The 57,671-nt window shown below is 60.5% G+C and carries 39 protein-coding genes (1 of these 39 only partly in view); 6 read left to right on the forward strand and 33 right to left on the reverse strand.

All coding sequences use genetic code 11. The features are described 5' to 3' along the window. From ACA074_RS03010 to cbiE, 20 genes are all read right to left on the reverse strand, one after another. On the reverse strand, positions 1 to 312 hold the 5' portion of the coding sequence (locus tag ACA074_RS03010; RefSeq protein ID WP_401265945.1) for a GNAT family N-acetyltransferase. It extends 222 nt beyond the left edge of the window; the window shows 312 of its 534 coding nt (coding positions 1-312); it begins with the start codon at positions 310 to 312; its stop codon lies beyond the left edge, outside the window. 9 nt (positions 313 to 321) lie between these two features. Continuing rightward, on the reverse strand, positions 322 to 624 hold the full coding sequence (ureA, locus tag ACA074_RS03015; RefSeq protein WP_008085431.1) for an urease subunit gamma: 303 nt from the start codon (positions 622 to 624) through the stop codon (positions 322 to 324). Positions 625 to 781: 157 nt separating this feature from the next. After that, entirely contained in the window at positions 782 to 1,621 is an 840-nt protein-coding gene (locus tag ACA074_RS03020; protein ID WP_497678405.1) for an urease accessory protein UreD, read from the reverse strand. A 29-nt stretch (positions 1,622 to 1,650) separates the two neighbouring features. After that, a complete protein-coding gene (urtE, locus tag ACA074_RS03025; RefSeq protein WP_497678406.1) occupies positions 1,651 to 2,349 on the reverse strand; it encodes an urea ABC transporter ATP-binding subunit UrtE in 699 nt (232 codons plus the stop codon). A gap of 117 nt (positions 2,350 to 2,466) precedes the next feature. Continuing rightward, positions 2,467 to 3,336 carry an urea ABC transporter ATP-binding protein UrtD gene (gene urtD, locus ACA074_RS03030; protein WP_008078129.1) on the reverse strand — a complete coding sequence of 290 codons (870 nt, stop codon included), beginning with the start codon at positions 3,334 to 3,336 and terminating at the stop codon, positions 2,467 to 2,469. After that, complete coding sequence (gene urtC, locus ACA074_RS03035) at positions 3,333 to 4,412, reverse strand: urea ABC transporter permease subunit UrtC (RefSeq protein ID WP_497678407.1); 1,080 nt, start codon at positions 4,410 to 4,412, stop codon at positions 3,333 to 3,335. The genes urtD and urtC overlap by 4 nt, the downstream gene beginning before the upstream one ends. Next, positions 4,412 to 5,914: an urea ABC transporter permease subunit UrtB gene (gene urtB, locus ACA074_RS03040; RefSeq protein WP_497678408.1), complete on the reverse strand. Its 1,503-nt coding sequence runs from the start codon at positions 5,912 to 5,914 to the stop codon at positions 4,412 to 4,414. Before urtB ends, urtC begins: the two co-directional genes overlap by 1 nt. A 238-nt stretch (positions 5,915 to 6,152) precedes the next feature. Then, complete coding sequence (urtA, locus tag ACA074_RS03045; RefSeq protein WP_054044050.1) at positions 6,153 to 7,418, reverse strand: urea ABC transporter substrate-binding protein; 1,266 nt, start codon at positions 7,416 to 7,418, stop codon at positions 6,153 to 6,155. A 310-nt stretch (positions 7,419 to 7,728) separates the two neighbouring features. Then, on the reverse strand, positions 7,729 to 8,739 hold the full coding sequence (locus ACA074_RS03050; RefSeq protein WP_489880668.1) for a FecCD family ABC transporter permease: 1,011 nt from the start codon (positions 8,737 to 8,739) through the stop codon (positions 7,729 to 7,731). Then, positions 8,736 to 9,683: an ABC transporter substrate-binding protein gene (locus tag ACA074_RS03055; protein ID WP_497678409.1), complete on the reverse strand. Its 948-nt coding sequence runs from the start codon at positions 9,681 to 9,683 to the stop codon at positions 8,736 to 8,738. The genes ACA074_RS03050 and ACA074_RS03055 overlap by 4 nt, the downstream gene beginning before the upstream one ends. Continuing rightward, on the reverse strand, positions 9,680 to 10,468 hold the full coding sequence (locus tag ACA074_RS03060; RefSeq protein WP_497678410.1) for an ABC transporter ATP-binding protein: 789 nt from the start codon (positions 10,466 to 10,468) through the stop codon (positions 9,680 to 9,682). The genes ACA074_RS03055 and ACA074_RS03060 overlap by 4 nt, the downstream gene beginning before the upstream one ends. A 220-nt stretch (positions 10,469 to 10,688) precedes the next feature. Beyond that, positions 10,689 to 12,812, reverse strand: a complete 2,124-nt coding sequence (locus ACA074_RS03065; RefSeq protein ID WP_497678411.1) for a TonB-dependent receptor — start codon at positions 12,810 to 12,812, stop codon at positions 10,689 to 10,691. Positions 12,813 to 12,962: 150 nt separating this feature from the next. After that, entirely contained in the window at positions 12,963 to 14,342 is a 1,380-nt protein-coding gene (locus ACA074_RS03070; protein WP_497678412.1) for a PepSY-associated TM helix domain-containing protein, read from the reverse strand. 124 nt (positions 14,343 to 14,466) lie between these two features. After that, entirely contained in the window at positions 14,467 to 16,587 is a 2,121-nt protein-coding gene (locus ACA074_RS03075; RefSeq protein ID WP_497678413.1) for a TonB-dependent copper receptor, read from the reverse strand. 84 nt (positions 16,588 to 16,671) lie between these two features. Continuing rightward, positions 16,672 to 17,103: a DUF2946 domain-containing protein gene (locus tag ACA074_RS03080; RefSeq protein ID WP_497678414.1), complete on the reverse strand. Its 432-nt coding sequence runs from the start codon at positions 17,101 to 17,103 to the stop codon at positions 16,672 to 16,674. Positions 17,104 to 17,124: 21 nt separating this feature from the next. Further along, a complete protein-coding gene (locus ACA074_RS03085; RefSeq protein WP_489880662.1) occupies positions 17,125 to 17,604 on the reverse strand; it encodes a copper chaperone PCu(A)C in 480 nt (159 codons plus the stop codon). A gap of 48 nt (positions 17,605 to 17,652) precedes the next feature. Beyond that, positions 17,653 to 18,051 carry a DUF2946 domain-containing protein gene (locus ACA074_RS03090; protein WP_497616281.1) on the reverse strand — a complete coding sequence of 133 codons (399 nt, stop codon included), beginning with the start codon at positions 18,049 to 18,051 and terminating at the stop codon, positions 17,653 to 17,655. A 258-nt stretch (positions 18,052 to 18,309) separates the two neighbouring features. After that, entirely contained in the window at positions 18,310 to 19,038 is a 729-nt protein-coding gene (locus ACA074_RS03095) for a cobalt-precorrin-6A reductase (RefSeq protein WP_497678415.1), read from the reverse strand. Beyond that, positions 19,035 to 20,132: a cobalt-precorrin-5B (C(1))-methyltransferase gene (locus ACA074_RS03100; protein WP_497678416.1), complete on the reverse strand. Its 1,098-nt coding sequence runs from the start codon at positions 20,130 to 20,132 to the stop codon at positions 19,035 to 19,037. Before ACA074_RS03100 ends, ACA074_RS03095 begins: the two co-directional genes overlap by 4 nt. Then, complete coding sequence (cbiE, locus tag ACA074_RS03105) at positions 20,125 to 21,336, reverse strand: precorrin-6y C5,15-methyltransferase (decarboxylating) subunit CbiE (RefSeq protein ID WP_497678417.1); 1,212 nt, start codon at positions 21,334 to 21,336, stop codon at positions 20,125 to 20,127. The genes ACA074_RS03100 and cbiE overlap by 8 nt, the downstream gene beginning before the upstream one ends. A 132-nt stretch (positions 21,337 to 21,468) precedes the next feature. On the opposite strand from cbiE, the gene cobG reads away from it, so the two are divergent. From cobG to ACA074_RS03135, 6 genes are all read left to right on the forward strand, one after another. Beyond that, a complete protein-coding gene (gene cobG / locus ACA074_RS03110) occupies positions 21,469 to 22,767 on the forward strand; it encodes a precorrin-3B synthase (RefSeq protein ID WP_497678418.1) in 1,299 nt (432 codons plus the stop codon). Next, positions 22,760 to 23,386, forward strand: coding sequence for a precorrin-8X methylmutase (locus tag ACA074_RS03115; RefSeq protein WP_497678419.1), 627 nt, complete (start codon positions 22,760 to 22,762; stop codon positions 23,384 to 23,386). The genes cobG and ACA074_RS03115 overlap by 8 nt, the downstream gene beginning before the upstream one ends. Then, positions 23,383 to 24,117 (forward strand): precorrin-2 C(20)-methyltransferase, encoded by a 735-nt coding sequence (locus ACA074_RS03120; protein WP_370872600.1) that lies wholly within the window; start codon positions 23,383 to 23,385, stop codon positions 24,115 to 24,117. The genes ACA074_RS03115 and ACA074_RS03120 overlap by 4 nt, the downstream gene beginning before the upstream one ends. Next, the gene (gene cobJ, locus ACA074_RS03125; RefSeq protein WP_497678420.1) at positions 24,117 to 25,805 is read left to right on the forward strand and encodes a precorrin-3B C(17)-methyltransferase; all 1,689 of its coding nucleotides are present in this window, start codon (positions 24,117 to 24,119) and stop codon (positions 25,803 to 25,805) included. Before ACA074_RS03120 ends, cobJ begins: the two co-directional genes overlap by 1 nt. A gap of 309 nt (positions 25,806 to 26,114) precedes the next feature. Further along, complete coding sequence (locus ACA074_RS03130) at positions 26,115 to 33,197, forward strand: TcdA/TcdB pore-forming domain-containing protein (RefSeq protein WP_497678421.1); 7,083 nt, start codon at positions 26,115 to 26,117, stop codon at positions 33,195 to 33,197. A gap of 285 nt (positions 33,198 to 33,482) precedes the next feature. Beyond that, positions 33,483 to 40,544 carry a TcdA/TcdB pore-forming domain-containing protein gene (locus tag ACA074_RS03135; RefSeq protein WP_497678422.1) on the forward strand — a complete coding sequence of 2,354 codons (7,062 nt, stop codon included), beginning with the start codon at positions 33,483 to 33,485 and terminating at the stop codon, positions 40,542 to 40,544. A 79-nt stretch (positions 40,545 to 40,623) separates the two neighbouring features. Here the strand turns inward: ACA074_RS03135 and ACA074_RS03140 are convergent, their stop codons facing one another. The 13 genes from ACA074_RS03140 to gcbA all read right to left on the reverse strand — a co-directional run bounded on the left by ACA074_RS03140 (position 40,624) and on the right by gcbA (position 57,462). Continuing rightward, on the reverse strand, positions 40,624 to 41,220 hold the full coding sequence (locus ACA074_RS03140) for a MarC family protein (protein WP_187678526.1): 597 nt from the start codon (positions 41,218 to 41,220) through the stop codon (positions 40,624 to 40,626). A gap of 64 nt (positions 41,221 to 41,284) precedes the next feature. Continuing rightward, positions 41,285 to 44,062, reverse strand: coding sequence for a hybrid sensor histidine kinase/response regulator (locus tag ACA074_RS03145; protein ID WP_497678423.1), 2,778 nt, complete (start codon positions 44,060 to 44,062; stop codon positions 41,285 to 41,287). A gap of 99 nt (positions 44,063 to 44,161) precedes the next feature. After that, positions 44,162 to 45,457 carry a phosphoribosylamine--glycine ligase gene (gene purD, locus ACA074_RS03150; RefSeq protein ID WP_489880653.1) on the reverse strand — a complete coding sequence of 432 codons (1,296 nt, stop codon included), beginning with the start codon at positions 45,455 to 45,457 and terminating at the stop codon, positions 44,162 to 44,164. A gap of 147 nt (positions 45,458 to 45,604) precedes the next feature. After that, positions 45,605 to 47,212 (reverse strand): bifunctional phosphoribosylaminoimidazolecarboxamide formyltransferase/IMP cyclohydrolase, encoded by a 1,608-nt coding sequence (gene purH, locus ACA074_RS03155; protein WP_401266010.1) that lies wholly within the window; start codon positions 47,210 to 47,212, stop codon positions 45,605 to 45,607. An 82-nt stretch (positions 47,213 to 47,294) separates the two neighbouring features. After that, on the reverse strand, positions 47,295 to 47,615 hold the full coding sequence (fis, locus tag ACA074_RS03160) for a DNA-binding transcriptional regulator Fis (protein ID WP_003221275.1): 321 nt from the start codon (positions 47,613 to 47,615) through the stop codon (positions 47,295 to 47,297). Continuing rightward, a complete protein-coding gene (dusB, locus tag ACA074_RS03165; RefSeq protein ID WP_187678522.1) occupies positions 47,612 to 48,622 on the reverse strand; it encodes a tRNA dihydrouridine synthase DusB in 1,011 nt (336 codons plus the stop codon). The genes fis and dusB overlap by 4 nt, the downstream gene beginning before the upstream one ends. A 185-nt stretch (positions 48,623 to 48,807) precedes the next feature. Beyond that, the gene (locus ACA074_RS03170; RefSeq protein WP_497678424.1) at positions 48,808 to 50,088 is read right to left on the reverse strand and encodes a DUF3426 domain-containing protein; all 1,281 of its coding nucleotides are present in this window, start codon (positions 50,086 to 50,088) and stop codon (positions 48,808 to 48,810) included. Positions 50,089 to 50,118: 30 nt separating this feature from the next. After that, positions 50,119 to 50,997, reverse strand: coding sequence for a 50S ribosomal protein L11 methyltransferase (prmA, locus tag ACA074_RS03175; protein WP_187678520.1), 879 nt, complete (start codon positions 50,995 to 50,997; stop codon positions 50,119 to 50,121). 239 nt (positions 50,998 to 51,236) lie between these two features. Beyond that, a complete protein-coding gene (gene accC, locus ACA074_RS03180) occupies positions 51,237 to 52,595 on the reverse strand; it encodes an acetyl-CoA carboxylase biotin carboxylase subunit (protein WP_159813513.1) in 1,359 nt (452 codons plus the stop codon). Positions 52,596 to 52,612: 17 nt separating this feature from the next. After that, positions 52,613 to 53,074 (reverse strand): acetyl-CoA carboxylase biotin carboxyl carrier protein, encoded by a 462-nt coding sequence (accB, locus tag ACA074_RS03185; protein WP_497678425.1) that lies wholly within the window; start codon positions 53,072 to 53,074, stop codon positions 52,613 to 52,615. A 24-nt stretch (positions 53,075 to 53,098) separates the two neighbouring features. Next, the gene (gene aroQ, locus ACA074_RS03190) at positions 53,099 to 53,554 is read right to left on the reverse strand and encodes a type II 3-dehydroquinate dehydratase (RefSeq protein WP_064585783.1); all 456 of its coding nucleotides are present in this window, start codon (positions 53,552 to 53,554) and stop codon (positions 53,099 to 53,101) included. 239 nt (positions 53,555 to 53,793) lie between these two features. Further along, positions 53,794 to 55,740, reverse strand: a complete 1,947-nt coding sequence (locus ACA074_RS03195) for a methyl-accepting chemotaxis protein (protein WP_497678426.1) — start codon at positions 55,738 to 55,740, stop codon at positions 53,794 to 53,796. Positions 55,741 to 55,791: 51 nt separating this feature from the next. Further along, on the reverse strand, positions 55,792 to 57,462 hold the full coding sequence (gene gcbA, locus ACA074_RS03200) for a diguanylate cyclase GcbA (protein ID WP_187678517.1): 1,671 nt from the start codon (positions 57,460 to 57,462) through the stop codon (positions 55,792 to 55,794). Positions 57,463 to 57,671 lie beyond the last annotated feature (209 nt).

Here is a 57,671-nt window from a genome sequence, read left to right on the forward strand (position 1 = left end):
CATCAGTTGCGGGCCAAGACCGTTGCCGCGTTGGTCGCTGCGCACGTAAACCGAATGCTCGACGGTGTGGCGGAAGCCGTCGAAGGGCCGCCAGTCACCGAACGAAGCGTAGCCGAGCACGCTGTTGTCGATGTCGCAGATCACCAGAATCGGATAGGCCTGCGACTGACGGGCGCTGAACCACGCCTGACGGTTGCCGAGGTCCACGGCGGATTCGTTCCAGATCGCCGTGGTGTTGAGCACGGCGTCGTTGTAGATGTCGCGGATCGCCGGCAGGTCGGCGTGCAGCGCATCGCGAATGCTGTAAGTCATGGCGCGGCCTCAGACGATCGGTTGGTGGACGGTCACCAGTTTGGTGCCGTCGGGAAACGTCGCTTCGACCTGGATCTCCGGGATCATTTCCGGGATGCCTTCCATCACTTGTTCGCGGGAAAGCAGAGTGGTGCCGAAGTGCATCAGCTCGGCCACGGTCCGGCCGTCACGGGCGCCTTCGAGCAGCGCGGCGGAGATGTAGGCCATGGCTTCCGGGTAGTTGAGCTTCACGCCGCGAGCCAGTCGGCGCTCGGCGACGAGGCCGGCGGTGAAGATCAGCAGCTTGTCTTTTTCGCGTGGGGTCAGGTCCATTGTGGATTTCCATCAGGGCAGATTGAAAAGAGTCGGGACTGTTGGCACAGATCCCTGTGGGAGCGAGCCTGCTCGCGAATACGGACTCATATTCAGCGAATTTGTTGGCTGACATGACGCTTTCGCGAGCAGGCTCGCTCCCACATTAGATTGCATTTCAGGTGTTCCAGATTCGTGGGGGCTGGGCTTCGCGTCCTAGCAGGGCGGGTCTGAGCAATCGCCACAGATCAATCAACCAGCCTCGCGCCAACAACGCCTCACTGGCCAGACACCTGGCAACCAAAAGCTCCGGCAGCTGCGTCAGATCCCCGCGCACTTCATGCCCCAGCGAGCGGCAGCGCTCAAGCAGTTCGGCATCAATTTCGCCAGTGACCAACAGCGTCGCAAACACCGGTTGCCCATCCATCCCGATCGGCGAATCGAGCAAACCGTCACCGCCGACAATGCGCTGGCGTTCATGCCAGAGCAATCGACCATCGCGACGAATATCCAGGTGGCTCTGAAAGTGCCCGAGGTCGAAACGCTCGCCACTGGCCGGTCGACCCAGCGCCACCACATCCCAGTAGAACAGCCGCGCATCACCCTCAAGATCGATCGAGGTGGTCAGTTCAGCCTGAGCGGCGCTGTAGACGATGGTCTCTTGCGGCAACCATTCCAGTGTCGCCCCGGCAGCCACCTTCAAGTCGAGCTTCTGAAAAGCGGGCCCCGCCGCGCGATACCACTTGGCTGCGCCGGGGCTGGTGATCTGTGCCCAGGCGTCTTGTTCGACACGGGCGCTGATATCGAGCCGATCACCGCCGGCAATCCCGCCCGGTGGATGGACGATGATGTGCTGACAGACCTCAGGGCCCTCGGCGTACAGATGCTTTTGCACCCGCAGCGGGCCGAGGTGGCGGCGCATGACCGGGCGCGTGCAGTCGCCGAAACGGGCGTAGGCCAGCTCCAGCTCGGCGTGCCAGCTCGGGGTAAACAGGGCAGGTGAGACAGTCGAGTTCATATTTTCTAATTATCGTTAGGAAGCTACAGTTAGATGGTTACCAGCCCACGCACATCCTCGGCCTCCATATTTTCTCCGCGACCCTGCTGGACGATCTCGCCCCGGGACATCACCAGGTATTGATCGGCCAGTTCGGCGGCGAAATCGTAGAACTGCTCGACCAGCAGAATCGCCATGTCGCCGCGAGCCGCCAGTTTCTTGATCACCGCGCCGATCTCCTTGATCACCGACGGCTGAATGCCTTCGGTGGGTTCGTCGAGGATCAGCAAACGCGGACGGCTGGCCAGTGCGCGACCAATCGCAAGCTGTTGTTGCTGACCACCGGACAAGTCACCGCCCCGACGCTGCTTCATTTGCAACAGCACCGGGAACAGTTCGTAGATGAACGCCGGGACTTCCTTGGCCTCGGAGCCGGGAAAACGCGACAGGCCCATCAGCAGGTTTTCCTCCACGGTCAGCCGCCCGAAAATCTCCCGGCCCTGTGGCACATAAGCGATACCGGCGTGTACCCGCTGGTGTGGCTTGAACGTGGTGATCGGTTTGCCCTCCCAATTCACTGCGCCTTCCTTGGCCGGCAACAGGCCCATCAGGCATTTGAGCAGGGTGGTCTTGCCCACGCCGTTACGGCCGAGCAGGCAGGTGACTTCGCCAACCTTCACGTCAAACGTGAGGCCGCGCAGGATGTGGCTACCGCCGTAATACTGGTGCAGCTTGTCGACTTGCAGCATTCTCAAATTCTCCTCAAGTCCCAATGTAGGAGCTGCCGAAGGCTGCGATCTTTTGATCTTGTTGTGGAAGAGCAAGATCAAAAGATCGCAGCCTTCGGCAGCTCCTACAGGGGAAAGTCAGCGGCCGAGGTATACCTCGATCACCCGCTCGTTTTCCTGCACCTGCTCCAGCGACCCTTCGGCCAGCACGCTGCCCTGGTGCAACACCGTCACATGGTCGGCAATCGAGCCGACAAAGCCCATGTCGTGTTCCACCACCATCAGCGAATGCTTGCCTGCCAGCGACTTGAACAACTCGGCGGTGAACTCGGTTTCGGCGTCGGTCATGCCCGCCACCGGCTCGTCGAGCAGCAGCAGTTGCGGGTCTTGCATCAGCAACATGCCGATTTCCAGGAACTGCTTTTGGCCGTGGGACAACAGGCCCGCCGGGCGATTGACCGAGGTGGTCAGGCGAATGGTCTCCAGCACTTCGCTGATGCGATCTTTCTGCTCACCACTCAACCGTGCCCGCAAACTGGCCCACACCGACTTGTCGGTCTTCTGCGCCAGTTCGAGGTTTTCAAACACGCTCAGCGCTTCAAACACCGTCGGTTTCTGGAACTTGCGGCCGATGCCAGCCTGGGCAATCTGCACTTCGCTCATCTGTGTCAGGTCGAGGGTTTCGCCGAACCATGCCTTGCCGTGGCTGGGGCGCGTCTTGCCGGTGATCACGTCCATCAGCGTGGTCTTGCCCGCGCCGTTGGGGCCGATGATGCAGCGCAATTCGCCGACACCGATGTACAGATTGAGATTGTTCAGCGCGCGGAAGCCGTCGAAGCTGACGCTGATGTCTTCCAGGGTCAGGATCGTGCCGTGGCGGGTATCTAGGCCCGGGCCGACGCGTTGGCCGAGACCGATGGAATCGCGGCTGGTGCCGGCGTCCTTGTTCGGCTCGACGGGGAAGAAGGCTGGCTCCAGCATGAATTCAGCGCTTGCCGTGACTCTCATGATTCACCTCGTTTCTTCAGCAGACCGATCACGCCTTTGGGCAGGTACAGGGTCACGACGATGAACAGCGCGCCGAGGAAGAACAGCCAGTATTCCGGGAAAGCCACGGTGAACCAGCTCTTCATGCCGTTGACCACACCGGCGCCGAGCAAAGGCCCGATCAGCGTGCCACGACCGCCAAGGGCGACCCAGACTGCCGCTTCGATCGAGTTGGTCGGCGACATCTCGCTCGGGTTGATGATCCCCACTTGCGGCACATACAGCGCACCGGCCAAACCGCACAGCACCGCGCTCAGTACCCAGACGAACAGCTTGAATCCGCGCGGATCGTAGCCGCAGAACATCAGGCGGTTTTCCGCATCGCGCAGTGCGGTCAGCACCCGGCCGAACTTGCTCTGCGCCAGACGCCAGCCGATAAACAGACTCGCCACCAGCAGCAGTACGGTCGCCAGAAACAGCACCGCGCGAGTGCCCGGTTCAGTGATGCCGAAGCCCAGAATCGTACGGAAATTGGTGAAGCCGTTGTTGCCGCCAAACCCGGTTTCGTTGCGGAAAAACAGGAGCATGCCGGCGAAGGTCAGGGCCTGGGTCATGATCGAGAAGTACACGCCCTTGATCCGCGAACGGAAGGCGAAGAAGCCGAACACCAGCGCCAGCAAACCCGGCGCCAACACCACCAGGCACATGGCCCAGACAAAGCTGCTCGTGCCGGTCCAGTACCACGGCAACTCCGTCCACGACAGGAAGGTCATGAACGCCGGCAAGCCATCACCGGCGGCCTGACGCATCAGGTACATGCCCATCGCATAACCGCCAAGCGCAAAGAACAAGCCGTGGCCGAGGGACAGCAGGCCGGCGTAACCCCAGACCAGATCCAGCGCCAGGGCGACAATGGCGTAGCAAAGAATCTTGCCGACCAACGTCAGGGTGTAAGCGGAGACGTGCAGCGCGCTGTCCGGTGACAACAGCGACAGCAACGGCAATGCGATCAGTAACGCGAGAATCACTGCGCCGATGGCAATCGTGATTTTCGGGCCGGCCTTTTGCGTGGCCGTGACTAACAGAGGCTGGTTCATCAGTCGATCACCCGTCCTTTCAGTGCGAAGAGGCCTTGCGGACGTTTCTGGATAAACAGAATGATCAGCGCGAGGATCAGGATCTTGCCGAGCACCGCACCGATCTGCGGTTCAAGGATCTTGTTGGCGATACCGAGGCCGAACGCCGCGAGCACGCTGCCGGCCAACTGGCCAACACCTCCGAGCACCACCACGAGGAACGAGTCGATGATGTAGCTCTGACCCAGGTCCGGGCCGACGTTGCCAATCTGGCTCAGCGCTACACCACCGAGGCCGGCGATGCCCGAGCCAAGTCCGAAGGCGAGCATGTCGACGCGTCCGGTCGGCACGCCGCAGCAAGCGGCCATGTTGCGGTTCTGGGTGACCGCGCGGACGTTGAGGCCCAGGCGAGTCTTGTTCAGCAGCAGCCAGGTGAGGACAACCACAAACAGCGCGAAGGCGATGATGACGATGCGGTTGTACGGCAGCACCAGATTCGGCAGCACTTGAATGCCGCCGGACAGCCACTCCGGGTTCGCCACTTCGACGTTTTGCGCACCGAACAGCAGGCGCACCAGTTGAATCAGCATCAGGCTGATGCCCCACGTCGCGAGCAATGTTTCCAATGGTCGCCCGTAGAGGTGGCGAATCACCGTGCGCTCCAGCGCCATGCCGATGGCGGCGGTGACGAAAAACGCCACCGGCAGCGCGATCAGCGGATAGAACTCGATGGCCTGCGGGGCGTAACGCTGGAACATCAGCTGCACCACATACGTCGAGTAGGCACCGAGCATCAGCATCTCGCCGTGGGCCATGTTGATCACGCCGAGCAAGCCGAAAGTGATCGCCAGGCCGAGGGCCGCCAGCAGCAGGATCGAACCGAGCGACATACCGCTGAATGCCTGACCGAGTATTTCGCCGATCAGCAGTTTGCGTTTGACCTGGGCGAGGCTGGTTTCGGCGGCCGTGCGCACGCCAGCATCGCCTTCGACGCCGGGTTCGAGCAAGCCTTCGAGGCGGGTGCGGGCCAGTGGGTCGCCGGTTTCACCGAGCAGACGCACGGCGGCCAGACGCACCGCCGGATCGGTATCGACCAATTGCAGATTGGCTAACGCCAGGCTCAGAGCGGCGTGGACACTTTCATCTTTTTCGCCAGCGAGTTGCTGGTCGAGGAATTTCAGCTGCGCGGGTTTCGCGCTTTTCTGCAATTGCTGCGCGGCAGTCAGACGGATTTTGGCGTCGGCGGCGAGCAATTGGTGGCTGGCCATGGCGGTGTCGATCAGACCCCGCAGGCGGTTGTTCAAGCGCAGGGTTTTTGGTTGGCCGTCGACGGTCAGTTCGCCTTGTTGCAGGGCGTTGATCAGTTCGATACGGGCCGGGTCGGGCTGCGCGGCCCAGGCTTCGAGCAGTTTGGCCTGCTGCACGGGATTGGCCGCGACGAAGTCTTCGGCGTCACCGGCGTGGGTGGCCATCGGCAGCAACAGTGCGATGGCGCAGATAAAACGGTAGAGGGCAGTGGGCATAGTCAGTCGCCTTGACGCGGACATTGTGGGAGCGAGCCTTTGTGGCGAGGGGATTTATCCCCGATCGGCTGCGAAGCAGACGCGAAATCAGTCGACGCGATCAATCTGATACACCGCGACTGCTGGATTGGGGGCTGCTTCGCAACCCATCGGGGATAAATCCCCTCGCCACAAAAGCCCGCTCCCACAGGGGAATTGCATCAGCCCCACGCCAAGCGCAAGGCTGACATCCAGTGACTCAGTTGCTCTTCACCGCATAATCCGGCTTCTTGTCGTTGCCATCGATGAACGGGCTCCACGGCTGCGCACGGATCGGCCCTTCGGTCTGCCAGACCACGTTGAACTGACCATCGGCCTGAATCTCGCCGATCATTACCGGTTTGTGCAGGTGGTGATTGGTCTTGTCCATGGTCAGGGTGTAGCCAGACGGTGCGGCGAAGGTCTGGCCGGCCAGCGCTTCGCGGACTTTGTCGACGTCGGTGGACTTGGCTTTCTCAGCTGCTTGCGCCCACATGTGGATGCCGACGTAAGTGGCTTCCATCGGGTCGTTGGTCACCGCTTTGTCGGCGCCCGGCAGGTTGTGTTTCTTCGCGTAGGCTTTCCAGTCAGCGACGAATTTCTTGTTCTGCGGGTTCTCCACCGACTCGAAGTAGTTCCACGCCGCGAGGTTGCCCACCAGCGGTTTGGTGTCGATGCCGCGCAGTTCTTCTTCGCCGACCGAGAACGCCACGACCGGTACGTCAGTAGCCTTCAGACCCTGGTTGGCCAGCTCTTTATAGAACGGCACGTTGGAGTCGCCGTTGACTGTGGAGATAACGGCAGTCTTGCCGCCAGCCGAGAACTTTTTGATGTTGGCAACGATGGTTTGATAGTCGCTGTGACCGAACGGGGTGTAGACCTCTTCGATGTCCTTGTCGGCCACGCCTTTGGAGTGCAGGAACGAACGCAGGATCTTGTTGGTGGTGCGCGGGTAGACGTAGTCGGTGCCGAGCAGGAAGTAGCGCTTGGCGCTGCCGCCTTCTTCGCTCATCAGGTATTCAACCGCCGGGATCGCCTGCTGGTTCGGCGCGGCGCCGGTGTAGAACACGTTCGGCGACATCTCTTCGCCTTCGTACTGCACCGGGTAGAACAGCAGACCGTTGAGTTCTTCGAACACCGGCAGCACCGATTTGCGCGACACCGAAGTCCAGCAACCGAACACCACCGCTACCTTGTCCTGGGTCAGCAACTGCCGGCCCTTTTCGGCGAACAGCGGCCAGTTCGACGCCGGGTCGACCACCACAGGTTCAAGCATCTTGCCGTTGACGCCGCCCTTGGCGTTGATCTCGTCGATGGTCATCAGCGCCATGTCTTTGAGCGATGTTTCGGAGATCGCCATGGTGCCGGACAACGAATGCAGAATCCCGACCTTGATGGTCTCGGCGGCCTGGACTGTCCAGGTCATGCCCATCGCGGCAATGGATGCCGTGAGTGTGAAAGCCTTGATCAAACTGCGACGCTTCATTGTGCGATCTCCATGAACGTTAAAGTTTTTTATGGTTGGCAGATGCGGACGACTGAAGGGTGTTTTGCAAGGGCTGTGCCCGGTCGGGTTTGGGCAGGAAAATGTCGGTTTAGAGCGCTTGCGCGCGATTGCGATGCACCATGAAGGGACGCTCGTGGAGCGTTGGTGCAGGCGGCCGCGCCAGATTGGGGCGCGAACCGATCCCTGTAGGAGCTGCCGAAGGCTGCGATCTTTTGATCTTGTCTTTTAAGCAAAAAATCAAAATATCGCAGCCTTCGGCAGCTCCTACAGTGGGGAGAGGGGGGGTGGGTCAGCGGCGGCGCATCAGGCCGATAAAGAACAGCCCGCCAATGGCCGCGGTGGCGACGCCGATGGGGAGGTCTTCGGGGGCGATCATTGTGCGGGCGGCAACGTCGACCCAGATCAGAAACACACTGCCGATCAGCACGCACACCGGCAGCAATCGCCGGTGTTCGGCGCCGACGAGGCGCCGCGCAATGTGCGGCACCATCAGCCCGACAAACCCGATGGAGCCGCTGATCGACACCAGCACCCCGGTCATCAACGAAGCGATGACGAAAACCCGCAGACGCACCGACCGGGCATTCAGGCCTAAGGTGACGGCGGTCTGTTCGCCGGCCATCAACGCGTTCAACGGACGCGCCATGCCCAACAGCAAGATCAACCCGAGCAACACGCTGGCCGCTGGCACCGCGAGCAACTCCCAACGCGCCAGCCCAAGTCCGCCGAGCATCCAGAACATCACCGCTGAACTGGCGCGGTGGTCGCCCATGAACAGCAGCAAATTGGCGATCGCCATCATCACGAACGACACCGCCACACCGCACAGCAGCAAGCGATCGCTGTCGAGCCGGCCATGCCGACTGGCTATCGCCAGCACCACCAGCATGCTCAGCAACGCGCCGATAAACGCCGCGATCGGCAAGGTCAGCAGGCCGATGATTTCACCGACATGCAGCACCACAATCACCGCGCCCAACGTCGCCCCTGAAGTAACGCCAAGCAGATGCGGATCGGCCAAAGGATTGCGCGTCACCGCTTGCAGCACCGCGCCGATCAGCGCCAACCCGGCACCGACCAGCGCCCCGAGCAACATGCGCGGCACGCGGATCAGCCATACGATATGTTCCTGCCCAGCGCTCCAGCTCACCTCGCCAAAACCAAACGCCTTGTGCAGCAAAATCCGCCACACCACATCGACCGGCACCCGCGCGGGCCCGAAGCCGAGCGACACCACGCACGACACCAGCAACACGGCGCCTAGGGCAATCAGCAACAGGGCGTAGCGACGGTTGATCATTGGCCGTGGAAACCTTTGGCCAGGGTTTCAACGGCCAGCACGTTGTCGATCCCCGGCGTGGCCTGCACGTACGGGATGACGATGAAACGCTGATTCTTGATCGCGTCGATCGATTGCAGGGCTTTGTTCTTCAGCAGGAATTCAATCTTCTGCTCGGCGGTGATTTCGCTGTAGTCGACGATCACGATGACCTGCGGATTGTGTTCGACCACGGTCTCCCAGTTGACCCGCGTCCAGCTCGCTTCGACGTTCTCGAGAATGTTGCGCCCACCCGCCGCATCGATCAGCGCTTGCGGCATGCCGAGGCGGCCGGAGGTCATGGCGCGGTCTTCGCCGCTGTCGTAGAGGAACACGCGGGGCTTATCGGCGGGCAGGTCTTTGCGCACTTGCGCGACTTGCGCCTGCATCTGGGCGATCAGCACATTGGCGCGATCCTGCACGTCGAAGATTTTGCCGAGGTTACGCAGGTCGTTATAGGTGTCCTCAAGCGTTGCGGCGGGGCGCTTCATCACGAACGCGCAGGACTCGGTCAGCTCATAGACGTTGATGCCCAGCGGTTGCAGGGTTTGCGGCGTGAGATCGCCGCCCACGCGCATGCCGTAATCCCATCCGGCGAAGAAGAAATCGACGTTGGCGTTGAGCAGGGTTTCCACCGACGGGTACTTCGCTGCCAACTCCGGCAGGCCATCGAGCAGCGACTGCATCTCAGGCGTTACCGATTTCCAGCCACTGACGCCGCTGTAACCGGCCATCCGCGACTTGAGGCCGAGGGCGAGCATCATCTGGGTCATGTTGATGTCATGGCTGACCGCGTGTTCCGGGGCCTGTTTGAAGGTCACTTCGCGGTTGCAGCTTTGAACGGTCAGTGGGTACTTCGTGGCCTCGGCCAACGCTTGGGCACTGCACAGCAAAAGAGCGACGCAAAGCAGGGAACGCACAGTCATGGTCGGGTTATCCAGGTGATTCGCGGGTAGCCGTGAAGAGGGTGGGAGTCGATCAACGCCTCGACGCCGAAAACGTCGCGCAGCAATTCAGTGGTGAGGACTTCTTGCGGTGTGCCGCTGGCGACGATGCGGCCGTGGTTGATCACGTACAGTCGGTCGCAGAACGCGGCGGCCAGGTTCAGGTCGTGGATGCTGGCGAGGGTGCCGATTCGCAGACGTTTGACCAGTTGCAGCAGTTCAAGCTGATAGCGCGGGTCGAGGTGGTTGGTCGGCTCGTCGAGGATCAGCAGTTGTGGTTGCTGGGTCAGGGCGCGGGCGAGAATCACCCGCTGCTTTTCTCCGCCTGACAGCGTGGCGAAGGCGTGGTCTTCGAAGCCTTCGAGACCGACGGATTTGAGCGCCTGGGTCGCGAGGTTTCGATCCTCGAGGGTTTCGCCGTCGAACAGACCTTTGTGCGGCGTGCGGCCCATGGCGACAACTTCTTCGACGGTCAGGCCGAAAGCGTCGGGGAACTCCTGCAAGACCACCGCGATGCGTTGCGCGCACCAGCGTGAGGATTGTTTCCACACGTTGTAGTGATCGAGTTTGACCTCGCCGTGTTCCGGTTGGCTGAAGCGGTAGGCGCATCGCAACAGGCTGGTCTTGCCGCTGCCGTTGGGGCCGATCAGCCCGACGAACTCACCGGCGGCCACCTGCAAGGAGGCGTCACGCAGCTGGAACTGGTGATGGCAGTGGCCGTGGCCCAAGGGTGTCCAGGCGAGATCAGTGAGGGTGAGTGACGTCATAGGGCGTTCGGTGTGTTCTCGATTTCATGTTTTTTCGGTAGATCCATCCCCTCACCCCAGCCCTCTCCCCCAGGGGGGAGAGGGGGAAAGGGAGCCGATCTTCATGCTTTTCGAGCCTGAGCTCGACTCGGTCTTTCAGGTCGGTGCAACTTGTCCAGACAACACGGTCAGTCCCCTCTCCCTCCGGGAGAGGGCTAGGGTGAGGGGCAGCATTCTTCGATCAAAAGGTGTAATCAGCGGTGACAAAAAACGACCTCGGCTCGCCAAGGATCCACTGCTGCCCGCCATTGTATTGGCTTTGCGCATACCGGCGGTCAAACAGATTGTTCACCTGCAAACCCAAGGTCGTGTTACGCAAGGCCTGCCACGACATTGTCGCATCCACCACGGTGTAACTCGGCAACTCGTTACGGTTGGCCATATCGGCGTAACGTGCATCGACATAGCGCACGCCCGCACCGGCCTTCAGGTCATCGCTAAGCGCTTTGTTCAGCCACAGATTGGCGGTGCGTCGCGGCACGTCCAACGGGCGGTTGCCGTTATACGACAGGGTTTGCCCGTTGACCACTTCCGAGAAGTCGTCGTACCTGGCCTTCACAATTGCGGCGTTGGCCTGCAGTTGCCAGGCGTTCGGCAGTTGCAGATCAAGGCTGGCTTCAAGTCCGTTGGACGATTGCTGGCCGACCTGCTGCTTGAGCGTCGGGTTGCCCGGATCGTCAGTCAGCAGTTTCTTTTTGACGATGCGATACGCCGCCAGCGTGAACTCGCCACGCTGATCCCAGAACAACTGCTTCAGGCCGATTTCCGTCTGGCGGGCGGTCGATAGATCGTATTGCTGCTGGCTCGGGCTCAGAGAGATCAAGCCGCCGATGCCATCAGTGCTGGTTGCCACTTGGCCGTAGAACGACGTCTCGGGCGTCAGCGCAAACACCAGGCCGGCCTTCCAGTTGTTGCCGGTCAGGGTCTGGTCGCTCTGGCTGCCATCGGTCAAGTCGTTACGACCGACATGCACATAATCGCGACGCACGCCGGTCACCAACGACCAGCGCTCGCTCAACTGCGTGCGGTTTTCGGCGAACGCCGACATCTGTCTGGTGGTGCTGTCGAACTGATCGCGGTACGGATCGGCACTCTCGAAATACCCGCTTTGTGGGTGATCCAGATCCAATGGCTGACCGTTCGGCAGCACGTCGTTGAACGGCGAGTTGCTGTCGAGCTGGAAGCGGATGCGGTTGTAATCGACGCCGGTGACGGTCTGGCTATCGAGGCCGAACAGCGAGTGCTTGAAGGTGAACGTCTGACGATCACCAACCTGTTCCTGCTTGTGGCCGATGCCGAAGTAACCGCTGCGACTCAGTTGCTGACTGCCCGCGTCGAAGTTGACGTTCTCGGCGTTCTGCCAGCGGCGCTGGGCCTTGAGGTAGTAGAACTCGTTGCTGGCGCTGACGGCATCGTTGATCTGCCAGTCGCTGGTCAGGCGCGTCCATTGATCGTTGTAGTGCTGCTTGTCGTCACGCACGTTGTAGTTTTTGTTGCGCAGGCTGTCCTTGAAGTGGCCGTTGATCAGCGGCGTGCCGAAGTAATTCTGCGGGCGCTGGTCGCCGTAGTCGTGGGCGAGGGTAAACGCCAGATCATCAGTGGCCTGCCAGCGCAGGGCAGCGCTGATGAAATCACTGGACGAATCGCCGCGATCGATCCAGCCGTTGCTGCGCAGACGATTGAGATTGAGGCGATAGCTCAGGGTATCGCTCAGCGAACCGCCGCTGTCGAAGGCCTGTTGCTGGCTGTTGTAGGAGCCATATCCGACGCGCGCGTGGTTTTCGATTTCACCTTCGAACGGCTTCTTCGGGATCACGTTGACCACCGCACCCGTCGCGCCTTCGCCGTACAGCACTGAAGCCGGGCCGCGCAGCACATCGACGCGCTGCACTGACCAGGTATCGACCGGGAACGTCACCGTGCCCATGCCGCTGTACAGGCGATTGCCGTCATACAACTGCATCACTGAACTCTGCCCGGTAAAACCCCGGGCCTGCAACGAGGTGCCGCCATCGCCCGGCGTACCGGTGCGGCTGATGCCGGTGCTGCGCGACACCGCGTCCTGCACGCTGCGATCACCCCGGGCGCGGACCTGTTCGCCGCTGAGGCTTTCGACGCTGGCCGGAGTTTGCATGGCGTTGAGGTTCAGGCGCGAGCCGGCGGTGGTTGGCGTGGTCAGGCTGACGCTTGCGTCGTCGATGGCCGGTGCGCTGATGGTGCCGGTGGGCAGCGTCAGCGCCTGGTTGTCGGCATGGGCGTTGTTCAGGCCGAACAGGCAGAGGCTGGACAAGAGGTACTTGTTCATCGGGGATGGTGAATCACTTCTTCAAAAGAATGCCCGCAGCTTTTGGCCGCGGGCAGAATGGCGGATTAGGGTTATACAGTAACACTAAAAAACACCGACTTATGAGGCCGGCATTTTATAGACCTCTCTAAAACGCGCATCTCGGTGGACTCATGATGAAGGTGAGGCAGATTCAGGTTGCCCGCCAAACCGCGACAGCAGCAGTCGATCAAGCAACCAGACCACCACCAGCGAAGCCCCCACCAGCGGAAAAATCACCGCCAGCGCGAGCATGATCACCACCCCGGTTTTCCACTTCGGCAAATCATGACGCAGCGGCGGCACACCGAATTTACCCTGTGGTCGGCGCTTCCACCAGATCACTACGCCGCTGACGGCGCTGAGCAGGATCATCAGGCAGATCAGCAGCACGACGATCTGGTTGAAGGTGCCGAACATCTTGCCTTCATGGAGCATCACGCCGATTTCCGTGGCGCGGGCCACTGTGCCGTATTGCTCGAAGCGCACATCGGCGAGGACTTTGCCGGTGTATTGATCGACGTGCAGGGTCGCGTCGTTTCGCGGGTCATCGGCGAACACGGCGATGGTGAAAACGCCGGTGGCGGTGGTCGGCAGGGTGATGCTGTAGCCCGGTTCGACCTTGCGTTCAGTGGCGATGTTCTGCACGTCTTGCAGGCTGATGGTTGGCGAGGCTGGGCCAGCATTTGTGCTGCCATGGGCCATGTGTTCGGCATGGTCGCCGGACATCGGCATCGGCGTGTTTTCCATCGCCCAAGGCACGGTCTGGCGAGTGGCGCTGTTGAGGCTGCGGGCCTCGACGTCGGAGGTCGGCACGTTGTCCCACATCGCCGCCGGGAACACGTTCCACACCTGGGCGTATTGCTTGCCCCAGAAGCCGGTCCAGGTCATGCCGCTGAGCAGCATCACCAGCAACAGTGTCGCCCCCCAGAACCCGGTGACGGCGTGCAGATCGCGCCACAACACGCGCCCGCGACTGTTCAGACGCGGCCACAGAATCCCCGCCGCCTGGCCGCGTGGCCACCAGAGGAAAAGCCCCGACACCACCAGCACCACGCCCCAGCCAGCGGCCATTTCGATCAGCCGGTCACCGACCGTGCCGATCATCAATTCGCCGTGAATCGCTCGGGCGATAGCTTGCAGATTCTGCTTGGCATCCTGCTCGCCGAGGATGTCGCCGTGGTACGGATCAATGAACACGTTGAGTTCGTCGCTGGCGTTCTTCACGACAAATTGCGCGCTGCGTTCGGCATTTACCGGCGGCAGATACTGAGTGATCTGGCCTTGTGGATAAGTACTTTTCACCCGTTGCAGCAGGTCATCGGCCGGAGCGGTGTGATGCCCGGCCGGAACGTTGAGCAGGCTGCTGTACATCAGCGAATCGAGCTGCGGTTTGAACAGATAGATGATGCCGGTCAGCGACAGCATCACCATGAATGGGGCGACGAATAGTCCGGCATAGAAATGCCAACGCCAGGCCAGGTTGTAGAAATTCGGTTTAGGCTTTTGCATCACGTTTGCTCCGCTTGGCGAATCGTTTTTTAGATCAAAAGATCGCAGCCTCCGGCAGCTCCTACAGGTTGAACGCACTCTCAAGTAGGAGCTGGCGCAGCCTGCGATCTTTTGACTTTTCTTGTTAGAAACTCATATCCACCTTGGTCCAGAGCGTGCGCCCCGGTTCATTGATGGCTTGCGGGTCATTGGCCGGGTAGCCGAAACCGGCGTTGCCCGCCAGGTTCAGGTGTTCGGCGTAAGCCTTGCCGAACAGGTTGTCGACGCCGCTGCTGACCTTCCAGTGCTTGTTGATCCGGTAGGCACCGTTGAGCGAGAACACGCCGAAGCCCGAACTCTTGTCGTAATCCTTGCCGACCACGTTGCCCTTGTTCTGATCGATACGGTTTTGCCTGGCCACCACCCTCCACAGTGCGCCGGCACTCCAGTTGTCTTCGCTGTAGGTCAGGCCGAAACGTGCATCCAGCGGCGGCATCTGCGGCAGCGCTTTACCGTCGCTGCTGTTCTTGCCCCAGGCGTAGGCCAGGGTTGCGTCGGCTTTCCAGTGGTCGGTGAGGTTGTAAGCGGCACCGAGTTCACCGCCCATGATTCGCGCGTTGATGTTTTCGGCGCGCGAAGTGCTCATGCCCATCATCGCGGGGGTGTAATCGAACAGGATGTAATCGCGCACCACGCCGATGTAGCCCGAGGCCCAGGCCTCGAGGTCGGCGCTCTTGTAGTTCACGCCGAAGTCGAGCTGAGTGGTCTTTTCCGGTTTGATCGAATCGAATGCATTGACCGAACCGGCAGGTCCCGACTTGGGCGAAAACAGCTCCCAGTAATCCGGGAAGCGCTGCGCGTGACCGAGGCCGGCGTATAGCGTGGTCGGGCTGTCGGACAGGTCATGCTCATAACGCACGAAGCCGCTGGGCAATGTGTCAGCGCGAGTGTCGTCGGCGGTCGGGTTCGGCCGGGACATCATTCCCGAACTGGTGGTTTGCCGGTAATCCTTGGCTGAAGCGCGATCGATTCGGGCGCCGGTGATGAGCCGATCACGGTCGGCGGCGTACCAGGTCATTTCGCTGAACACGCCGTAGTTATGGAAGTCCGCGTCTTTGTTGCGCGGCACATTCTTGTAGGTGTCGATGCCCATCGCTTTGCGCTGGCGATGCTCGTTGGTCTGCGCGTCGAGGCCGGTGATCAACTGGATGTCGGCCCAGCGCCAGGTGGCTTTGATCCGCGCGCCGAGAGTGCGGCGGTCGACGTTCGACGCCATGGGCCCGGCCATCATCCCGGTGCCGGACTGCGTGCGCAGGGTGTAGTTGTCCATGACGTGGTCGGCGTAGTTGTAGTAGACCTGCGCCTCCAGTTTCTCCAGCACGTCAGTGATGTTGGACTTTTCGAAACGCAGACCGAGGCTTTCGCGCAGGAACTGCGAGCCGTCCATGCCGCGTCCGGCGTAGCGGGCTTCGCCGTCGCCCTTGCCGGCGGTCAACTCGATCAGGGTGTCGGCGTCCGGGGTCCAGCCGAGCGCCACGTCGCCGTTCCACTTGTCGTAGCGCGAGGCGACGATGTCGTTATTGCCGTCGCGATAATCGTCGGAGTGCGCGGTGTTGCCGATCACTCGCACGTAGCCCAATGGCCCGCCAGCTGCGGCGTCGACGACTTTGTCGAAGCGGCCGTGGGAGGCGGCCAGAATGCTCGCGTTCACCCGCGTGCCGAGTTCACCGAAACTCTCCGGCTCACGGTCGAAAAGAATCGTGCCGGCCGATGCTCCGGGGCCATAAAGCACGGTTTGCGGGCCTTTGATTACGGTGAGTTTGTCGTAGGTTTCCGGCGAGATGTACGAGGTCGGCGCGTCCATTCGACCTGGGCAGGCGCCGAGCATCATGCTGCCGTTGGTGAGGATATTCAGCCGCGAACCGAACATGCCGCGCAGCACCGGATCGCCATTGGTGCCGCCATTGCGCACCAGCGCGAACCCCGGAATGGTCTTCAGATAATCGCCGCCATCACTGGCTGGCACCGGTTGGCGCGGGTCTTTGGGGTTGGTGACGATGGTCAGCGGCGAACTCGGCGCGATGGCGGTGATCACCGTCGGGCTCAGTTCATCCGCGTGTGCGGCGTGGTCATCGGCCAGCACCAGCGGGGCCAGCAGGACGCCGCAAAGGACGGCGATAGCGTGCCTGAAACGAATGCGCGATTCGTTCAAAGCGAAGGTCGCCCGGGTAGAACCCAGACGTGGAACAGCAGAAAACCTGGACATGACAATTTCCATCAAACAGTCGTAAACGACACGGCCGGCAGCCTGAAGCTGTCTTCTCAACCGTGTGTAATCAGCGGTGGGTGATTACGCTGCGATGGGCGGGGCGCGCGTGCGGGCGCCGGGGAAGAAGGTTTGCCGGGCATGGCCCAGGCGCGGGGAAGGCGAGGTGAAGGTGTTGGCGTGGGCGATGATGAATGCAGCGAACGTGCCGCCGCCGGTCAGTGCCGGGCAATTGAACAGCAGGCTGCAGTAGCCGCACCTTTCCCACAGCGCGTGGTGCGAGGATTGCGGCGGGCAGTGTTCGACGGAGGGTTTGGCGTCATGCGCGGTGTGATCCATACCGGGCATGTCCATCGACATGTCCATGCTCATCGGCATGGAGGTCGAGGCGTGCTGATCCATCGGCATCGACTGAGAAATCAGTGGGCCGATGAAGATCATCAACATGGCGAACAGGGCGATCCAGCTACCGTGCTCACGGTTGCTGCGGATAGACCTGGCGCTGGACGGGCGCATGATTGCGGTCAGCCGAAAGGCTTACTGAGCGTGCGCGTGGGCTTGTGTGGTTTCCGGCGGCTTCTTCTGCACGGCCACTTCGACGGTGACGTCACCGGCCTTCTCGAAATGCATCGTCAGCGGGAAGCTTTTGCCGTCGCTGAGCAGGCTGCGATCCGTCGGGTTGAGCAGCATCACGTGATAGGCCATCGGCGCGAAAGTGACATTGCCGCCCGCCGGGATTTCCACGCTCGGCACTTGCTGCATCTTCATCAGATCGCCCTGCATTACATGCTCGTGCAATTGCGCCTCGGGGGCGATTGGCGAGTCGACGCTGAGCAAGCGGTCGGCGTTTTTGCCGGCGTTGTGAATGATGAAGTAAGCGGCAACGGTCGGCGCATTCGGTGGCAGTTCCTGCGACCACGGGTGAGCGATTTCCAGCTCGCCGGCCTTGTATTCGTGGGCATGGGCGAAGCACGCAGGCAGCAACAGCGCAGCGATGACGAAGAGTTTGTTCAACATGGCAGTTCTCCAGAACGATTTGAAACGCAGGTCAATTGCGCGAACAAATCAAACCAGAGGGGAAGCGCGGGGATTGAGGCTCGGCCATTGCTGGCGCGGTGTGGGTGTTTGCAGTGAGGCGGGCGCCACGCTGCGATTGCTCTCAAAGCGGGCGAAATACAGCTGCGGCGTATGCCCCGGCAGCGCCACCAAAGGCGCTGAACCCGAGCAGCACCAGCAATGCTGCATGTTGGAGTGGTTGTCGTTGGACGGGGCTTTCTGCTCCGTGGTGCCGATGTTGATCGCCACCATCTTCGTCCCGCTGCCGGTGCAGAAACTGCTCCACAGCAATTGCTCGGCCGGTGAGTTGGCCGCTTGCGCCATCGCTCCCGTCATCGGCATGGCGAGCATGTTGAACAGCACTGCAAAGCAGGCGATCCAGGCAAATGCGAGCCGGTGTCGGTTCATGGGACAGATCCGTTGGGTGGGCGATCAGGCGCAGCTATTTAGCCTGATCAGGGCCGATAAGTAAAAAAGCGTCGTGCGGTTTGGTGTCGCAGCGCACTTTCGAATGAGTGTAGTGCTTAGGAATCGCAGCGCCAGGGCGGACGCCTTCGCGGGCAAGCCCGCTCCCACAGTGATCAATGGTGTGTCCAGACTTCATGAACACCGCGCCACCTGGGGGAGCGGGCTTGCCCGCGAAGGCGGACTCAAATTTTCGATGTTTCAGGATTTATCATCGGGCGTGAGGGCGGCTATGACTTTCTCGACGGATCCAAACTCCCGATCAACCCCAGGCAACACCGGTCGCTTCAATACCATCACTGGCACCCCACGCTCGCGCGCCACTTCCAGTTTCGGTTCGGTCGCGGTGCTGCCGCTGTTCTTGCTGATCAGCACATCGATCTGCCGCCGCTCGAACAACGCGCGTTCATCTTCCAGCAGGAACGGCCCGCGAGCGGCGATGACTTCGCAACGTTCGTTGCCGGGATAAACGTCGAGGGCGCGCAGCGTCCAGAATTGATCCGCAGGGATTTCGTCGAGGTGTTGCAGCGGTTCGCGGCCCAAGGTGAACAAGGGGCGGTAGAACGGTTTGAGGGCCGTCATCAACTCAGCCCAGTCGCTGACTTCGCGCCAGTCATCACCCGGTAGCGGTTGCCACGCAGGGCGGCGCAAGGCCCAGCAGGGGATGCCGGCCAGTTGCGCGGCGTAGGCGGCGTTGTGGCTGATTTGCGCGGCGTAGGGATGGGTGGCGTCGAACAGCAGGTCGATGCCTTCGTCACGGATGAATTGCGCCAGACCTTCGGCGCCACCGTAACCACCGACGCGCACCTGACAAGTCAGATCCGTTGGCACCCGACCCACCCCGGCCAGACTGTAAATGTGCTCAGGCCCCAGCTTACGGGCGATGGCCAGCGCTTCAGTCACGCCGCCCAGCAGCAAAATCCGCTTCATGCAAAACCTCCGGCATGGCCGACAATGCCGCCCTGACGATCAATTGCAAACACTTCGACCTGCACCTGTGCCGGCACCACGCTGCGGGCGAATTCCAGCGCGTGGCGACAGACCTCATCCCCCAATGCGATCCCCGCCGCACTGGCCATGGCCAGCGCTTGCTGACTGGTGTTCGCCTCTCGGATGCCCTGCTGCAAAATCTCATCCGCGCCAATCGCCGCCGCCCATTGCGCCAGTTGCGGCAAGTCGATGCTGGAATGGCGCGAGTGCAGATCCATGTGCCCGGCCGCCAGTTTACTGATCTTGCCGAAACCGCCACACAAACTGAGTTTATCCACAGTCACTTTGCGCAGATGCTTGAGCACCGCGCCGACGAAGTCACCCATTTCGATCAAGGCGATTTCCGGCAGGTCGTAAACCCGGCGCATGGTGTCTTCGCTGGCGTTGCCGGTGCAGGCTGCGATGTGCAGGTAGCCGTTGGTCTTGGCAACGTCGATGCCCTGATGAATCGAGGCGATGTAGGCCGCGCAGGAAAACGGCCGGACGATGCCGCTGGTGCCGAGGATCGACAGGCCGCCGAGAATGCCCAGGCGCGGGTTCATGGTTTTCAGTGCCAGGGCTTCGCCGCCCTCGACGTTGACCGTGACGTCGAAGCCACCGGCATAACCGGTTTCAGCGGCGAGCAGGCTCAGGTGATCGCTGATCATCTTGCGTGGCACCGGGTTGATCGCCGGTTCGCCGACGCCCAGCACCAGTCCGGGTCGGGTCACGGTGCCAACGCCTGCGCCGGCATTGAAACGAACGCCCGGCTCGGCCATCAATCGCACCCGCGAATACAGCAGTGCGCCGTGGGTCACGTCCGGGTCGTCGCCGGCGTCCTTGATCGTTCCTGCTTCAGCGCCGTCGTCGGTCAACCGGCAGAACTCCAGACGCATCTGCACCTGTTTGCCCTTGGGCAAGACGATCTGCACCGCGTCGGCCGAGATGCCGCCGAGCAACAGGCGAGCAGCGGCGAGGCTGGTGGCGGTGGCGCAGCTGCCGGTGGTCAGGCCGCTGCGCAGGGGCGCGGGTTGTTCGGCGGTTTCGTCACGCATCAAGAGGTTTGACCAGATCGAGCAGGGTGATTGGCAACGCCTGACGCCAGGTGTCGAACTCGCCCAGCGGTTGCGCCTGGGCGATATGGATGCGCGTCAGTTCGCCGCCGTAGCGCTCCCGCCAGTTCATCAGGGTGATTTCGCTTTGCAGAGTTACGGCGTTGGCGACCAGTCGGCCGCCGGGTTTGAGTTGCTCCCAGCAGGTCTCGAAGACGCCCTCGCGGGTCACACCGCCGCCGATGAAAATCGCGTCCGGGCGCTCCAGCCCTGCGAGTGCCTGCGGCGCGCGCCCACGGATCAATTGCAGCCCGGGCACGCCCAGCGCATCGCGGTTGTGCTCGATCAATTGTTGGCGGCCGTCATCGGCTTCGACGGCCAATGCGCGGCAACTCGGATGCGCGCGCATCCATTCGATGCCGATCGAGCCGCTACCAGCGCCGACGTCCCATAGCAGTTCGCCGGGTGTCGGGGCGAGGCGCGCGAGGGTGATGGCGCGCACATCGCGTTTGGTCAGTTGGCCGTCATGTTGGAAAGCCGAGTCGGGAAGGCCCGCGAGGCGTGACAAACGTGGAGCATTGGCATCGGCCAGGCATTCGATTGCGACCACGTTGAGGTCGGCAATCGGCGCGTCGTTCCATTCATTGGCCGTGGCGTCGACACGTCGCTCGGCGTCGCCGCCCAAATGTTCCAGAACGCTCATCTGGCTCGAACCAAAGCCGCGCTCGCGTAGCAATTGCGCGACTGCCGCCGGACTTTGTCCGTCATTGCTCAACAGCAGCAGGCGCACGCCACTGAACAGCTGCGCATTGAGGGCTGCCAGCGGCCGGGCCACTAGCGACAGTGTCACTACTTCCTGCAACGGCCAGCCGAGACGGGCGGCCGCCAGCGCGCAGGAGGACGGCGCGGGCAGGATCAGCATCTCTTCGCTCGGCAGCTGCCGCGCGAGGCTGGCGCCGACGCCGTAGAACATCGGATCACCGCTGGCCAGCACGCACACCGCTGCGCCGCGTTGTTGCAGCACTGGCGCAAGGGAAAACGGGCTCGGCCACAACTCACGCTCGCCACGAATGCACACCGGCAGCAAATCCAGTTGCCGCTGGCCGCCGACGATCCGCGAGGCGCCCATCAGGGCGCGCCGGGCGTTTTTGCCCAGGCCCTTGAAGCCGTCTTCACCGATTCCCACTACCGTCAGCCAGGGTGACATCTATATTCCTCTAAACAGGCCGATCCGACGGGCAGACTTTTCATGCCACCGGACAAAGCAGGCATAATACCGCGCCTTCGCCCGCGAAGCGCCTTTCCCACGCAGCCGGTCAGCCCCTTGAACGAACGCCCGATGTCCACCGCCATACGCCCCTCGGCCTGCCCGGGGTTGCTGCGTATCGTCCAGGCATTGGACGGCGGCATCTGCCGGATCAAACTCAACGGCGGCTCGATCAGCGCCGATCAGGCTGACGCGGTGGCCAATGCCGCCGAACAGTTCGCCGGCGGTGTGATTGAGGCGACCAACCGCGCCAACCTGCAGATTCGTGGCATCGCTCAGCAATCCGCTGCACTGATCGACAGTCTGCTGTCCGCTGGCCTCGGCCCGCGAACGGCGGCGGGCGACGATGTGCGCAACCTGATGCTCAGCCCGGCCGCCGGGATCGACCGGCAGATGCGCTTAGACACTCGCGCGCTCGCCGAACAGATTCTCGACACCCTGCAAAGCCATCCACGTTTCCATGAATTGAGCGCCAAGTTCGCCGTGCAACTGGATGGCGGTGAAGCGCTGGCGATGCTCGAACATCCGCATGACTTGTGGTTATCCGCGTTCGAGCACGACGGTGAAACGCTGCTGGCATTCGGTCTCGCGGGTTGCCCGACGGATCGCGCGGTTGGCGCCGTGGCCCTGGAAAGCGGCCATGCGCTGGTGGTCGCGGTATTGGAGTTGTTCCTCGAACTGGCCCGACCCGAGCAGACGCGGATGCGCCATTTGCTCGACGAACTGCCGATGCTGGCGTTTCTTGAACAGCTCAGGACGCGCCTGCCGATCAAAGCGGTTAGCGCTTGGCAACGCATGTCAGCGGCGGACGATCTGCACATTGGCGCTCACCCGCAGAACACTGACAACCTCGTCTACATCGGCGCGGTGCCGCCACTCGGTCGCCTCGATCCGGACATGCTGCGCGGCGCCGCGCAACTGGCCCGCCGGTTCGGCGATGGCAGCCTGCGTTTCACGCCGTGGCAAAGTCTGCTGCTGCCCAACGTGAGCGCGAGCGATGCCGCGCAAGTGCTCACAGGGCTCAAGCAACTGAACCTGCTGACCGACGCTTGTGAACCATTGTCGAAAATCATCGCCTGCACCGGTTCCAGCGGCTGTGGCAAAGGCCTGGCTGACACCAAGTGCGATGCCCGTCTTCTCGCAACGCTGTTGCCCCGTGCACAAAGCGTGCATCTGTCCGGCTGCCCGCGTTCATGCGCCGCGGCCCACTGTGCCCCGGCGACTTTGCTGGCCGTCAGTGGCGGGCATTACGACCTCTATTTTCGCGATGCAGCGCAGCCGGGTTTCGGCGCGCTGCACGCACGCAACCTTACTATTGAAGCGGCCGCGACCTTGCTCGCCGGCCGCTCCCGGAGCCCCCTTGATGCTTGATTACATCCGCGACGGTCAGGAGATCTATCGCAACTCCTTCGCGATCATTCGCAGCGAGGCCAATCTGGCGCGCATTCCGGTCGATCTGGAAAAACTCGCGGTGCGGGTGATCCACGCTTGCGGCATGGTCGAGGCCGTCGACGGTCTGCAATTCTCTGAAGGTGCGGGCAAGGCCGGGCGCGATGCGCTGGCCGCCGGTGCGCCGATCCTCTGCGATGCGCGGATGGTTTCCGAAGGCGTGACCCGTGCGCGCCTGCCGGCGAACAACGAAGTGATCTGCACCCTGCGCGACGAGAGCGTGCCGGAGCTGGCCCGTGAGTTGGGCAACACCCGTTCCGCCGCCGCGCTGGAACTGTGGCGCCCGCATCTGGAAGGCAGTGTGGTGGTGATCGGCAACGCGCCGACCGCGCTGTTCTATCTGCTGGAAATGCTCGACGCCGGCGCACCGAAACCGGCGCTGATCCTCGGCTTCCCGGTGGGCTTCGTCGGTGCCGCAGAATCCAAAGCGGCGCTGGCGGCCGACAGCCGTGGCGTGCCGTTCGTGATCATGCAGGGCCGCCTCGGCGGCAGCGCCATGGCCGCTGCGGCAGTCAACGCCCTCGCCACGGAGATCGAATGATGCAGGCAAAAGGTCGTTTGATTGGCCTGGGCGTGGGTCCCGGAGATCCGGAGCTGATTACCGTCAAGGCCCTGCGCCTGCTGCGCGAATCGCCAGTGGTCGCGTACTTCGTCGCCAAGGGTAAAAAAGGCAACGCCTTCGGCATCATCGAAGCGCACCTGCAAGAGGCACAGAACCTGCTGCCGCTGGTGTACCCGGTGACCACTGAAGCGTTGCCGGCACCTCTTTCTTATGAACAAGTCATCAGCGATTTCTACGATGAAGCCGCCGAGACGGTGGCCGCGCATCTGGATGCTGGTCGTGATGTCGCGGTGATCTGCGAAGGCGATCCGTTCTTCTACGGTTCTTATATGTACCTGCATGATCGCCTGGCCACCCGCTACGAAGCGCAAGTGGTGCCGGGCGTGTGTTCGATGCTGGGCGGCGCTTCGGTGCTGGGTGCGCCGTTGGTGTATCGCAATCAGAGCCTGTCGGTGCTCTCCGGCGTCTTGCCCCACGAGGAACTCAAGCGACGTCTGGCCGATGCCGACGCAGCGGTGATCATGAAGCTGGGGCGCAATTTCCCCAAAGTGCGTCAGGTGCTGGAAGAACTCGGCCTCGCCGAACGGGCGCTGTACGTCGAGCGCGCGACCATGGCCAATCAGAAGATCGTGCCGATGGATCAGGTCGAGCCGATGTCGTCGCCGTACTTCTCGCTGATTATCGTGCCCGGCGAACGGTGGCAAGGCTGATGACTCCATCCACTCCCGCCATTGTCATTCTCGGTCAGGGCAGCCTGGCCACCGCGCGGCGCATTCAGCAGGTGTATCCGGCGGCGCAGATCCACGGCCTCGCCGGTCGGGTCGAAGGCGCCGACTGCACCTATCAGGAATTCGGCGCGACCCTGCGCGCGTTGTATCAGCAGGACACACCGATCATCGCGCTGTGCGCGGCCGGCATTGTCATCCGCACCCTGGCGCCGCTGCTGCTGGAGAAGGGCGTCGAGCCTGCGGTACTCGCCGTCGCTGAAGATGGCAGCGCTGTGGTGCCGCTGCTCGGTGGCCTTGGCGGGGTGAATGTCATGGCGCGGGAAATCGCGGCCGGGCTGCAAGTCGCGGCGGCAATCACCACCAGCGGCGAGCTGCGCTTTGGCACCTGTCTGCTCAATCCTCCGAGTGGCTACGCGCTCGCGGATCTGGAACTGGGCAAGCGGTTTGTCTCCGACCTGCTGGCCGGGCACCCCGTACGCATCGAAGGTGCGGCGCCGTGGCTGGCGCAGGCACAGCTACCGGAAGATCCGCAGGCGCAGCGTTCGATCCATATCGGCAGTGCCGAACGCGAAGCGAACGCCAATGAATTGCTGATTTACCCGCGCAGTGTCGCGGCGATGGTCAGCGCTGAAGTGCCGGATCTGCCGAACACCCTGCGTAGCGCGTTGCACGAGGCAAAAGTGGCGGTGCAATCGCTGGCCTGTCTGGTGGCGATCGACACTGAAATGGCCGCGGCGAATCTGCGTGAAGCGGCGCTGGAGTTGGGCGTGCCGCTGCGGTTTATCGCTGCAACGAGCGACCTTCATGCGCTGCCGGATGTGTCGATTATCGGCTCAGCACACGGCATCACTTTGGCTGTTTCCGAGCAGCCGCTGGACGTCGCGCAAATCGGTCGCCCACGCGGGCGCCTGGCGGTAATCGGTCTCGGTCCCGGCGCTGCCGAACTGATGGTGCCGGCGGTGAAAGCCGAACTGGCCCGCGCCACCGACGTGCTCGGCTACGAAACCTACGTGCGCATGGCCGGCCCGTTCCGCGACGATCAAATCCAGCATTGCACCGACAACCGCGAAGAAATGCAGCGCGCCCGCCACGCCTTCAGACTGGCGGCTGCGGGTCGTTCGGTGATCGTGGTGTCTTCTGGCGATCCGGGTGTGTTCGCCATGGCGGCGGCGGTGCTCGAAGCGTTGCACGAATCGACCGATCCGGCCTGGCACAGCGTCGATCTGGAAATCCTTCCGGGTGTGTCGGCCTCGCTCGCCACCGCCGCTCAGGCTGGGGCGCCGCTGGGGCACGACTTCTGCGTGATGTCGCTGTCGGACAACCTCAAACCGTGGTCGATCATCGAGAAGCGTCTGGATCTGGCGGCCGAAGCGGATCTGGCGCTGGCGTTCTACAACCCGATCTCCCGCGCCCGTCCGTGGCAACTGGGGCGTGCGCTGGAGATCGTCGCGCAGCATCGCACCCCCGAGACGCCTGTGGTGTTGGGCCGCGATATCGGCCGGCCGGGCCAGACCCTGCGCACCACGACGCTGGGCGCGCTGACCGCGGATCAGGTCGATATGCGCACAATGGTGCTGATCGGCTCGTCCACCACGTGCACCTTTCCTCGCGCTACGGGGGGCGAGTGGGTTTACACGCCGCGCTGGTACGGCGAGAAGCCGGATGCCTGACGGTGTTTCTTTCAGGGCTCATGAGAAGTTGTAAGTAACTTCGCGCATTTGTGAGCTTAAGTTAACTCCGTCGGGTACAACTTCCCGGACTATAAACAAGGCTGCGAACCATTGGGTTCGTGGCCTTGTTTGCTTTTCAGCAGACAATACTGGGCGGCGGTGTTTATCCCCGATGGATCGCTGCTTAACAGTTGAATGTTGTTCGATGTTTCTCCTGTCATTGTTTGAATTTTTTCGCGTTTGATTCATTCGTCTTTGCCCAATAGTTTTGTCCGTCTAATGCTTTATCAACTCAAGGATGGGGATGTAATGGGTACTTCGGAAAGTCACCAAGGGCGGTCTGCCTTTATTTCGTCGCAAGAATATTCAACTCTGCAAACGGTGTTGAGTGAGTTCTCCGGTTCTGCCGAGTACGCGGCACTTGCCAGGCACTATCAGGGGGTAAGTAAAGCAGTCGATGTGGCGGAGAAAATGCTGTCGGCAAAACTGTTTCAGGAAACACTCGCGTCCTTGCTGCGCCAAAAGGTAACACCGGTTCCTTCAGCAATCGACCAGATCTACGACGGACTAGAACAGTATGTGACGACGCTGTCCGATACGGTAACCCTGCTCTCGGGCGCTGCTACGCCCGTGCCCAAAATCATGCATTTCGTCTGGGTAGGCGGTAGCGAGGTTGGCAACATCCAGCGCGATTACATGAACATCTGGCGCGAGGTTTTGAAACCGCAGGACTACAAGTTCAACCTTTGGTACGACAGTGATGCGTTACTGGCTTTTGAGATGAATCGCGTGATTCTCGACAGTGCCAGGGTGCATGCAATGGAGTCAGGCGGGAGTGACGTGACGCAGTCCCGGCAGTTGTCGCAAATGATTGAAGACCGCGCCCGGGTTTTGAAAAATCAGATGTTCGACTATCTCAACCAGCCGCAGTGGGCGGGTCGCACGGACGAGGCGCGTATCGAGCTGATGGTTCGTGCTTACGGCAAGGATCGCGCGACGCTAGAGGCTTTCCGACAACGCTGTCTGGACACGCATCAGGCGATGGCCGGGCAGGATCTGCAGTTGCGGGATGTCAAACATGAGTTCGCGGGTCACTTTTTACAGGACGTCTATCAGCGAGAAGTCGGTATGCGCGGCAACTTTGCGGCGGCCAGTGATGTGGTGCGGTTGCAGGCCGAGTATCTGGAGGGTGGTCGTTACAGCGATATGGATTACTTGCCGCCGCTGGCCGATAAGTTGGGGGGCGTGGATATAAGCGGCTTCAGTGATGAACAGCGGTTGGGCGTGTTGCAACTTTTGCTCAATCATAACGAGGCATTGATGCCCGGTCGGGACCGTCAACGCTACGTGGATAGAACCGACGAGGTTCCGGCTCGCGTTAAGGAGGCCTTGCTCGCTTTCGCGCGCAGCCAACCCGATGTCCATGAAATATTCGTTGCGCCGCGTGATGCCCCAGTGCCCAAGAATGGATTTCGTATGGGGACTCAGTTCGACCGGGAAATGAATGCTCATTTTGTGGCTCACGCTCAAAGCGGTATGACCCTGGCAATCATGCAGTTGATTCGCTTCAACTATGACGCTCTGCAGGCGATTGAACGAAGGGCTGCCGAGGCAGGTGTCAGTTGGGCGCAAAGCGACAGGTTGCTGGATGTCATTGAAAACGTACTGAATGAAAAAAGAGCAGAAGGGGGGCTCAATCAATCCGTTAAGGATTTTTTGGGTAATTTGGGGCAGGCCATTTTCGGTTACTACCAGGACGGTATTCGAATCGAAGCTCGCGGCACTATCGCCCTGACCGGTCCCGGTGCCGCCATCACTGGCATCAAGCAATACATTGAAACGCATCTGCACGCGGACTCTCAGGTCGCTATCCAGGAACGACTGCGGCTGGCTGAAGGCTACAACGTCAATACCGAAGAGGAAATGATCTCCGGCTGGACCGTCAACGATGATCCCGAGAAATGGCTGGTCAAAGAACAGGAGAAATGGCAAACCGGCAAGCTCAAATCACGTTATGCCGGCGATCTGAATGACCTGCTCAAAGGGCAGACACTGACCTTCAAACAAGGCTGGCCGCTCATCGAAGGCAGGCCGGTGCTGTTGACCTCCGTCCTGCAACAACTGATGGAGACGCTGGGCGATCCGTTCATTCGTGCAATGAAGGACAAGTTGAGTGGTGACATCACGTTCGATAAACCAGTGGCCATCGGTTTCGACGTCCGCCAGCAAATTCTCGCTCAACCCGTCAGCGAGCTGCCGCCGTCTCACGGTGCCGAATCCACCAGCCACTTGAACGAACTGTTTACCCGGGTTGCACACGGGTCGCTGACGGTCGAGCAACTCAGCCCGTTGTTGCGCGTGGTGCTGGGCGGGATGTTTGGCGCTACGCGTCTGGACACCAGCGGTTTTGCCGGTGCGTGGCAGCAGGCCATGGACCTGGCAACGCAAACCGCCGAAGGTGGCCTGTTCGCCCGTTACAACGCGCTCGAAAAAGCCTTGCGCCAACACGCGTCCCCGGCGTTTGAAGTGGGTCTTGCGAACGCTCGTCAGCCAGGCACGCACACAGCGCGCGAACTCAAGGTACTGGCTATGACAGATCCCTTGACGTTGCACCAGTGGGGTGAGCGCATCGGGCAAATCAACAGCACCGCACAACGTGAATATCACACGCAGATCCTCAGGCGCGGTGCGCAGGTTCGTGCCGAACTGTTCATGGCCGGGGCCATTTCCGCCAGGCAAATGCCGCAGGATCTACTGATGCGCACGCCGGGCGATCCCGGCCGTCGGTGCTATCCGCTGGCACTGTTGATGGCGGCGGCACTGACCCAGGGCGACTCGGCCGAACGCGCGCTGATCGGTCGAGTGGCCAATGCCAGCCTGACCCCCGAAGACGCCGACTCGCGGGCGTTGCTGTCGGCGCTGGACGAATTGCAAGCGCTGCCGTTGAACGATGTCGGCAAGCCCCAAGGCACTCACAGCCTGGAAAGCATCGCACAAACGCTGGAGGCGAAAACGGCTCCGAGCGTCATGCTGCTCGATACCGGCAATCACGCGATGCTGGTGGCAAAAATGCTCATGGGCAGTCAGACGGTCTACCGTTTTTATGAGCCTAACTTCGCGATCTACGGATTTTCACGGGTTGAACAGCTCAAGCAAGGCATGCAGCGCTACCTCGCCGGCGATAACGGCGCGATGGCCAGACTTTACGGTCTCGCGGATGGAGAGGCAGCGCGGTTCAACGTCATTGAACTGAACACCACAGAGCTCGCCGGCAAAGTGCTTGCGTCGAATACGCGGCTCGACAGTTTTTTGCAGAGTGGGCCAATAGTCGAGCCCAAAACGGCTTCGGTCTGGGAAAAACAAGCGGTGGGGCGCCGGCGCTCGCTGAACGAAAACGCGCGGATGGGGGCCAGTCTGGCGCAACTGGACGCCCGTTACTGGGCGCAGGAATTCGATCAGGCCAGCAGCAATCTGCGAACCGAGCACTCGCTGGGCGGTGAATATTTGCCGCTGTTGGATACGCTTGAACAAAAGCCAGGCGCGGGTTACAGCGTGACGCTGGTGGATGCGCACAATCCGCAGAACACCCGAGTGGTGACCACCCATGATGTGCGGTTCAGCAAGGTCAAACAGCATATTCAGCGTCTGGTGAAGACGCTGGCAGGCAAACCAACCGCTTTGGGTGAAGCCGACGGCGGCAGTCGATTGAGTTTTGCCTTTGCGATCCAGACCCTGATCACCGAAATGCGCAATCGTGAATATCAGGCCGGGGAAGGTCAGGTACCGGCGTTGTCGATCGCACTTCAGGTGCAGGTCTATGTCAGCTATGCCCAGTTGGGTTTTGGCGTGTTGAGTGATTCGGTGCAGTTGATCAACCTGGTTCGGCAGGTGGCGGCCAGTGAGCAAGCGCTGGCCCTGCGCCAGTCATCGCTGTCGGCACGGCTGCTGGGCAAGGCTTCGATCGTGGGCGGGATCGGCTTTTCAGTCATCAATATCGGCTTCGATATTTATGGCCTGACGGTGGCGGAAAACCAGGAGCAGCGCTCGCGGCTTGCCACTCAATTGACCTTCAATGTGGCGGCGCTGGGGCTCGACATCGTGGCGCTGGCTGTTGGCGGAACGGTGGGCGCCGCTGCGGCGATTCTGTCGGTGCCGTTGCTTGGCGTCGGCATTGGCGTGACGGCCATCGCCAGTAATCTGGGGCAGATCAGCGACAAGGCCAAAGGCGTGGGCGCACATTTGCGCAAGGTTAAAAACGCCTACGGGACCGCCGGTTACTCCCGCAAGGACGGGGTGTTGCGATTCGAACCCGAGGCCGTCATCACGTTGCTGGATCTGCAAAAGAATCAGGTGAGCTTTGACAGTCAGAAGTTCTATCCCATGGTTCGCGGTGGTTTGGAGTTGCCGAAATACAACGACGATCCCATGCAAATTCACCGGGCAATCGATATCCGTGAGGCGTTGAAGCTTCCCGGCAAGATTGGCCTGATCCGGGTTGTCCCCGACGATATCCAGACTGTGGTGCTGCCCTGTACGCCTGTCTGCTATTACGGTTACGAATACCAACTGGGAACGCCAGGATATATCTATCAGTCCATGTCGGGAGAACGGCACGAGAGTCGGGCATCGAGTGAGGTTCCCACATCGGTATTCTCTGGTTTTTTCCCCGGCCTGGCGCTGGCGAGTCTGTTCGACGACCGGATCGAAACCTGGTATCCCGACTTGCGTAACAGCGTCGTGGAGAAGCTGGAGTATGACGAGCTAGGTAACCAGCGGTTCTATTTCACCGTCAATACACCTCTCCCGCACATTCTGTACAAGTTGCATCCGATCTATAAGCCGACCCATATCGAGGTGCGGCTGGATGAGCATGTGCGTCAGTTACTGATTCCGGAGCTGCCGCCGGAATGGAAAAAACTGATCTCTTATGCGATTACCGCTCAGTCAGGGCTTTATCAGCTCTGGCTCACGCCCGGGGTTAAAGCGGTGACGCTCGATGATGTCAGCTACGCGAAATGGGTGATTCACGCACCTTGGGCTGGCCTTGAACGCGTCACTTTCGACGGCGCGAACCTGATCGTCGACGGCATTGTGCTCAATGCCTTCGAAGGAATGATCGAACTGGCCAAGGGTGAGCTATTCCAGGTGGACTGGCAGGAAAAAAGATTGCTTCTGCTGTCTGTCTCGCTCGATGCCAAGAGCACCGTAGCGCAGGTGCTCTCGCACATGCGTAAACGGGCCAGGGAAAAGCGTTTGGTATCGGCATACGTGCCGCTTTACAAGTACACGGTGCCTTACACCTCTGCCAATCAACCGGTCGTCACCAACGCGTTCTATGAGGTAGCGCGTGACCGCTTGCTCTACGCCCGCAACCTGCCTGAAACCGTCAATGAGGGTGTCGTTCTGGCAGGCGCCAACGCGCAGCACGCATGGTTCTACCATCCGGATTATGCAACGGTCTGGCGCGTCGATGCGGTGACCGGCACGGTCATCCACCGTTATCGACTGATGAACCCGGCGAGCGGTGCAAAGATCATTGGCTGTGTTCAGGATGCGCACAGCACTCTGCGGATATCGCAACGAATGCTGGAACAGAGCGAGGTCGAAACGACCCTGGAGTATCGGATAACGGGTTGGGCAATCGAGTTGACGGGTATCAAGACCTCATCCCGGCAGCACGACTACGTCCACAAGCCCGGTGCGGTTTACTGGTCCTCCTTGATACGTCACTTTGCCACGTCGCGCCCTTTCAAGGATGCAACGCCTGGCATGGGGGGGGCGATCAGCACCGGGGGGCTCGCCAGATTTGTGCATGCGCGTGCCTACGTTCTCGAAGGGCTGCGTGATCAGGCCTGGCTTGGCCTGAGCAGCGGCCGCTATTTCCGCGCGGGGCTTGGCAGTCAGCCGGACATGGTGATGCTGATGCCGCATCAACCCCAGGACTTCGCGATGCTCTTTTACAGTAAAGAAAACGGGGAAATCAGCCGTGGTATCGAACCTCGAACAGCAGGGGCCGAGTATAGAAATGAAGTGATCGAAAGGGGCGTCAGCGAGGTTACCCAAGCAGGCGAACGTTACATTGCCACCAAGAACGATGGTCGTTTGTTCGAGATCGACCCATTGGGGGCGTTGAAGTTTGTCGGCCTTGGTCAGCGTTGGCTGCAACGTCACCCGGATTGGCTAAGCGCATTACCTGCGCTGGCCGCCACCTATCGAGCGGCGCCTTTCCCGATCATCGGTTTGGGCAGTGTTTCCGGCAGCGCGTTGCTCGCGGTGTGGTGTATCGAGGAGCAGGTGCTGCTGGCCGATGTCGCTGGCGGCAAAGAACTGGCGTTGCTTGGGCTGACCCCGGACAAACAAGCGGCCTGGCTACTGGATGTCTCGGCCGGGCAACTCTATCGCCAAGCGCTGGTGTCGATCGAGGCATTACGCGGGGCATTTGCCACGGGCACCCGGCTGCTGGACCCCGAGCAGTTGCCGATGGCGAAAAAAGTCTGGGACCCATGGTCATTTGCCGAGGTGCTGGTGCAGGGGCAGGGCTTGCTCGGGCGTACCCGCGAAGGCGTCAACCTGGAACTGCTGGATCAGCACCCGGCACGTATCGTCGGCGTCGAAAAACAATGGGTGTCTATTGCCGGACAGACTCCGCAGCAATTGCAGGCCCGCTTGAAGGCGTTGCTCAAAGGACAGTCCCATGCACCGGTTCTGCACGTCGAAAACTCTTCGGATCGCTACACGTACTTTGTGCCGGAACTGGACCAACTGTTCGATATTTCCGGTCGGGCTGATGGCCAGTGGGCGGTGTTTCTTGGCACGCGCAACCAGTCGATAGCGATGCTCTTCGATCCGCTGGATAGCCTGAACTCCAGTCGAGAGTCGGAACATGCCGTTTGGGTGCCTGGCCAATACGCCCGGCGCGAGGGTGAAGTACTGTCGCTTGAGATGAGCGGTGAGGTCACTGATGTCCTGGACATGTTGCCTGACGGGGTCGACAAGTTGATTCTGGGGTTTGGGGCGCAGGCGTTGAGTTATCAAGTGTCGGAGCAAGCCTGGCAACGGCTGGATTGCATTGTGGTCGATCCCCGGCGCCCGTTGGGAGCAGAAACCACCAGCACCTGCACGCTGATGCTGGACATGGACGCCAATGAACGCCTGTTGGTGTCGTTGGTCGACGGGCAATTGGTGTTCACTGACTCGGACAACGCTCACAGCCTGATCGTGCGGGATGTCGTGATGCAAGGTGAAGAGCAGAGCGTAGCGATGCAGATCGGCATCAAGATTCGCGCAAAGCAATACTTGCGGGGAACCGGGGAGTGGCTCAACGCATTGTCAGCAGCGCGAGGCGATGAAGGACATGCCTCAGTGGAAACACTGATAAAACAGTTACATTGAAATATCAGGTCAAACTGAAAGTGCAGGGCCGCGAATATATATTCGCGGCCCTTTTTATTTTTAATTGGTTTTAATTTGTGTTCTGTTGCTCAGGTTTTATTGGTGTTTTTCCCATGAGGGGTTGCAGTGAAATATACAGAGTGAAATTTATTGTTCTCTCGCGTTGATGCGTTGTTTGGTGGTTCTGGTCTTTGAAAGAAATTGAGTTTTATCTCGTTTGAGTTTTGCTTTTGTTAGTGGCTAGCTTGGCCCTGGAATGTTCTGTGGAAGTCCTTGGGGTAAGTTATGTCAAATGTTGAAGGTGTAAGTAATGATAACTACGTTAACTTTTCTGAGCTGTTCAGGCGTGCGGATTTCGAGCGCACACTGTCGCTGCATAAAGAAAGTAAGCATTATGAAGCACTGTTGCGCTATTACTCCGCCTGTGTGAGTGCCACCGATACGCAGCAGTTGATTGAACCACTGAGATTATTGCGCCAGACACTGGAACAACTGTTGGGCAATAGCCGAGTGCGGCGGGAGTTGGAACCGCCGGTGGCCACGATTGAAAAACCGGCCGCAGAGCTTTCGCGAATTTACGACAAAGTTGAAGCCTTCGAATCACGCGTTCATCTCGGCGTCGAACTGATTAAAACTGTACCGACACCCGTTCCAAAGACCCTGCACTTCGTCTGGCTCGGTGGCGGCGTCGGCCCCATCCAGCGTGACTACCTCAATGTCTGGAAACAGGTACTCACCGGGCAGGGTTACACCCTTAATCTCTGGTTCGACAGTGACGCGTTACTGGCGTATCAGACCAATAAACTGATTGTCGAGGCGGCCAAGGCGGATGCCTTGGCGCAGGTCGCAGGTAAAACAATTGCCGAAGATGCACTGGCCGATCTTTACGAAGCGCGCGCCATTGTGCTTAAGCAGCAGATGCAGGCGCACATCGATGCCGCCGTGGCTAACGGTAAATCCGCCGATGACGCTCGCATCGATTTGCTGGTTAGCGCCTATGGCCAGGACGAGGCGCAACTGCAAGCACTCAGAGAACAAAATCGCAGCAGCTTGCAAGGCATGCTGGGGGGGGATCTGCAGTTGCGTGATCTCGACAACGCGACAACGCCATTACAACTGCAAGATATCTATGAACGGGAAATCCGCTTGCGCGGCAATCTGGCGGCCGCATCGGATGTCGTGCGTGCCGAAGTCCTGCATGGGGAAGGCGGCAGCTATGCCGATGTCGACAACTTGCCGCCTCTGGTGGAAAACCTGAGCGGTGTCGACCTCAGTGTTTTGAGCGTCGACGCCCGCCTGGGCATTCTGCAGTTGCTGCTCAATCACAACCCCGAATGGATGCCGGGCCGTCAGTCTTCCAACAGTTACGCCAAAAGCATTCCGGCAGAGCATCTTGCGGCGCTTGAAGCGTTCGCCAAAAGCGGCCCGGCACTGAGTCAGGTTTTCCAGGCACCGACCGATTTGCTGGCGCGACCGTTCATGTTGCGTGCGGTGGCCGAAGGCAGTTCGACGACCAATGCTTTCTTGATGGCGCATGCCGGGTCGGCGACGCTGCAAGCGGTGATCGAGCGCATCCGCTTCAATTACCGGTTGGTCGACGAGACACTTCAGATGGCTGCGCAACGCAATGTCGCACTGACCGACTTCGACGGTGTGCTGCCACTGGCTCTGACCGTTTTGGAAAAAACCTACGGCCGGCTGCGCGAACTGCCGAATCAGGAGGAGATCCTCGCAGGCTTTCTCGCCAGTGCCGCCGCCAGCTACTTCAGTGACGGCATCCGTCCTCAGAGTGAAGGCACCATCTATCTGACCGGCCCCGGCGCGATACGCGACGGCATGGTCGATTACGCCAAGGCACACCTGACCCCCAGGCAGGCCGAGATGATCCGCGCCGAAGCGGCCATTGCGCGCTATGCGTCGGTCAACCGTGCCACCGAAGAAGAGCTGGATCACTCCTGGAAAGACAACGCGAACGATCCGGTGAAATGGGTGGAGGACGAGCAGGCGCGCTGGCAGCAAGGTCAGTACACGACCCGCTATAAGGGCGATATCGCACAGTTGCTCAAGGGCTCAATCATTGAGTTCGAACAAGGCTGGCCGTTGATTGAAGGTAGAGCGGTGCTATTGACTGACGTATTACAGCGTCTGGTCGACGGGCTTGGCGAACCGTTCACTGAGGCCATGCGAAAGGGGCATGATGGTGCAATCAGGTTCGAGAAGCTGTTGCCGTTGAGTTTTGCCGACCGTCAGTTGATCAGGAATCAGCCACTCAATGCGCGGCCACCGGTTTTTCTCAACGATCAGCGATTCCGGAGTCTGGGGCTGGATGAAGTGTTGAGTGCGCTGGCCCATGGCGAACTGTCTCTCGTCGAGACAACGCCACTGCAACGTCTGTCACTGGGCGTGTTGCTGGGGATTGATTCACTGCACAGCCAGAACTTCGACCGCTTCAGTGGCGAACTGGACAACCTGGCCAACAGTGTCCGTGAGTTGGGAGCTTCGAATCGTTATGCAGTCATTGAAAGACACCTCTATAGCCGCCGTGATGCGCAGTTTCTTAGCGGTCTTGCCGGCGATATCGCAGAGTCGGCCGCATCGATCAGCGCGCTGGATCTGAAAAAAGCCGCACTGATGAAGGCACAAACACTTCAGCAGTGGGGCCGATACGCCGCGCAAATTCAACAGACAGCCACCCTTGAGCATCGCTTGCAGATCAGCGAACGGATGGATCAGGTGCTCGGCCAGATCGAGGCCAACAGCGTAAAACCGGTGCCGCAGGATTTGTTACTGGGTGGCGCCGGCGAAGCCATCGGTGGGCGCTGTTATCCCTTGGCACTGATGATGGCCGCCGCTTTTGCAACCGGGGAAGTGGCTTCACATCGGTTGCGTGAACGTTTTTATCTGTCCGTCATTGAGCCGCAACAGAGTGATTCGCAGGCTTTCGTGCAAGTGCTGGAGGAGCTGCGAAGCGCTCAACTGAGCGAAGTGGGAACGACGCTCAGTCGTGCTGATCTGACACAGGTCACCGCTGCACTGGAGAACCATGCCAGCCCCCGAACATTAATGCTCAACTCTGACAACCACTCGATGCTGGTGGCGAAAACCGTTGTGGGTACGCAAGCCCTCTATCATTTTTACGACCCCAACTTCGGTCTGTTCGAATTTGAAAGCCCCGCCATGTTCAAGCGGGCGCTCGAGCACTTTTTTCTGAAAGTGGGCATGGCCAAATACTATGCCGCGTACGGTGGCAGTGTCCGTCCGACCTTCGATCTGATTGAACTGGATGGCGCAAAAGTAGCGGCCTTGCCATTGTCCGGCGGGATCGATGTGGCGAAAGTGCTGACGAACGATCCGCTCCCGGGTCAACCGCCAGGCAAGCTGCGTCAGCGCCTGAACAGTGCCCACGGTCGATCGCTGGTCGACAATTCGCATTTGGGTGCCAGCTTGCTTGGGCTGGATGGCCATTGGTGGGGGCAGCAGATCGCCGGCGCTACCACTGCGCTGCAAGAGCTGCATCCCTCGGTCACGCCGTTGGTGCCGTTGTTCGAAACGCTGGAGATCACCGCCGAAGGCAAATATCGGCTGAGCCTCGTCGACCCCTCGATACCCGAACACGTGGTTCAAGTGGTCAGTGATGACCACCGATTGTTGCGGATCAAGAACTGGCTGTCCGAGCAGTTCTCCACTCTGGCACGCAAACCGATCGACAGCGTCGGTGTACTGGACCCTACCGAGGCCGGCGCTGTTCATACCCTGAACGCAGGGTTCTCGATTCAGGCACTGATGAATGCCTTGCGTGGACGTGAAGGCGAGGATCGGACGCTGACCACAGCGGTGCGCCTGCACGCCTACCTCAATTACGCGCAGTTGGTGCATGGCAATGTCGTAGACGTAGTCGGTCTGATTCAACTGGTCAAAACTGCGCTGGGGGAGGAGAAAATCATCGCCCGCACCTGTGCCTCGGTCGTCACCGAAGCGTTGGGACATGCGGCCAATGAAGGTGTCGGCGCCGTGCTGGGGCTGGCAAACGTTGGTTTTGATATCTACCAGTTGGCGAGCGCACAGAACGACGTCGAAAAAGCACAGTTTGGGACACAGCTGGCCTTTGACTCGGCCAGCCTGGCATTGACTGCCGGGGGGGTTGGTGCCGCCGTGGCAGGCGCATCCACCGCCGCTGCAGTGTTGGGTGGTGCCGGCGTGATTCTGGGCGGGCTGGCGGTCGGTGTCGCGGCGCTCGCCCAAGGGTTTGCCGGTATTGCGCGCAACGCCCAGGATGTCGGGGCGTTTTTTGCAGACATGGAAGGCGCCTATCGCGGGCTCGGTTACCGCTTCGATGACGCGCTGGGGGCGTGGGTCGCGCACCCGTCGCTGATTGTCAAAAGCATTGATCTGACCGCTGGCAAGGTGCTGTTCGACAGCCAGAAGCTCTACCCATTGCGCGACCATTTCGGCGTCCCGGATTTCGACTCCGATTACGCTCGGGCGATCAATATCCGTCAGCAGTTAGGCTTGCCCGGACAGGTCCAGTTCTTCCCGGCTGCCAGACAAACCATCGTCCTGCCGTGTACGCCTCAGACTTGTTATGGGTATGAGTACAAGGCGCTACCATTTGCCTCTTGGCGGCATGATCGCGGTTTCGATACCGCCCGGCGCCTGGAGAGAAAACTGGCTGATGGTCAATGGCTGTTTCTGTTTTCGTTTTACTCGTTTCCTTCGCATTACATTGTTCATCGTCTGTTTCCCGAGTATCGCGACACCGTCATCGACGTACACCTCGATGCGGTCGAACGCACCTTGGTAGTGCCGTCGCTGCCGACTGCCTGGCGGGGCAAGGTGTCGTATCGGATCTCCAGCGCCGGTGCGTCCTGTTCCGTGCTGCTCAATCACGGCGCCAGCATCGAATTGCACACGCCGAGTCAGAAGCAGGGCCGCTGGGTGCTGCAGGCTGGCTGGGCCAATGAAGAGAACATCCGGGTCGAGCTGTATGGCGAGCTGTACATCGGCGATGTTCACGTGAAGATATCCGGCCATGGACGCCACTCGGTGTTGATCCGTACGGCCAATCAGCAACTCTTCAGCGTTGACTTCGGCAAGCGTCAGCTGAACATCATTGAACAAAGCGCGCATGAAGGGCTCGATGAACAAGCGTTGCTCGAACACTACAAAACCCTCGCCCGAGAGCATCGTCTGGTGCTGCCGTATACACCGGTTCATAACTGGTTGATCCCGTTCGAATCGCCGCAGGAGCCGCGTTACACCACCGCCTGGTATGACGCCCGGGAAGAGCGCTTTCTCTATATTCGCAACGAGAAAATCGCCGATACCGAGGACGCGCAACTGGCCTTGGTGGCCAATGGATTTGCTTATTTCTACCTGGCGGACAGCTACAACATCTGGCAGGTCGATGTGGTCAGCGGGCTGCTCAAGGTTCAATACCGGTTGCTGGTGCCGGAGGGCGAAAGTGCGATTGGCCCCGTCGAAGTCGATGAGCACGGCGTGATTCATTTGATACAAACCGTCAGCAGCCCTTATGGCACTCGCCGGTTCAATTACCTGATTCATCAGGAGCAGTTGCTGCTGAGTTCCGTCACCCATGCAATGGCGCGGGAGCTGCAAGCGAGCGTGTTCGCCCACGAGTCGCTGGCCGACTGGTCGACGGTGCTGGGCAAATACACGATGGCTCGTCCCAGTGCGGAACGGGACGGTGCGACGACGGTTGACTGGCAGCCGGCGACTTACGTTTCGGTCAGTTGGAAATTCGAACCGGACAGACGTGACATCGTATGGGTTCGCAGCCGTGATCGATTGTTGATCCACCCGTTGCCGCTTCCTCGCCATGCCCGTGGCTGGCCCGACTCGATCAAGAATCTGACCGAGCTGGTGCTGCTGCCGATGACGGGCGCAAGCGATGTGTATTTCATCTACAACCGCCTCGACCAGGTTCTTTGCCGACTGCAGCGCGACGTGGCGCAGGGCAAGCAGCAGTGGTCGCATCGTTGGGTCGAACCAGAAGGGCTCAAGCAGATTGTGGCGGTGGAGAACGGCTACCTGATACTGGATGAAGAGGGCCGACTCTTTAACCTGACCGCACAAGGTGAGGCGCAATTGCACGGTGTCGGCGAGCAGTGGCTCAAGGGGCGTGCACATTGGTGGCAGGCACTGGAACCGATTTCCAAACGTTACCCGGTGGAGCGGTTTGCGATTGTCGGATTACGCAATGCCGCCGGTGATGGCCAACTGAGTGCCTGGCATATGAGCAACCGCGTGCTGTTATGCGATCCGGGGCGCGACAAGCCCGTGCGCGTGCTTGGCATGACGCCGGATAATCGAACGGCCTGGTTGTTCAGTGTTTCCGATGGTGAAATCTGGCGTCAGGCGTTCGTCGATCCGCAGCAGCTTGATCGCGCCTTTGGCGAGGGTCAGCAGCTATTGCACCGCGATGCTTTACCGGCTCCCGAGCAGGTGTGGAGCGCCTGGCATTTTGCCGAGGTGACAGTCGATGGCGCCGGGTTACAGGGCACCACTGTTGAGGGTGTCACGTTGCGACTGGGTCATCAGCAGGCGCCGGTGGTCATCGGTGTTGAAAGTCGCTGGGTGACTGCGCAGGGCGCGCCTCTGATCGAACGCCTGCAAACCTTGTTGGCTTGTGCCGATCATGGTGACTTCGTGTCCGTGGCGTCCGGGCCAGATCATTTGCAATGGTATGACGTGAAAAGCGCCCGACTGGTGAGTATTGCCGCCACCGATTTACCCACGGACTTTGTAATGCTGGGCACCCGGAATCAGTTCAAGGTGTTGTTGCATCAGCGCCGGGAGGGAACGGTGCAGGTTTATCCGGGCAAGCACAGCATCGGGCCGTTCGATTACATCCAGCGCGATGGGCACGTCTTGACCGTTGAAGGTCATAACAGAATGAATGATCTGCTACCGCTGCTTGCCGATGACATCAATACGTTGGTTGTGCGACTGGGGCAGGGCGGCGTGACCTGTCATTTGTCAAAGGCTGCCTGGCAGAGACTGGATGCTGTCATCGTCGATTGCCGGCATGCGCTGGGAGAAGTGCCGGCAGTGCCGGGCAAGTTGCTTTGGGATTTTGAATCGCCGGAAAAGCTGCTGTTCGAGATCGTTGAGGAGCATCTGGTGATCGTTGACCCTGAGAGTGAACACTCGCTGATTTTCCGTGATGTGTGTTCCCCTGATCCGGCGTTGCGCGGTGAAGTGTTCCTGGCATTTGGCAAGCAGCAATCCCACGCCATTTCTGCGTGGGTGCAGCGGTTGCAGGCTAGGACGGCACGCATGGCCAACGTCACCCCGCAGACGCTACTCGCAGAGCCGGCCGCCCGCTAAAACCGGCGGATAACAAAACGCCGCGAACGGTATCGTTCGCGGCGTTTTACTGTCAGGCGACTCTCGCGGGCGCCGAGGCTCAGGGCACCAGATAGCCTTTGACCCCGGTGAAGATGATCTGCGCCGCCAGTGCGCAAACGAACAATCCCATCAAGCGACTGACAATCTGCAAACCCTGGTCGCCGAGAATCCGTTCGATGCGGTTGGACAAGTACAGCACCACACCCACGGTAAAACTGGCCAGCGCAATACTCATGATTGCCGTGAGCTTGTCGTCCCAGTGCGGCTGGCTGACGCCCATCACCAGCAAGGCACCGATGGTACCGGGGCCGACGGTCAGCGGAATGGTCAGCGGCACGATAGTCACGTCCTGCTGCACGTTGTCGCTTTGCACCACCGACTTGCCTTGCGCCATGCCCAGGGCCGAGATGAACAGCACACTGCCGGCGCCGATGCGGAACGCATCCACAGTGATGCCGAACACATCGAAAATCACCCGCCCGAACAAATACAGCAAAACGCTGGAGACCAGCGTGGCGATGGCCACTTTCCAGGCCAGGCGGCGTTGCTCCTTGCGCGAATAACCACGGGTCAGGCTGATAAAACAGGACAACACGAAGAACGGGCTGTAGAGCACCAGCATCTTCAGGTAAACGCTGAATAACACGTGGAGCATGGTGCAAGCTCACTGGCGAGGGAAGTCGTGGGGGAGTCTATCAGGCGCTACCGGGTCTGTCGGCTCACGACGGTTGCGTGGTCGTCCGATTCTGCTCGTCACGCTGGGCGACCCAATGTTCGATCAACTCGCGCAGTTGCGACAACTCGACCGGCTTGGACATATGCCCATCCATCCCCGCCTGGCGTGCGCGTTCCTTGTGTTCGGCGAGGATGTGCGCCGTCAGCGCAACGATCGGCGTGCGGATGCGTTGGTTGCTGACTTCCCAGGCGCGCAATTGCTGGGTCGCGGAGAAACCGTCGAGGATCGGCATTTCGCAGTCCATCAACACCAGGTCGTAACGCTGGGCTTTCATCGCTTGCAGCGCTTCTTCGCCGTTGCTGGCGGTGTCCGGTTGCAGGTTGAGCTTGCCGAGCATGCCGCGAATCACTTTGGTCGAAATCGTGTTGTCTTCGGCGACGAGGATGCGGAAGTCGCTCGGCACTTTGGCCGCTGTGGCCGGGGTGAGCACTTGCGGCTGGAACACCACCTGGCCTTTGTTGCGCTGGTTGAGTTCGTCCGCCAGGGTGGTCTTGAGGGTGTAGCCGGCCACGGGTTTGGCGAGGATGCGTTTGATTCCCGAGTTGCGCGCAATGATCTTGCTCGGCGCGTTGCTGATGCCGGTGAGCATGATCAGCAGGATGTCGTGGTTGAGGCTCGGGTCTTCCTTGATCTTGGCCGCGAGCTGCATGCCGGTCATGCCGGGCATGTTCTGGTCGAGCAACACCACATCGAAGTAATCGCGCAGGTGCGCCTTGGTGCGCAGCAGGGCCAGCGCTTCCTTGCCCGATGGCACGGCGCTGACGTTCAGGCCCCAGGCGCTGCACTGCTGCACCAGCACTTTGCGGCAGGTGTCGTTGTCATCGACCACCAGCACCCGCGCGCCTTGCAGTGGACTGTCCAGATCAGAGGTCGGGTGTTCGAGGCGATCAGGGTCGAGCGGCAGGGTCAGCCACAAGGTGCTGCCCTGATTGGCGCCGCTCTTGATGCCGAATTCACCGTTCATCAAGCGGATCAATTGCCGCGCGATCACCAGCCCCAGATTGCCGCCCAGACGATTGGCCGAGAGGAAGTGCTTGCTGTGAAGTTCGGCGTGCATGAGCGCATCACGCTCCTCCTGTTCCATCGGCGCGCCGCTGTCCTGCACGGCAATGCGCAGGCGCGGTTTGCTGTTGCGCTCATCGAGGGCGACGACGATCAGCACTTCGCCTTCGGCGGTTTTCTTGAGGGCATTTTCCAAAAGGCTTAACAGGGTTTGACGCAGGCGGGTCGGATCGCCACTGATGACGCGCGGCACTTGCGGCTGAATGAAGCTGATCAGCTCGACGTTCTGCTGTTCGGCCTTGGCGCGGTAGATGCTCAGGCAGTCATCGATCAACGCGTTGAGGTCGAATTGCACGTCGTCCAGTTCGATCTGCCCGGACTCGAGCTTGGAGATGTCGAGGATCTCGTTGATCAACGTCAGCAGTTCGTTGCCGGCGCTGTGGATGGTCTGCACGTAGTCGCGTTGCTTGACCGACAACGGCGTGCCGAGCAGCAGTTCGGTCATGCCCAATACGCCGTTCATCGGCGTGCGGATCTCGTGGCTGATCTTGGCGAGGAATTCGGCCTTGGCGTTGATCTCGGCATTGCTGGCGGCGAGGTCGCGGCTGATGCTGAAGCGGCTTTCGGTGATGCTGCGCTGACGCTCGCCCAGCGCGATGCTCATCAACAGGCCGCTGATACAGATGAACGCCATCAACGTCATGATCAGGCCTTGCGGTGCGACCAGTGTCAGCCCCAGCAAGGCCGGAAGAATGATCAGCGTACCGATGTTGAACACCACCATCGCCGCGACGAACAGGCGTGCCGGGCGGTAGCCTTTCTGCCAGTGATAGAACGCGACAAACAACATGCTCAGGCCGGCCAGTGCCACCAGCGCGTAAGTGATGATGTTCAGCGGCAGGGTGTTGACGAACAACAGCAACAGACTGCAAATCACGATGAACAGAATGTCGCCCAGCAGCAGTTTGTTCAGCGGATGCGGGCCGAGTGGGGCGAAGAAGCGCAGTGCAAACATCAGCCCGGCCGGGGCTGTCAGCAGCAATGCCAGATAAGCGCCCGGGGTCTGGATCGCGTGCCAGTTCGGCAGCCACGGGCCGGCGAGATTGAGCAGCAGTAACAGGCTGAGCCCCAACAGGCCTTCGCAGACGGCCAGCCACAGGCTGCTGCGCGAACGCGAGTAGGCATAGCGCACGAGGTTGTGCAGCAGCAACATGCCGAGGCAGCCGAACAGCAAACCGAAGATCAGCGTTTGATTGTGATTGGCCGCGCTCATCACGGCGGATTGCAAGGTGATGTGCGGGCGCAACTGATGGTCGGAGACCATCCGCAGATAGATGTCGAGGGGTTTGTCACTCTGGGGCAGTGGCAACAGGAAATCACTGCTTGGCAGCGGCCGTTCGGCTTGGGGCTGGTCGGTGCCGGTTTTGCGTTGCTCGATCAGCTTGTCGCCGTCCAGCACGTACAAATTCAGGTGGGACAGATCCGGGGCGAAGATGCGCAGCACTTGTTCGTGCTGGCCGGGTGCGAGCTTGAAACGCAGCCACAAAGCACCCTCGGGCCCGGCCGCGGTGAGGCGGTCAAGGTCGATAGGGCTGAATTGATTGATGTAGCGGGCAGAGCGGATGTCGCTCAGCTGAAGGTCGCCCTGATCGTCGAGCAATACCGACCAGCCACTGCCTTGCGTGGCCTGGGCCGGGAGCATGCAGAGCAAGGTCAGCAACGTGACGGTGAAGCTTATGGCAATCCTGAGCCAGCGCACGGCGAAATCCCTTCGTAGGTTGATGCCAGAATATAACGATGCGCGGCAGCGGAACAGCCCGGCGAGGGACTGCATCCCGCGCCGAACCTGAGCGACAGCTTACTCCTGGGTTTCGCCACGTTCACGGGCAATGGCGCGGTAGCCAATGTCCTTGCGGTAGAAGCAGCCTTCCCAGTCGATCGCTGCGGCCAGCTTGTAAGCCTGCTGCTGCGCTGCACCGACGCTGGCGCCCATCGCGGTGGCGCAGAGCACGCGACCACCGGCGGTCACGACCTGACCGTCCTTCAGCGCAGTACCGGCGTGGAAGACTTTTCCTTCCAGGCTTGCCGCTGCGTCCAGACCGTTGATCGCCGCGCCCTTGGCGTAGTCGCCCGGGTAGCCGCCAGCGGCCAACACGATGCCGACGCTCGGACGTGGATCCCACTGCGCTTCAACCTTGTCCAGCGCCTGCGCCAACGCCGCTTCAACCAGCAGCACCAGGCTCGACTGCAGACGCAGCATCACTGGTTGGGTTTCCGGATCACCGAAACGGCAGTTGAACTCGATGACTTTCGGGTTGCCGGCCTTGTCGATCATCAGACCGGCGTACAGGAAGCCAGTGTAGACGTTGCCTTCTTCGGCCATGCCGCGAACGGTCGGCCAGATCACCAGGTCCATCACGCGCTTGTGCACGTCGGCAGTGACCACCGGGGCAGGGGAGTAAGCACCCATGCCGCCGGTGTTCGGGCCGCTGTCGCCGTCGCCGACGCGTTTGTGGTCCTGGCTGGTGGCCATCGGCAGCACGTTCTTGCCGTCGACCATGACGATGAACGACGCTTCTTCACCGTCGAGGAACTCTTCGATCACCACGCGCGAACCGGCGTCACCGAAAGCATTGCCGGCAAGCATGTCGCGCACGGCGTCTTCGGCTTCGGCCAGGGTCATCGCAACGATCACGCCTTTACCGGCCGCGAGGCCGTCGGCCTTGATCACGATCGGTGCGCCTTTTTCACGCAGATAAGCCAGGGCCGGCTCGATCTCGGTGAAGTTCTGGTAATCGGCGGTCGGGATCTTGTGGCGTGCCAGGAAGTCCTTGGTGAAGGCTTTCGAACCTTCCAGTTGCGCAGCACCCGCGGTCGGGCCAAAGCAGTCCAGGCCACGGGAGCGGAACAGGTCAACGACGCCAGCGACCAGCGGCACTTCCGGGCCGACGATGGTCAGGGAAACGTTTTTCTCGGCGAAGTCCGCGAGCTGCTCAAGGGCCAGCACGTCGATGGCGACGTTCTCGCACTTGGCTTCAATCGCGGTACCGGCGTTGCCCGGTGCGACGAAAACCTTCTGCACGCGCGGATCCTGAGCCACTTTCCAGGCCAGGGCGTGTTCACGGCCACCGCTGCCAATGATCAAAACATTCATTTCAAAAACCTCAAAATTCTGTCAGGCGCTGCTGGAGCGCTTTATGTGGGAGCGAGCCTGCTCGCGAAAGCGGTGTGTCAGTCAAAACAGCTATGACTGACAGATTGCATTCGCGAGCAGGCTCGCTCCCACATTTGAACCGGTGTATCAGTGACGGAAGTGGCGCATGCCGGTGAATACCATCGCGATGCCGGCCTCATCAGCCGCAGCAATCACTTCAGCATCACGCATCGAACCCCCAGGCTGGATCACCGCAGTGATACCGACCTTGGCCGCGTTGTCCAGACCGTCGCGGAACGGGAAGAACGCGTCCGATGCCATCACCGAACCTGCTACTTGCAGGCCAGCGTGTTCTGCCTTGATCGCGGCGATACGCGCGGAGTTGACGCGGCTCATCTGGCCGGCGCCGACACCGATGGTCTGACGGTTCTTGGCGTAAACGATCGCGTTGGATTTAACGTACTTGGCGACTTTCCAGGCGAAGATCAGGTCGTTGATTTCCTGTTCGGTCGGTGCGCGCTTGGTCACGACTTTCAGGTCTTCACTGCCGATCATGCCGATGTCGCGACTCTGCACCAGCAGGCCACCGTTGACGCGCTTGTAGTCCCAGGCCGCAGCGCGGTCAGCCGACCACTCGCCACACGCCAGCAGGCGCACGTTGGCTTTGGCCGCAACGATGGCACGGGCTTCTTCGCTCACGCTTGGCGCAATGATCACTTCCACGAACTGACGCTCGACGATCGCCTTGGCGGTCTCGGCATCCAGTTCACGGTTGAAGGCGATGATGCCGCCGAACGCCGATTCGGTGTCGGTTGCGTAGGCCAGTTCGTAGGCCTGACGGATGCCGCCTTCGGCGTCCGGGCTCACGGCCACGCCGCACGGGTTGGCATGCTTGACGATTACGCAGGCAGGCTTGACGAAGCTCTTCACGCATTCCAGTGCGGCGTCGGTGTCGGCCACGTTGTTGTACGAGAGTTCCTTGCCCTGCAGTTGGGTCGCGGTGGCGATGCCGACTTCGGCCGGTTTGGCTTCAACGTAGAACGCCGCGCTCTGGTGCGGGTTCTCGCCGTAGCGCATTTCCTGAGCCTTGATGAACTGGCTGTTGAAGGTGCGCGGGAATTCACTGCGGCCTTCAGTGCTCAGTGTCTCGGCAGCCTGATTCACGGTGCCCATGTAGTTGGCGATCATGCCGTCGTAGGCGGCGGTGTGTTCGAACGCCTTGAGCATCAGGTCGAAACGCTGTGCGTAGGTCAGGCCGCCGGCTTTCAAGCCTTCGAGGACGTTGGCGTAATCGCTGGCATTCACTACGATCGCAACGTCTTTATGGTTTTTCGCCGCCGAACGCACCATGGTCGGGCCGCCGATGTCGATATTTTCGATGGCGGTCGGCAGGTCGCAGCCTGGCTTGTTGATGGTGGCTTCGAACGGGTACAGGTTGACCGCGACCAGATCGATCGGCTTGATGCCGTGTTCGCTCATGATCGCGTCGTCGATACCGCGACGACCGAGGATACCGCCGTGGATTTTCGGGTGCAGGGTTTTCACCCGACCGTCCATCATTTCAGCGAAACCGGTGTAATCCGCGACTTCCACTGCGGCAACGCCGTTGTCGCGCAGCAGCTTGAACGTTCCGCCGGTGGAGAGGATCTCGACGCCCAGCGCTTCAAGCTCCTTGGCGAATTCGAGGATCCCGGTCTTGTCGGAAACGCTGATCAAGGCGCGGCGGATCGGCAGGCGGGTAGTCTGGTCGGTCATCTCAATTTCCATCAAAAGCAAAGGAAGTCAGCAAAAAAGGCGACCGGTTTTACGCGGGCGCCTTTCTGGTTTGATTGAATGCTTACAGCAGATCGTACTGCTTGAGTTTCTTGCGCAGCGTGCCGCGGTTGAGTCCCAGCAGCTCACTGGCCTTGGTCTGGTTGCCCTTGACGTAGTTCATCACGCTTTCGAGCAGGGGAGCCTCGACTTCGGAGAGCACCAGGTTGTACACATCCGTGACGGACGCGCCCTCAAGGTGGGCGAAATAATTGTGCAGCGCCTTCTCGACACTCCCGCGAAGGGTCTGGCCTTCTTCGCTCGGGGTATTGAGGTGCTGTTTCAAATTCACGTTGTCGCTCACGGGTGCTGTTCCACTCACTAAAGTCTCGGTCATCATCGTCATGCGGCCACCCCTTCTTCGTCCCCTGTCAGGCTTTTGTAACGCTCGGCGAAGAACTCCCGAACGTTGGCGCATTGTGTTTCCGTACCATCCAAACGATTGAAGTGGGCGCGAAACTCCCTGGCGCCCGGCAAGGTTGCGAGATACCAGCCCACATGCTTTCGAGCAATGCGCACGCCCATCACGTCCCCATAGAAAGCGTGAAGTGCGGCCAGATGCTCTAGCAGTATGCGTTCCACTTCGATCAGTTGCGGGGCCGGCAATTTCTCGCCGGTACGCAGGTAATGATCGATCTCGCGAAAAATCCATGGCCGCCCTTGGGCGGCACGGCCTACCAACAGGCCATCGGCACCGGTCGCGTCGAGCACGTAGCGGGCCTTTTCCGGCGAATCGATATCGCCATTGGCAAACACCGGGATCGACACAGCCTGCTTGATCGCGGCAATCGTGTCGTACTCGGCTTCGCCGGTGTACAGATCGGCGCGAGTGCGGCCATGCACTGCCAGCGCGGTGATCCCGGCCTGCTCGGCGATCTTTGCCACGGTCAGGCCGTTCTTGTTGTCGCGATCCCATCCGGTGCGGATCTTCAGGGTCACCGGCACATCAACCGCAGCCACGACGGCCTGCAGGATCTCGGTGACCAGTGCTTCATCCTTCAGCAACGCAGAGCCGGCGGCCTTGTTGCAGACCTTTTTTGCCGGGCAACCCATGTTGATATCAATAATCTGTGCGCCCAGTTCGACGTTGGCCCGTGCTGCATCCGCCAGCATCTGCGCGTCGCCACCGGCGATCTGTACCGAGCGTGGTTCGGGATCGCCTTCGTGGATCATGCGCATGCGCGACTTGCGGGTGTTCCACAGGCTCATGTCACTGGTGACCATTTCCGAGACTACAAGCCCCGCGCCCAGACGCTTGCACAGCTGACGAAAGGGCTGGTCGGTGACGCCCGCCATCGGGGCGAGAATCAAGCCGTTCTGTAATGTATATGGGCCGATGCGTACCGCCGACATAGGACTTCCCTGAAGTGGGGCCGGATCATGAGAGTTCGAAAAAGGGTGGGCATGATACCCGCTCTCGATGACTGGATAAAGGCTGAATTGAACAAAATCTGAACAGTTATTCCGTTATCGCCAGCGGTTTGGTTGCGCAGCGCGAAGTCAGAAAATTGCCGTCAATCAAGAAGCGGTGAAGCAATTCACTCGGGCGAGTGAAAACTCAGGCTGTAATTCACCGCTTTCGGGCCTGGATCGAGAATATCCAGAGCGATGTGAATCGGCGTTTGCGGCGGCATCTCCGCCAGACCTTCGAGGTCGCCGTTGAGGTATTCGCCGGGTTTGAAGCGGCGACTGGCGATCAGATGGCCGTTAAGGTCGGCAAAACGCAGTTCCAGCAGCGGAAACGGCTGGGAGAACGTCGCTCGGTTATAGATGATCGCGTCGACCACCAGCGCACCGCTGAACTCCGGATGGCTGCGCACCACCAGATTGCTGCTCTTGATTTTGGCGATGTCGACCTTGGACGGCACTGTGCAACCGATCTGCGGGCAGACTTGCTGGAACCATGGACGATACTGATCCTGACGTGCCAGTTCATCAAAATGATAGGCGATGTATTGGAAAGCCAAACCACCGGCGGCCAGCAGCACCAGCGTCAGCCATAGCAGGCGTCGACCCCACGGCGAGCGGCGTTTCTGCCAGTCCAGTTGCAGCGGGTCGTCAGTCAGGTCCTGCAACACTTCGGCGCGCACGCCGGGTTCTGCGCGTTCGCGTTTTTTGCGCGATGGCTCGATTGCAGGCAGATCGTCGTCATCGGCTTCGTCACTGGCGGACAGGTGCTCGCGACGGGCATTCGGATCAATCGGATCGTGCAGACCCAGTTGCGGGATCGCCGGCTCGTCGTCCAGATCCACCGGTTCCAGCGACAGCGAGGGCTCGGTGCGCGTGGTTTTTACCTGTTCGACGTCAAGGATTTGCGGATCGGCTTCGTCTTCTGCCTCGGGCGTGGGCGTGTGCTCGTCGTCACGCGCACTGAACAGACTGTCGCGCCACACGGTTTCATCGGCTTCGGGGCTATCGCGCCGGGCGCTCAGGGAGTCTTCGCGCGGACGACCGAATTCGGTGGTCGGCTGGATTTCCCGTTGTTCGAGACGGGCGAGTTCTTCGTCCAGATCGAGGCTGTCGAGGTCCAGCTCCGAGGCGCTCCACTGCTTTTGGCTGATGGCGCGCGGCGCGGGCGGCTCGACGATGGCCTGGGGCTCGACAAGCGGTAGCTCCTCGACGGGCAGCGTTTCAATCGGCGGCGCGACCGGCGTCACCGCGTCCTTGCCAGCGTGTTGCTCAAGCAGCTGTTTGGCGGCGTTGAACACTTGCAGGCAAGAGCCGCAGCGAACCACCCCGCGGGCCACGCTCAATTGAGCATGGCTGACACGGAAACTGGTTTGGCAATGCGGGCACTGAGTGACGAAACTGTCGGTCATGCGGCGATCCGGATTATGCAGGCGGCCATTCTAGCGCCGACGCCCGGTAATGCGCACCCAGCCATCGCGATTGGCGATCGGGTCGAGATCGAAGTCCTGAGCATAAGCGGCAGCGACTTCTTCACCTTGTTCGGCGAGGATGCCAGACAGCGCCAGACGCCCCCCGGACTTGACCAGGCTGGACAGTTGCGGAGCCAGCGAAACCAGCGGGCCGGCCAGAATGTTGGCAACCAGCACGTCGGCTTTGACCTGCGGCAGGTCTTCCGGCAGGTACAGCGGGAACAGCTCGTCGGCAATGTTGTTGCGACCGGCATTGTCACGCGAGGCTTCCAGCGCCTGCACGTCAATGTCGGTGCCGACTGCTTCTTTAGCGCCGAGCAACAGGGCGGCGATGGCCAGAATCCCCGAGCCGCAGCCGAAGTCCAGCACGTTGCAGTCTTTCAGATCCTGGCCGTCGAGCCATTCCAGGCACAGCGCGGTGGTCGGGTGCGTGCCGGTGCCGAACGCCAGACCCGGATCCAGCAGCAGGTTGACGGCGTCAGGCTCTGGAGCAGCGTGCCAGCTCGGCACGATCCACAGGCGCTGGCCGAAACGCATTGGCTGGAAACCGTCCATCCAGCTGCGTTCCCAATCCTGGTCTTCGATGACTTCGCTGTGATGCTCCGGCAGCGGGCTGCCGGTCAGCAACTCCAGATGGGCCAGTACCGGTGCGGCTTCAGTGCCGCCCTCGAACAGGGCCAGCAGGTGCGTGTGCGCCCACAGCGGTGTGGTGTTGAGTTCCGGCTCGAAGATCGGCTGATCTTCGGCGTCCATGAATGTCACCGATACGGCGCCCACTTCAAGGAAAGCGTCTTCGTAGGTTTCGGCTTGTTCCGGGCTGATGGCGAGTCGTACTTGCAGCCAAGGCATGGCGGGCACCTTTGAAAAAATATGATTGCAGCCTAGCGGCCAGCGAGAAGCGCGCAAGTTTACGCGAGCGCGCCGCAGAACACGACTATGGTCGAAGATCAAAAGATCGCAGTCTGCGGCAGCTCCTGCAGGGGAATGCATTACACATGTAGGAGCTGCCGAAGGCTGCGATCTTTTGATATTTACTGCAGAAACAACAAAGCCGCCCGAAGGCGGCTTTGTCTGGTGCGGGCTGAAGCTTAGTGCTTCTCGCCAGCCAGCTTGTGCTCGAGGTAGTGAATGTTCACGCCCCCTTTGCAGAAGCCTTCATCACGAACCAGATCACGGTGCAGCGGGATGTTGGTCTTGATCCCGTCAACCACGATTTCGTCCAGGGCATTGCGCATGCGCGCCATGGCTTCGTCGCGGGTGGCGCCGTAAGTGATCAGCTTGCCGATCAGCGAGTCGTAGTTCGGCGGAACCGCATAACCGCTGTACAGGTGCGAATCGACGCGAACGCCGTTGCCGCCTGGGGCGTGGAAATGCTTGACCGTGCCCGGGCTCGGCATGAAGGTTTTCGGGTCTTCAGCGTTGATCCGGCATTCCAGCGAGTGACCGCGGATCACCACGTCATCCTGCGTGAACGACAGCTTGTTGCCAGCGGCGATGCTGAGCATCTCCTTGACGATGTCGATACCGGTGACCATTTCCGAAACCGGGTGCTCCACCTGAACACGGGTGTTCATTTCGATGAAGTAGAAACGACCGTTCTCGTACAGGAACTCGAAAGTGCCGGCGCCACGGTAGCCGATGTCGATGCACGCCTTGACGCAGCGAGCCAGAACTTCCTGGCGCGCCTGCTCGTCGATGCCCGGTGCCGGCGCTTCTTCGAGAACCTTCTGGTGACGACGTTGCAGCGAGCAATCGCGGTCGCCCAGGTGGATGGCGTGGCCCTGGCCGTCGGAAAGAACCTGGACTTCCACGTGACGCGGGTTGGTCAGGAATTTTTCCAGATACACCATCGGGTTACCAAACGCCGCGCCTGCTTCGGTGCGGGTCAGTTTGGCGAAGGAGATCAGGTCTTCTTCCTTGTGAACCACGCGCATGCCGCGACCACCACCGCCGCCAGCGGCTTTGATGATCACCGGGTAGCCGACTTCGCGACCGATACGCAGCGCCGTTTCTTCGTCTTCCGGCAGTGGGCCGTCAGAACCTGGAACGGTTGGCACACCCGCTTCGATCATCGCGTGCTTGGCCGATACCTTGTCGCCCATCAGGCGAATGGTGTCGGCTTTCGGGCCGATGAAGGCGAAGCCGGAGTTCTCGACCTGCTCGGCAAAATCGGCGTTTTCCGCGAGGAAACCGTAGCCCGGGTGAATGGCGGTAGCGCCAGTCACTTCAGCCGCAGCGATGATGGCCGGGATGTGCAGGTAAGACTGAGCGGCAGACGCCGGGCCGATGCAGACGGATTCGTCTGCCAGACCCAGGTGCATCAGCTCTTTGTCGGCCTTGGAGTAAACGGCGACGGTCTTGATGCCCATCTCTTTGCAGGCACGCAGAATCCGCAGGGCGATCTCACCGCGGTTAGCGATCAGAACTTTTTCCAACTTCGCAGTCATCAAAGGCTCTCCGCAGTTCAAACGATGGTGAACAGCGGTTGGTCGTACTCAACCGGCTGGCCGTCTTCGACGAGGATGGACTCGATCACACCGCTGGTTTCAGCTTCGATGTGGTTCATCATCTTCATGGCTTCAACGATGCACAGGGTGTCGCCTTTCTTCACGGTCTGGCCGACTTCAACGAAGGACGGCGAGGCTGGCGAAGACTTGCGATAGAACGTGCCAACCATCGGCGAACGGGCAACAGTGCCGTTCAACACTGGAGCAGCAGCGGCAGCCGGGGCTGCAGCAGCGACAGGAGCGGCGGCAACAGGTGCGGCAGCCGGTGCTTGCATCGGTGCAGGTGCGTAGTACTGCTGAGCCGGGGTCTTGCTGTGACGGCTGATGCGTACGGACTCTTCGCCTTCCTTGATCTCGAGCTCGTCGATGCCGGACTCTTCCAGCAATTCGATCAGTTTCTTAACTTTACGGATATCCATGAATCATCAACTCCCAAGGGTCGGTCAGGGGCGTATAGCTTGTTGTTCAAGCTGCTCTAGTGCAGCCTCCAGGGCCAGTCGGTAACCGCTGGCGCCAAGGCCGCAGATCACTCCTACCGCTACATCGGAGAAGTAAGAGTGATGGCGGAAAGGTTCGCGTTTGTGCACGTTGGACAAATGCACTTCGATGAATGGGATGCTCACTCCCAGCAGCGCGTCACGTAATGCAACACTTGTATGTGTAAAAGCTGCTGGATTGATCAGGATGAAATCCACACCTTCGCCGCGCGCGGCGTGGATGCGATCGATCAATTCGTACTCGGCATTGCTTTGCAGATGCAGCAGATGATGGCCGGCTTCACGGGCGCGGCGCTCCAGGTCCTGATTGATCTGTGCCAGGGTCGTCGACCCATAGGTGCCCGGTTCGCGGGTGCCGAGCAGGTTCAGGTTGGGGCCGTGCAGCACCAGTAGGGTTGCCATCTGCGTGTCCTTGTTATGAATAAGCAGTCGTCAGAACCCGGCGACTATGCCGCAAAGACTTTGTGACTGTCCAGTTCTATGCAATAGCCAGCACGATGGCCGATGTTTGCGCAAAATTTGTGACCGAGTGATCTGATCCGGTCATTGTGGTGATTGATCTGGCGTTATCGCGAGCAGGCTCGCTCCCACATTGGAATGCACACCTCTGTGGGAGCGAGCCTGCTCGCGAAGGCGATTTATCAGACACGGAAGGCCTGAACGGCCGTATGCAACTGCCCGCCCAATACCAGCAGGTTCTCGCCCTGTTCACGGCCCTGGCCGATGCGCAGCAAGTTATCCCCACCCAATTGATGAATCCGCTCGCTGTGATCGCGAATCTCGCTGACCGCGCCGCTCTGCTGCGCGGTGATATCGGCGATGCGGATCGCTGTGTCGGAAATGGTTTGGATCGCCCCGACGATCTTGTCCAGCGCGCCGTCCGCCGCTTGCGCCTGATTGGCCGTGGCTTCGGCGTGCTCGACCTGTGCACGCATGCCTTCGACAGATTGCCGGGCGGCGGTTTGCAGGCCGGCGATCAGGGTTTGAATCTCCGCTGTCGCCCCGGCGGTGCGCTGCGCCAGCGAACGCACTTCCTCGGCCACCACGGCAAAACCACGGCCCATTTCCCCGGCGCGTGCCGCTTCAATCGCCGCGTTCAGCGCCAGCAGGTTGGTCTGATCGGCAATCGAGCGGATCACCGTCAATACGCCGCCAATGGTCGCCGACTCTTCGGCCAGATGTTCGATCATCTGCGCGTTGCCTTGCACCTCGCCGACCAAAGCGTGCAGTCCGGTGAGGCTCTGGCCGATGACGGTTTGGCCATGTTCGACGGCCAAACCTGCATGACGGCTGGCATCGGCCGCCTGACGGGCATCCCCGGCGACTTGCTGAATAGTGGCCTCCAGTTCGCCGAGGGAATCGCGAATCAATGCCGTATCCCCGGCCTGATGCTCGGCGCCGCTGTGCAAATCGTTGCTCAGTTCGGCGAGGGTGCGGCTGCTGCCCGCCACTTGCTCGGCGTTGCCGCGAATCGTACCGACCAGATCCACCAGATACGCGCGCAAGCGATTGAGCGACGCTTCGATGTCGTGCAATTCGCGGTTGGTCTTGCCCAGTTGAATGTCTTGACTGAAATCGCCTTCGGCCCAGGTCGACAATGCTGGCGCAAGATTGGTCAGGGTGCGGGCCAGGCGGCGCTGCAGGGTGTCGATAAGCAGTGCGATCAGCAGAATCAGGCCGATCATCACGCCTTGCATCAGTCGTACTTCGCCCTGGATTTGCCCGTGCTGGGCGCGCACTACCGGTTCCAGGCCTGCGATGGCTTGCTGCACTGCAGCGATTTTCAGGTGGGTCGCGGTGCTCAGATCGGTGCGTTTCTGAATCTGCTCGCGGGTGCGTTGCAATTCTGCCGGGTAGCGGCCGAGCAGGCTGTTGAGTTCACGTTTGAGGCCGACACCAGCGTCTTCGGCGACGGCTTTTTCCGTGCTTTCGATACCCATCATCGCCGCAAAGTCATCACTGCTCGATTCGTTGCTGGCAATCACGCCGAGAAGGGGCAGGGCATCAATCGCCTGCGCCTGAGTGCGGATGTTGTCGACTTCGCGCTCGACGTCAGCGGCCAGTTCGCTGCGGCCGCTGCTGACCAGTTTGTCCCGTGCCAGCGACAGCTTGCCCAGATGCTGCGAGGCGGCGAGCAGTGGCGCGAGCCAAGTCGCGTTGCCATTGGCATAGGTGCTGAGTTGGTCGAGGCTGGCGCTGAGTTCGCGTTCGGCCTGCAACAGCAATGCCTGCGGGTCGCCAGCGAGTTTGCCGGCGGCGAGCAAGTCGGTTTTGCTGAATTCTTCCAGGCCTGAGATGCTCGGACGCAGGGTGTCGGCCAGAGCGGGCGGCAGTTCGCCGAGTCCTTTCTGCACGCTATCGATGGCCTGACTGGCGCTACTCAGAAGCAGGGCATCACCGCTGGCGAGGTAATCCTCGACGTTGCGCGCCACCTCGTTCTGAAATTGCTGCGACAGCCCCAAATAACGCTCCATCAACAGATAGGGACGTTCCAGAGCTTTTTGCGACCACCACAGCGTGGCGCCGAGTGCCAGGCACACGGCGACCAGCAGCAGAGTATTGAGATTGGTGAGCAACTTCAGGCGCATGACGGCTACCAACGGCAGAAATGGTAAGCGCCTGAATTTATTGCGGTTCTGTTACAGGGTTATGACCGAATCAGTGGATTCCGATGAAAAAGTGGCACTTTGCTTTGTGTCCCGCGCGGTCTGCACCCGATTGCGTCCGGCACCCTTGGCACGGTAAAGCGCCTCGTCGGCCTGGCTGGCCATCATCAGGCTATCGGAGTCATCGCGCATCTCCACAACCCCGGCGCTAAAGGTGCACCACAAGTCTTGCGGCTGGGCCGGGTAATGGATTTCGGCAAAACGCTGGCGAATCTCATCGAGCACTTTGTGCGCGGCTTCGATATCGGTGTCGGGCATGACGATGGCGAACTCTTCGCCACCGTATCGGCCAATGAAATCGGTCTTGCGCAGACGCTGTTTGAGAAACAGTGCCAGGCTTTTGATCACTCGGTCGCCCATCGGATGGCCGTGGCTGTCGTTGACCCGCTTGAAGTGGTCAATGTCGAGCATCGCGAAGCTCAGCGGCTTGTTCTCTCGACGGGCACGGAACGAGCAGTCTTCGAGCAATTGCAGGATGTGCGTGTGGTTGTACAAGCCGGTGAGGCTGTCGCGTACCATCCGCGCCTTGAGGTTGCGTGCACGGGCGGCGCGGTTGCGCACGGTGGTAATCAGATGCCGTGGCTTGATCGGTTTGGTGAGGAAGTCGTCGCCGCCTTCGCTCATGGCGTCGAGCTGTTTATCCAGATCGTCCTCGGCCGACAGGTAAATGATCGGCACGCTGACGTAGCGGTCGTTGTGGCGGATCACCTTGGCCAATTCGGTGCCGGTACAGGCCGGCATGTACATGTCGAGGATGATCAGATCCGGCTGGAAGTCCGCCAGTTCGGCCATCGCCTGAATCGGTTCGATCAAGGTACGGGTGACGATCCCGGCGCTGTTGAGCAGGCGCTCGGTGTGCAAGGCCTGGGCGCGGGAGTCATCGATGATCAGCACTTTATAAGGTTCGTACTGGGCGACGCAGGTCAGGACTTCGATCTTCTCCAGCAGGCTCGATGCTTCGAGGGTGCCGGTGAGGAATTCCTGGCCCCCGGCGCGCACTGCGGCGAGACGGGTCGGCGTGTCGGTTTCGTGCAGGCTGAAGAACAACAGCGGCAGCGGCTCATCCAGACCGACCTGAGCTTCGGCGGCGAGCTTCAGGCCTACGCCGGCGCCGCTGAAGTCCACGTCCATGACGATTGCGGCGGGCAAGCGCTCGACCATCGATGAGCGAAACGCCGCCACGCTGTCCAGTGCCTGCGCGCTCAAGCCGAAGAATTCCAGTTGTTTGGCCAGCCGTTCGGCGCGGTCGTAATCCTGCAGCATCACGTAGATCGGTTTGCGCAGCGGCGGCAGGAAAGTCTGATCGAGCTGATCGCCATGGCGCAGGCCGGTACGCGACAAGCGCTGCATCAAACGATTGAGGTCGGTGATCAGGCCGCTACTGAGGCGACCGCGATTGGCGTCCACTGCTTCCAGCGACTGGCCGATGTGGCGCGCGAGCTGGGTGTGCTCAGGCTGTTCGAAGCGCTCGGCAAAACGCAACAGACGCAGGTTGGCCTCGCTCAGTTCGGCGAGGTCGACGGTGGACCATTCACTGCGTTGCAGGCGCTGCCATATCTCAAGAATCTGACGTGCCTGATGAATTACCCGCTGGGCAAAGTGGTGCTTGAGACGCTCACGGCTGGGGTCTTCTGGCTCGGTCATATCCTGACTACTAGTTAGGCTGCATGCTGAGGTCGACTGGTGGCTCTATGCTAGCACCTCTTTTCCCTTAGACGAGTGTCACACGTCAATAATCTGCAATGCGTCACTATTCAGTTTCTGACCGAGCGGTTTTGTTTTTGACCTGTTCGTCGGGCATGTGCCCGAGAGTCAGGGGCTTGCCGCCAAGGCCGGGTCGAGTCGGGAAGATT

Source organism: Pseudomonas sp. LBUM1655 (assembly GCF_059716085.1).

Coding starts and splice junctions, on each gene's coding strand:
- ureA (WP_008085431.1), bottom strand. CDS start 624: ATGGACCTGACCCCACGCGAAAAAGACAAGCTGCTGATCTTCACCGCC.
- ACA074_RS03020 (WP_497678405.1), bottom strand. CDS start 1,621: ATGAACTCGACTGTCTCACCTGCCCTGTTTACCCCGAGCTGGCACGCC.
- urtE (WP_497678406.1), bottom strand. CDS start 2,349: ATGCTGCAAGTCGACAAGCTGCACCAGTATTACGGCGGTAGCCACATC.
- urtD (WP_008078129.1), bottom strand. CDS start 3,336: ATGAGAGTCACGGCAAGCGCTGAATTCATGCTGGAGCCAGCCTTCTTC.
- urtC (WP_497678407.1), bottom strand. CDS start 4,412: ATGAACCAGCCTCTGTTAGTCACGGCCACGCAAAAGGCCGGCCCGAAA.
- urtB (WP_497678408.1), bottom strand. CDS start 5,914: ATGCCCACTGCCCTCTACCGTTTTATCTGCGCCATCGCACTGTTGCTG.
- urtA (WP_054044050.1), bottom strand. CDS start 7,418: ATGAAGCGTCGCAGTTTGATCAAGGCTTTCACACTCACGGCATCCATT.
- ACA074_RS03050 (WP_489880668.1), bottom strand. CDS start 8,739: ATGATCAACCGTCGCTACGCCCTGTTGCTGATTGCCCTAGGCGCCGTG.
- ACA074_RS03055 (WP_497678409.1), bottom strand. CDS start 9,683: ATGACTGTGCGTTCCCTGCTTTGCGTCGCTCTTTTGCTGTGCAGTGCC.
- ACA074_RS03060 (WP_497678410.1), bottom strand. CDS start 10,468: ATGACGTCACTCACCCTCACTGATCTCGCCTGGACACCCTTGGGCCAC.
- ACA074_RS03065 (WP_497678411.1), bottom strand. CDS start 12,812: ATGAACAAGTACCTCTTGTCCAGCCTCTGCCTGTTCGGCCTGAACAAC.
- ACA074_RS03070 (WP_497678412.1), bottom strand. CDS start 14,342: ATGCAAAAGCCTAAACCGAATTTCTACAACCTGGCCTGGCGTTGGCAT.
- ACA074_RS03075 (WP_497678413.1), bottom strand. CDS start 16,587: ATGTCCAGGTTTTCTGCTGTTCCACGTCTGGGTTCTACCCGGGCGACC.
- ACA074_RS03080 (WP_497678414.1), bottom strand. CDS start 17,103: ATGCGCCCGTCCAGCGCCAGGTCTATCCGCAGCAACCGTGAGCACGGT.
- ACA074_RS03085 (WP_489880662.1), bottom strand. CDS start 17,604: ATGTTGAACAAACTCTTCGTCATCGCTGCGCTGTTGCTGCCTGCGTGC.
- ACA074_RS03090 (WP_497616281.1), bottom strand. CDS start 18,051: ATGAACCGACACCGGCTCGCATTTGCCTGGATCGCCTGCTTTGCAGTG.
- ACA074_RS03095 (WP_497678415.1), bottom strand. CDS start 19,038: ATGAAGCGGATTTTGCTGCTGGGCGGCGTGACTGAAGCGCTGGCCATC.
- ACA074_RS03100 (WP_497678416.1), bottom strand. CDS start 20,132: ATGCGTGACGAAACCGCCGAACAACCCGCGCCCCTGCGCAGCGGCCTG.
- cbiE (WP_497678417.1), bottom strand. CDS start 21,336: ATGTCACCCTGGCTGACGGTAGTGGGAATCGGTGAAGACGGCTTCAAG.
- cobG (WP_497678418.1), top strand. CDS start 21,469: ATGTCCACCGCCATACGCCCCTCGGCCTGCCCGGGGTTGCTGCGTATC.
- ACA074_RS03115 (WP_497678419.1), top strand. CDS start 22,760: ATGCTTGATTACATCCGCGACGGTCAGGAGATCTATCGCAACTCCTTC.
- ACA074_RS03120 (WP_370872600.1), top strand. CDS start 23,383: ATGATGCAGGCAAAAGGTCGTTTGATTGGCCTGGGCGTGGGTCCCGGA.
- cobJ (WP_497678420.1), top strand. CDS start 24,117: ATGACTCCATCCACTCCCGCCATTGTCATTCTCGGTCAGGGCAGCCTG.
- ACA074_RS03130 (WP_497678421.1), top strand. CDS start 26,115: ATGGGTACTTCGGAAAGTCACCAAGGGCGGTCTGCCTTTATTTCGTCG.
- ACA074_RS03135 (WP_497678422.1), top strand. CDS start 33,483: ATGTCAAATGTTGAAGGTGTAAGTAATGATAACTACGTTAACTTTTCT.
- ACA074_RS03140 (WP_187678526.1), bottom strand. CDS start 41,220: ATGCTCCACGTGTTATTCAGCGTTTACCTGAAGATGCTGGTGCTCTAC.
- purD (WP_489880653.1), bottom strand. CDS start 45,457: ATGAATGTTTTGATCATTGGCAGCGGTGGCCGTGAACACGCCCTGGCC.
- purH (WP_401266010.1), bottom strand. CDS start 47,212: ATGACCGACCAGACTACCCGCCTGCCGATCCGCCGCGCCTTGATCAGC.
- fis (WP_003221275.1), bottom strand. CDS start 47,615: ATGACGATGATGACCGAGACTTTAGTGAGTGGAACAGCACCCGTGAGC.
- dusB (WP_187678522.1), bottom strand. CDS start 48,622: ATGTCGGCGGTACGCATCGGCCCATATACATTACAGAACGGCTTGATT.
- ACA074_RS03170 (WP_497678424.1), bottom strand. CDS start 50,088: ATGACCGACAGTTTCGTCACTCAGTGCCCGCATTGCCAAACCAGTTTC.
- prmA (WP_187678520.1), bottom strand. CDS start 50,997: ATGCCTTGGCTGCAAGTACGACTCGCCATCAGCCCGGAACAAGCCGAA.
- accC (WP_159813513.1), bottom strand. CDS start 52,595: ATGACTGCGAAGTTGGAAAAAGTTCTGATCGCTAACCGCGGTGAGATC.
- accB (WP_497678425.1), bottom strand. CDS start 53,074: ATGGATATCCGTAAAGTTAAGAAACTGATCGAATTGCTGGAAGAGTCC.
- aroQ (WP_064585783.1), bottom strand. CDS start 53,554: ATGGCAACCCTACTGGTGCTGCACGGCCCCAACCTGAACCTGCTCGGC.
- ACA074_RS03195 (WP_497678426.1), bottom strand. CDS start 55,740: ATGCGCCTGAAGTTGCTCACCAATCTCAATACTCTGCTGCTGGTCGCC.
- gcbA (WP_187678517.1), bottom strand. CDS start 57,462: ATGACCGAGCCAGAAGACCCCAGCCGTGAGCGTCTCAAGCACCACTTT.